This window comes from Aromatoleum toluvorans (genome assembly GCF_012910905.1).
Taxonomy (GTDB): Bacteria; Pseudomonadota; Gammaproteobacteria; order Burkholderiales; family Rhodocyclaceae; genus Aromatoleum; species Aromatoleum toluvorans.
On sequence record NZ_WTVN01000004.1, the window covers coordinates 1 to 56738 of the forward strand.

At 66.2% G+C, this 56738-nt stretch carries 52 protein-coding genes and 1 tRNA gene (1 of these 53 running past the window's edge); 48 read left to right on the forward strand and 5 right to left on the reverse strand.

What is annotated here, in order from left to right:
• Positions 1–278 precede the first annotated feature (278 nt).
• The 11 genes from nifH to GPA22_RS04025 all read left to right on the forward strand — a co-directional run bounded on the left by nifH (position 279) and on the right by GPA22_RS04025 (position 13230).
• Positions 279–1151 carry a nitrogenase iron protein gene (nifH, locus tag GPA22_RS03975; RefSeq protein ID WP_169254812.1) on the forward strand — a complete coding sequence of 291 codons (873 nt, stop codon included), beginning with the start codon at positions 279–281 and terminating at the stop codon, positions 1149–1151.
• Between the two features lie 24 nt (positions 1152–1175).
• Positions 1176–2621, forward strand: coding sequence for a nitrogenase molybdenum-iron protein alpha chain (gene nifD / locus GPA22_RS03980; RefSeq protein WP_169254813.1), 1446 nt, complete (start codon positions 1176–1178; stop codon positions 2619–2621).
• 11 nt (positions 2622–2632) lie between these two features.
• A complete protein-coding gene (gene nifK / locus GPA22_RS03985; RefSeq protein ID WP_169254814.1) occupies positions 2633–4159 on the forward strand; it encodes a nitrogenase molybdenum-iron protein subunit beta in 1527 nt (508 codons plus the stop codon).
• 69 nt (positions 4160–4228) lie between these two features.
• Positions 4229–5668 (forward strand): nitrogenase iron-molybdenum cofactor biosynthesis protein NifE, encoded by a 1440-nt coding sequence (gene nifE / locus GPA22_RS03990; protein WP_169254815.1) that lies wholly within the window; start codon positions 4229–4231, stop codon positions 5666–5668.
• Positions 5661–7061: a nitrogenase iron-molybdenum cofactor biosynthesis protein NifN gene (gene nifN, locus GPA22_RS03995; RefSeq protein ID WP_169254816.1), complete on the forward strand. Its 1401-nt coding sequence runs from the start codon at positions 5661–5663 to the stop codon at positions 7059–7061. Before nifE ends, nifN begins: the two co-directional genes overlap by 8 nt.
• A gap of 31 nt (positions 7062–7092) precedes the next feature.
• Positions 7093–7503 (forward strand): nitrogen fixation protein NifX, encoded by a 411-nt coding sequence (gene nifX / locus GPA22_RS04000; RefSeq protein ID WP_169254817.1) that lies wholly within the window; start codon positions 7093–7095, stop codon positions 7501–7503.
• Entirely contained in the window at positions 7496–7993 is a 498-nt protein-coding gene (locus GPA22_RS04005) for a NifX-associated nitrogen fixation protein (RefSeq protein ID WP_169254818.1), read from the forward strand. The genes nifX and GPA22_RS04005 overlap by 8 nt, the downstream gene beginning before the upstream one ends.
• A gap of 13 nt (positions 7994–8006) precedes the next feature.
• Positions 8007–8198, forward strand: coding sequence for a CCE_0567 family metalloprotein (locus GPA22_RS04010; RefSeq protein WP_169254819.1), 192 nt, complete (start codon positions 8007–8009; stop codon positions 8196–8198).
• Between the two features lie 40 nt (positions 8199–8238).
• Entirely contained in the window at positions 8239–8538 is a 300-nt protein-coding gene (gene fdxB / locus GPA22_RS04015) for a ferredoxin III, nif-specific (protein ID WP_169254820.1), read from the forward strand.
• On the forward strand, positions 8475–8969 hold the full coding sequence (locus GPA22_RS04020; protein WP_246264061.1) for a nitrogen fixation protein NifQ: 495 nt from the start codon (positions 8475–8477) through the stop codon (positions 8967–8969). The genes fdxB and GPA22_RS04020 overlap by 64 nt, the downstream gene beginning before the upstream one ends.
• A 157-nt stretch (positions 8970–9126) precedes the next feature.
• Complete coding sequence (locus tag GPA22_RS04025) at positions 9127–13230, forward strand: hypothetical protein (protein WP_246264063.1); 4104 nt, start codon at positions 9127–9129, stop codon at positions 13228–13230.
• 95 nt (positions 13231–13325) lie between these two features.
• Here the strand turns inward: GPA22_RS04025 and GPA22_RS04030 are convergent.
• Positions 13326–13402 (reverse strand) — tRNA-Met (locus GPA22_RS04030).
• 186 nt (positions 13403–13588) lie between these two features.
• On the opposite strand from GPA22_RS04030, the gene GPA22_RS04035 reads away from it, so the two are divergent.
• A complete protein-coding gene (locus tag GPA22_RS04035; protein WP_169254821.1) occupies positions 13589–14146 on the forward strand; it encodes a 1-acyl-sn-glycerol-3-phosphate acyltransferase in 558 nt (185 codons plus the stop codon).
• Between the two features lie 80 nt (positions 14147–14226).
• Here the strand turns inward: GPA22_RS04035 and GPA22_RS04040 are convergent, their stop codons facing one another.
• Positions 14227–15084, reverse strand: coding sequence for a Tim44 domain-containing protein (locus GPA22_RS04040; protein ID WP_169254822.1), 858 nt, complete (start codon positions 15082–15084; stop codon positions 14227–14229).
• A 171-nt stretch (positions 15085–15255) separates the two neighbouring features.
• On the opposite strand from GPA22_RS04040, the gene nhaR reads away from it, so the two are divergent.
• The 5 genes from nhaR to GPA22_RS04065 all read left to right on the forward strand — a co-directional run bounded on the left by nhaR (position 15256) and on the right by GPA22_RS04065 (position 21058).
• Positions 15256–16149 carry a transcriptional activator NhaR gene (gene nhaR, locus GPA22_RS04045; RefSeq protein WP_169254823.1) on the forward strand — a complete coding sequence of 298 codons (894 nt, stop codon included), beginning with the start codon at positions 15256–15258 and terminating at the stop codon, positions 16147–16149.
• A 91-nt stretch (positions 16150–16240) separates the two neighbouring features.
• Complete coding sequence (locus GPA22_RS04050) at positions 16241–17146, forward strand: YihY/virulence factor BrkB family protein (protein ID WP_169254824.1); 906 nt, start codon at positions 16241–16243, stop codon at positions 17144–17146.
• A gap of 61 nt (positions 17147–17207) precedes the next feature.
• A complete protein-coding gene (locus tag GPA22_RS04055; RefSeq protein ID WP_169254825.1) occupies positions 17208–18629 on the forward strand; it encodes an AAA family ATPase in 1422 nt (473 codons plus the stop codon).
• Between the two features lie 6 nt (positions 18630–18635).
• Positions 18636–20222: a VWA domain-containing protein gene (locus tag GPA22_RS04060; protein WP_169254826.1), complete on the forward strand. Its 1587-nt coding sequence runs from the start codon at positions 18636–18638 to the stop codon at positions 20220–20222.
• Entirely contained in the window at positions 20219–21058 is an 840-nt protein-coding gene (locus tag GPA22_RS04065; RefSeq protein WP_169254827.1) for a Rossmann-like domain-containing protein, read from the forward strand. The genes GPA22_RS04060 and GPA22_RS04065 overlap by 4 nt, the downstream gene beginning before the upstream one ends.
• Here the strand turns inward: GPA22_RS04065 and GPA22_RS04070 are convergent.
• Complete coding sequence (locus GPA22_RS04070) at positions 21055–21981, reverse strand: LysR family transcriptional regulator (RefSeq protein WP_169254828.1); 927 nt, start codon at positions 21979–21981, stop codon at positions 21055–21057. The genes GPA22_RS04065 and GPA22_RS04070 overlap by 4 nt on opposite strands.
• 169 nt (positions 21982–22150) lie before the next feature.
• Here GPA22_RS04070 and GPA22_RS04075 point away from each other — a divergent pair, with 169 nt between their 5' ends.
• The 16 genes from GPA22_RS04075 to GPA22_RS04150 all read left to right on the forward strand — a co-directional run bounded on the left by GPA22_RS04075 (position 22151) and on the right by GPA22_RS04150 (position 36563).
• Positions 22151–23188 (forward strand): cupin domain-containing protein, encoded by a 1038-nt coding sequence (locus GPA22_RS04075; protein WP_169254829.1) that lies wholly within the window; start codon positions 22151–22153, stop codon positions 23186–23188.
• A 33-nt stretch (positions 23189–23221) separates the two neighbouring features.
• Positions 23222–23932: a fumarylacetoacetate hydrolase family protein gene (locus tag GPA22_RS04080; RefSeq protein WP_169254830.1), complete on the forward strand. Its 711-nt coding sequence runs from the start codon at positions 23222–23224 to the stop codon at positions 23930–23932.
• A 58-nt stretch (positions 23933–23990) separates the two neighbouring features.
• Entirely contained in the window at positions 23991–25184 is a 1194-nt protein-coding gene (locus GPA22_RS04085) for a 3-hydroxybenzoate 6-monooxygenase (protein ID WP_169254831.1), read from the forward strand.
• A 5-nt stretch (positions 25185–25189) separates the two neighbouring features.
• Entirely contained in the window at positions 25190–25846 is a 657-nt protein-coding gene (gene maiA / locus GPA22_RS04090) for a maleylacetoacetate isomerase (protein ID WP_169254832.1), read from the forward strand.
• A 70-nt stretch (positions 25847–25916) separates the two neighbouring features.
• The gene (locus GPA22_RS04095) at positions 25917–27080 is read left to right on the forward strand and encodes an ABC transporter substrate-binding protein (RefSeq protein ID WP_169254833.1); all 1164 of its coding nucleotides are present in this window, start codon (positions 25917–25919) and stop codon (positions 27078–27080) included.
• Between the two features lie 75 nt (positions 27081–27155).
• On the forward strand, positions 27156–28013 hold the full coding sequence (locus tag GPA22_RS04100) for a branched-chain amino acid ABC transporter permease (RefSeq protein WP_169254834.1): 858 nt from the start codon (positions 27156–27158) through the stop codon (positions 28011–28013).
• Positions 28014–28023: 10 nt separating this feature from the next.
• Complete coding sequence (locus tag GPA22_RS04105; protein ID WP_169254835.1) at positions 28024–29022, forward strand: branched-chain amino acid ABC transporter permease; 999 nt, start codon at positions 28024–28026, stop codon at positions 29020–29022.
• On the forward strand, positions 29022–29777 hold the full coding sequence (locus tag GPA22_RS04110; RefSeq protein WP_121428219.1) for an ABC transporter ATP-binding protein: 756 nt from the start codon (positions 29022–29024) through the stop codon (positions 29775–29777). Before GPA22_RS04105 ends, GPA22_RS04110 begins: the two co-directional genes overlap by 1 nt.
• The gene (locus GPA22_RS04115; protein WP_169254836.1) at positions 29770–30477 is read left to right on the forward strand and encodes an ATP-binding cassette domain-containing protein; all 708 of its coding nucleotides are present in this window, start codon (positions 29770–29772) and stop codon (positions 30475–30477) included. Before GPA22_RS04110 ends, GPA22_RS04115 begins: the two co-directional genes overlap by 8 nt.
• A 17-nt stretch (positions 30478–30494) precedes the next feature.
• Complete coding sequence (locus tag GPA22_RS04120; protein WP_169254837.1) at positions 30495–31079, forward strand: hemerythrin domain-containing protein; 585 nt, start codon at positions 30495–30497, stop codon at positions 31077–31079.
• 149 nt (positions 31080–31228) lie between these two features.
• Entirely contained in the window at positions 31229–31726 is a 498-nt protein-coding gene (locus tag GPA22_RS04125) for a hypothetical protein (protein ID WP_169254838.1), read from the forward strand.
• A gap of 92 nt (positions 31727–31818) precedes the next feature.
• Positions 31819–32316 carry a hypothetical protein gene (locus tag GPA22_RS04130; protein WP_246264065.1) on the forward strand — a complete coding sequence of 166 codons (498 nt, stop codon included), beginning with the start codon at positions 31819–31821 and terminating at the stop codon, positions 32314–32316.
• 141 nt (positions 32317–32457) lie between these two features.
• On the forward strand, positions 32458–33489 hold the full coding sequence (locus GPA22_RS04135) for a GlxA family transcriptional regulator (RefSeq protein WP_169254839.1): 1032 nt from the start codon (positions 32458–32460) through the stop codon (positions 33487–33489).
• A 417-nt stretch (positions 33490–33906) separates the two neighbouring features.
• Positions 33907–34122, forward strand: a complete 216-nt coding sequence (locus GPA22_RS04140) for a hypothetical protein (RefSeq protein ID WP_211168925.1) — start codon at positions 33907–33909, stop codon at positions 34120–34122.
• A 69-nt stretch (positions 34123–34191) separates the two neighbouring features.
• Positions 34192–34962 (forward strand): creatininase, encoded by a 771-nt coding sequence (locus GPA22_RS04145; protein WP_169254840.1) that lies wholly within the window; start codon positions 34192–34194, stop codon positions 34960–34962.
• A gap of 119 nt (positions 34963–35081) precedes the next feature.
• A complete protein-coding gene (locus tag GPA22_RS04150; protein ID WP_246264067.1) occupies positions 35082–36563 on the forward strand; it encodes a purine-cytosine permease family protein in 1482 nt (493 codons plus the stop codon).
• A 187-nt stretch (positions 36564–36750) separates the two neighbouring features.
• On the opposite strand, the gene GPA22_RS04155 is transcribed toward GPA22_RS04150, so the two are convergent.
• Entirely contained in the window at positions 36751–36924 is a 174-nt protein-coding gene (locus GPA22_RS04155; protein WP_169254841.1) for a hypothetical protein, read from the reverse strand.
• A 291-nt stretch (positions 36925–37215) separates the two neighbouring features.
• Here GPA22_RS04155 and GPA22_RS04160 point away from each other — a divergent pair, with 291 nt between their 5' ends.
• The 7 genes from GPA22_RS04160 (at position 37216) to GPA22_RS04190 (ending at position 45206) form a co-directional block, all read left to right on the forward strand.
• On the forward strand, positions 37216–37980 hold the full coding sequence (locus GPA22_RS04160) for an outer membrane protein OmpK (RefSeq protein WP_169254842.1): 765 nt from the start codon (positions 37216–37218) through the stop codon (positions 37978–37980).
• A gap of 149 nt (positions 37981–38129) precedes the next feature.
• Complete coding sequence (locus GPA22_RS04165; RefSeq protein WP_169254843.1) at positions 38130–39287, forward strand: polyamine ABC transporter substrate-binding protein; 1158 nt, start codon at positions 38130–38132, stop codon at positions 39285–39287.
• Between the two features lie 58 nt (positions 39288–39345).
• On the forward strand, positions 39346–40185 hold the full coding sequence (locus tag GPA22_RS04170) for an ABC transporter permease (protein ID WP_169254844.1): 840 nt from the start codon (positions 39346–39348) through the stop codon (positions 40183–40185).
• Between the two features lie 14 nt (positions 40186–40199).
• Entirely contained in the window at positions 40200–41048 is an 849-nt protein-coding gene (locus GPA22_RS04175) for an ABC transporter permease (RefSeq protein ID WP_169254845.1), read from the forward strand.
• Between the two features lie 8 nt (positions 41049–41056).
• The gene (locus tag GPA22_RS04180; protein WP_169254846.1) at positions 41057–42145 is read left to right on the forward strand and encodes an ABC transporter ATP-binding protein; all 1089 of its coding nucleotides are present in this window, start codon (positions 41057–41059) and stop codon (positions 42143–42145) included.
• A 184-nt stretch (positions 42146–42329) separates the two neighbouring features.
• Complete coding sequence (locus GPA22_RS04185; RefSeq protein ID WP_169254847.1) at positions 42330–43574, forward strand: M24 family metallopeptidase; 1245 nt, start codon at positions 42330–42332, stop codon at positions 43572–43574.
• A gap of 303 nt (positions 43575–43877) precedes the next feature.
• Positions 43878–45206: an MFS transporter gene (locus GPA22_RS04190; RefSeq protein ID WP_169254848.1), complete on the forward strand. Its 1329-nt coding sequence runs from the start codon at positions 43878–43880 to the stop codon at positions 45204–45206.
• A gap of 94 nt (positions 45207–45300) precedes the next feature.
• Here the strand turns inward: GPA22_RS04190 and GPA22_RS04195 are convergent, their stop codons facing one another.
• Positions 45301–45750: a DoxX family protein gene (locus GPA22_RS04195; protein ID WP_169254849.1), complete on the reverse strand. Its 450-nt coding sequence runs from the start codon at positions 45748–45750 to the stop codon at positions 45301–45303.
• Positions 45751–45872: 122 nt separating this feature from the next.
• Between GPA22_RS04195 and GPA22_RS04200 the strand changes: the two genes are divergently transcribed.
• The 8 genes from GPA22_RS04200 to GPA22_RS04235 form a co-directional block, all read left to right on the forward strand.
• Positions 45873–46778 carry a LysR family transcriptional regulator gene (locus GPA22_RS04200; protein ID WP_169254850.1) on the forward strand — a complete coding sequence of 302 codons (906 nt, stop codon included), beginning with the start codon at positions 45873–45875 and terminating at the stop codon, positions 46776–46778.
• A 194-nt stretch (positions 46779–46972) separates the two neighbouring features.
• Positions 46973–47215: a hypothetical protein gene (locus GPA22_RS04205; protein ID WP_246264069.1), complete on the forward strand. Its 243-nt coding sequence runs from the start codon at positions 46973–46975 to the stop codon at positions 47213–47215.
• 957 nt (positions 47216–48172) lie between these two features.
• Positions 48173–50269: a hydantoinase/oxoprolinase family protein gene (locus tag GPA22_RS04210; protein ID WP_169254851.1), complete on the forward strand. Its 2097-nt coding sequence runs from the start codon at positions 48173–48175 to the stop codon at positions 50267–50269.
• Positions 50270–50279: 10 nt separating this feature from the next.
• Positions 50280–52088, forward strand: a complete 1809-nt coding sequence (locus GPA22_RS04215; protein ID WP_169254852.1) for a hydantoinase B/oxoprolinase family protein — start codon at positions 50280–50282, stop codon at positions 52086–52088.
• A 152-nt stretch (positions 52089–52240) separates the two neighbouring features.
• Positions 52241–53749: an NCS1 family transporter gene (locus GPA22_RS04220; protein WP_169254853.1), complete on the forward strand. Its 1509-nt coding sequence runs from the start codon at positions 52241–52243 to the stop codon at positions 53747–53749.
• A gap of 39 nt (positions 53750–53788) precedes the next feature.
• Positions 53789–54598 carry a DUF5020 family protein gene (locus GPA22_RS04225; RefSeq protein WP_169254854.1) on the forward strand — a complete coding sequence of 270 codons (810 nt, stop codon included), beginning with the start codon at positions 53789–53791 and terminating at the stop codon, positions 54596–54598.
• Between the two features lie 281 nt (positions 54599–54879).
• Positions 54880–55566: an isochorismatase family protein gene (locus GPA22_RS04230; RefSeq protein ID WP_169254855.1), complete on the forward strand. Its 687-nt coding sequence runs from the start codon at positions 54880–54882 to the stop codon at positions 55564–55566.
• A 480-nt stretch (positions 55567–56046) separates the two neighbouring features.
• Positions 56047–56738: the beginning of a hydantoinase/oxoprolinase family protein gene (locus GPA22_RS04235; protein ID WP_169254856.1), read on the forward strand. It continues 1405 nt past the right edge of the window; the window shows 692 of its 2097 coding nt (coding positions 1–692); it begins with the start codon at positions 56047–56049; its stop codon lies beyond the right edge, outside the window.

Below are 56738 nucleotides of genomic sequence, written 5' to 3' on the forward strand. Positions count from 1 at the left end.
TAAGAGACAGGGGGGCGGGGGGAGTCCATGCCCGCCACGTGCAAGAAGTGCGCCGTGCCGCCGGCGCCGCTTCGGCGCTACTGCCGACACGTCGCGTGTGGGACAGGACCACGCATTTGTCGGCTTCGCGACATGCCTCCACGTGGCCATCGAGATCGCCGGAAAGCCGCGCCAGACGGGCGTTTCCGCCGGATTTGCAGCGCTTGGCACAGCCATTGCTGAAAGGAGGTCGTGCCGGCCTCGCCGGATGCCAGTTAAACCACTGAAGGAGAGTTGAAATGAGTCTGCGTCAAATCGCGTTCTACGGCAAAGGCGGGATCGGCAAGTCCACCACCTCCCAGAACACCCTCGCGGCGCTGGCCGAAATGGGCCAGAAGATCCTCATCGTCGGCTGCGACCCGAAGGCCGACTCGACCCGCCTGATCCTGCACGCCAAGGCCCAGGACACGGTGCTCTCGCTCGCCGCCGAGGCCGGGTCGGTGGAGGACCTGGAGCTCGAGGACGTGCTGCGCGTCGGCTACCGCGACATCCGCTGCGTCGAGTCGGGCGGCCCGGAACCCGGCGTCGGCTGCGCCGGCCGCGGCGTCATCACCGCGATCAACTTCCTGGAGGAGAACGGCGCCTACGACGGCGTGGATTACGTCTCCTACGACGTGCTGGGCGACGTGGTGTGCGGCGGCTTCGCCATGCCGATCCGCGAGAACAAGGCCCAGGAAATCTACATCGTCATGTCCGGCGAGATGATGGCGATGTACGCCGCGAACAACATCTCCAAGGGCATCCTGAAGTACGCCAACACCGGCGGCGTGCGCCTAGGCGGCCTGGTGTGCAACGAGCGCCAGACCGACAAGGAATGGGAACTGGCCGACGCGCTGGCCAAGCGCCTTGGCACCTCCTTGATCCACTTCGTGCCGCGCGACAACGTCGTGCAGCACGCCGAACTGCGCCGCATGACGGTCCTTGAATACGATCCCGAGTGCAAGCAGGCCGAGGAATACCGCCAGCTCGCCCGCAAGGTGCATGCCAACAAGGGCAACGGCTCTATCCCCACCCCGATCAGCATGGAAGAGCTGGAAGACCTGCTGCTCGAGTTCGGGATCATGCAGAAGGACGACGAGTCCATCGTCGGCAAGGCCAAGGCTGTGGCCTAAGTTAACGCACACTGGAGATCCGACATGAGTGCGGTAATCGACGACAAGACCAGGAACCGGGCCCTCATCAACGAGGTGCTCGCGACCTACCCGGAGAAGGCCGGGAAGAAGCGCGCCAAGCACCTCAACGTGTACGAGGAAGGCAAGCCCGACTGCGGCGTCAAGTCCAACATCAAGTCCCTGCCCGGCGTGATGACCATCCGCGGCTGCGCCTACGCCGGTTCCAAGGGCGTGGTGTGGGGCCCGATCAAGGACATGGTGCACGTCTCCCACGGTCCTGTGGGCTGCGGCCAGTACTCCTGGGCCACCCGCCGCAACTACGCCAACGGCACCGCCGGCGTGGATAGCTTCGCCGCCCTGCAGGTCACCTCCGACTTCCAGGAGAAGGACATCGTCTTCGGCGGCGACAAGAAGCTGGACAAGCTGATCGACGAGATCAAGACCGTCTTCCCGCTGGCCAAGGGCGTCTCGGTGCAGTCCGAATGTCCCATCGGCCTCATCGGCGACGACATCGAGGCGGTCGCGAAGAAAAAGCACAAGGAGACCGGCCTTTCCGTGGTCCCGGTGCGCTGCGAGGGCTTCCGCGGCGTGTCCCAGTCCCTGGGCCACCACATCGCCAACGACGCCATCCGCGACTGGGTGTTCGACAAGGCCGACTACGAGGCGCCTTTCGAGTCCACGTCCTACGACGTGGTGCTGATGGCCGACTACAACATCGGCGGCGACGCCTGGGCCTCGCGCATCCTCCTCGAGGAGATGGGCCTGCGGGTCATCGGCCAGGGCACTGGCGATGCGACCCTCAAGGAAATCGAGATGATGCCGCGGGCCAAGGTGCTGCTCCTGCACTGCTACCGCTCGATGAACTACATCGCGCGGCACGTGGAGGAGAAGTACGGCGTGCCCTGGATGGAGTACAACTTCTTCGGCCCGACCAAGATCGCCGAGTCCCTGCGCAAGATCGCCGCGCTCTTCGACGACACCATCAAGGCCAATGCCGAGAAGGTCATTGCCAAGCACGAGCAGCTGTGCGCCGACGTGATCGCCAAGTACAAGCCGCGCCTGGAAGGCAAGAAGGTGATGCTCTACGTCGGCGGCCTGCGCCCGCGGCACGTCATCGGCGCCTACGAGGACCTGGGCATGGATGTGGTCGGCACCGGCTACGAGTTCGGCCACGGCGACGACTACCAGCGCACCACCGGCTACATCAAGGACGGCACGCTGATCTACGACGACGCCTCCGGCTTCGAGCTGGAGAAGTTCGCCGAGAAGATCCGCCCCGACCTGATCGGCTCCGGCGTGAAGGAGAAGTACATCTTCCAGAAGATGGGCATTCCCTTCCGCCAGATGCACAGCTGGGACTACTCGGGCCCCTACCACGGCTACGACGGCTTCGCGATCTTCGCCCGCGACATGGACATGGCGATCAACAGCCCCGTGTGGTCGCTGACCAAGGCGCCCTGGAAAAAGTAAGGAGAAACACCATGGCTCAATCTGCCGAGAAAGTGCTCGATCACAGCGCACTCTTCCAGACGCCCGAGTACAAGGAGCTGTTCGAGCGCAAGCGCGCCTTCGAACACACCGTGCCGGTCGACGAGGTGAAGAAGACCTGTGACTGGACCAAGACCTGGGAGTACCGGGAGATCAACTTCTCCCGCGAGGCCCTCACCATCAACCCGGCCAAGGCCTGCCAGCCCCTCGGGGCGGTCATGGCGGCCGCCGGTTTCGAGGGCACGCTGCCCTACGTGCATGGCTCGCAAGGCTGCGTCGCCTACTTCCGTTCGCACTTCAACCGCCACTTCAAGGAGCCGGTGTCCGCCGTCTCCGATTCGATGACGGAAGACGCGGCGGTGTTCGGCGGCCTGACCAACATGGTGGACGGCCTGGCCAACGCCTACGCCCTCTACAAGCCGAAGATGATCGCGGTGAGCACCACCTGCATGGCGGAAGTCATCGGCGACGACCTGGACGCCTTCATCAAGACCGCCAAGGACAAGGGCTCGATCCCCAAGGACTTCCCGGTTCCCTTCGCCCACACCCCGAGCTTCGTCGGCAGCCATGTCACCGGCTACGACAACATGCTCAAGGGCTGCCTCACCCACTTCTGGGAGGGCAAGGAGCGCAAGGAATCAACGTCGATCAACATCAACGGCGGTTTCGACGGCTACTGCGTCGCCAACACCCGTGAGCTGAAGCGCCTGCTGGCGGAGATGGACGTCGAGTACACCGTCCTCTCCGACACCTCGGACGTCTATGACACGCCGACCAACGGTGAATTCAACATGTTCGCCGGCGGCACCAGGTACGACGACGCGGTGAACGCGCTGCACGCCAAGGGCACCATCTTCATGCAGGGCATCTCGGCGGCGAAGTCGGCGGAGTACGTGGAGAAGGTCGGCCAGAAGGCCGTCAGCCTCCACTGCCCGATCGGCGTGGCCGGCACCGATGCCTTCCTGATGGCGGTCTCCGAGCTCACCGGCAAGCCGATCCCGGCCAGCCTGGAGCTGGAGCGCGGCCGCCTGGTGGACGCCATCGCCGACTCGCAGGCCTACCTCCACGGCAAGAAGTTCGCGCTCTTCGGCGATCCCGACATGCTGCTGGGCCTCACCGGCTTCCTGCTGGAGCTCGGCGCCGAGCCGGTGCACATCGTGTGCACCAACTCCACCAAGGACTTCGTCGAGAAGATGGAGAAGCTCCTCGCCGCCAGCCCCTTCGGGCAGGGCGCCAAGCTGTGGCCGGGCAAGGACCTGTGGCACATGCGCTCGCTGCTCGCCACCGAGCCGGTGGACTTCCTCATCGGCAGCTCCCACGGCAAGTATCTGGAGCGCGACATCGGCACGCCGCTGATCCGCATCGGCTTCCCGATCTTCGACCGCCACCACCACCACCGCTTCCCCATCTGGGGCTACCAGGGCGGCCTCAACGTCCTGGTGAAGATCCTCGACAAGATCTTCGACACCCTGGACGCGAGCACGGTGGAAGGCTCGCCGAGCTTCGACCTGGTGCGCTGACCGGCACCGGCGGGCAGCCACAGCGGTAGCTGCCCGCCGGTGGATTCGCAGGACCGAGGAGAGAACATCATGAGCGCCCTCAAACAGAGAATCGACAGCCTGCTGATCGAACCGGGATGCGCCACCAACCAGGCCAAGAACGACAAGGCGCGCAAGGCCGGCTGCAAGAAGCCCTTGACCCCCGGCGCCGCCGCCGGCGGCTGCGCCTTCGACGGCGCCAAGATCGCCCTGCAGCCGATCGTCGACGTCGCCCACCTGGTGCATGGCCCCATCGCCTGCGAAGGCAATTCCTGGGATTCGCGCCACGTGTACTCCTCCGGCGCCCAGACCTACCGCACCGGCTTCACCACCGACATGGGCGAGTTCGACGTGGTCTATGGCGGGGAGAAGCGCCTCTACCGGGCGATCAAGGAGATCGCCGAGACGGTCAAGCCGCCCGCCATCTTCGTCTACCAGACCTGCCTGCCGGCGATGATCGGCGACGACATCGACGCCGTTTGCCAAGCCGCCAGCACCAGGTTCGGCCTGCCGGTGATCCCGGTGAACGCCCCCGGCTTCGCCGGCAGCAAGAACCTCGGCAACAAGCTCGGCGGCGAGGCGCTCCTCGACCACGTGGTGGGTACGATGGAGCCCGAATTCACCACGGACTGCGACATCAACCTCATCGGCGAGTACAACGTCGTCGGCGAGCTGTGGCAGGTCAAACCCCTCTTCGACGCCCTTGGCATCCGCGTCCTCGCGAGCTTCTGCGGCGACGCGCGCTACCGCGACATCGCCGGTGCCCACCGCGCGAAGGCGGCGATCATGCTGTGCTCGCAGGCCCTGATCAACATCGCCCGCAAGATGGACGAGCGCTACGGCATCCCCTTCTTCGAGGGCAGCTTCTACGGCATCGCCGACATGTCCGACTGCCTGCGCAGGATCAGCGCGCTGCTGGTGGAGCAGGGCGCTCCCGCCGACCTGCCGGCCCGCGCCGAGGCGCTCATCGCCCGCGAGGAAGCCCGCGCCTGGGCTCGCCTCGAATCCTACAAGGCACGCCTCAAGGGCAAGCGGGTGCTCCTCTTCACCGGCGGCGTGAAGTCCTGGAGCGTGGTCTCCGCGCTGCGGGAAGTGGGCATGGAGATCGTCGGCACCTCGATGCGCAAATCCACCGCCCACGACCGGGAGAAGGTGGTGGAGATCATGGGCACCGACGCCCACATGTTCGACGAGCTGCCGCCCCGCGAGATGTACCGCATGCTCAAGGAGTCGAAGGCCGACGTCATGCTCTCCGGCGGCCGCTCGCAGTTCGTGGCGCTGAAGGCCAAGACCCCCTGGGTGGAAATCAACCAGGAGCGCCACCACGCCTACGCCGGCTACGACGGCATCGTCAATCTCGTCGCGGAGATCGACAAGGCCCTTCACAACCCCATCTGGGCCCAGGTGAAGACGCCGGCCCCGTGGGACCTTCAGGAAGGCGCGGACGAGGGCGAGAGCGCGTTCGCGGACCAGGAGTTGCGTCATGGCTGAGATCCTCGCCGGCCGCAAGGCCTGCACCGTCAATCCCCTGAAGATGAGCGCCCCCATCGGCGCCGCGCTGGCCTTCCTCGGCATGGACCGCTGCCTGCCCCTGCTGCACGGCTCGCAGGGCTGCACCGCCTTCGGCCTGGTGCTCTTCGTGCGCCACTTCCGGGAAACCATTCCCCTGCAGACCACCGCCATGAGCGAGGTGACCACCATCCTCGGCGGCCAGGAGAACATCGAGCAGGCCTTGGTGAACATCCACAAGCGGGCCAACCCGGCCCTGATCGGCCTGTGCTCCACCGGCATCACCGAGGCCAAGGGCGACGACGTGGCCGGCTTCCTCACCGACATCCGCGCCCGCCATCCCGAGCTCGCCGGCATGGAAGTGGTCTTCACCCCCACCCCCGATTTCGTCGGCGGCTTCCAGGAGGGCTGGGGCAAGGCGGTGGAGTGCATGGTGACGAGCCTGGTGCGGCCGTCCAAGGCGCGCACCCCCTGGCAGGTGAACATCCTCGCCCCCTGCCACCTTACCCCCGGCGACCTCGAGGAGCTGCGGGAGATCGTCGAGGCCTTCGGCCTCTACCCGGTGATCCTCCCCGACCTCTCCGGCTCCCTCGACGGCCACATTCCCGAGACCTTCCTGCCCCACACCCTCGGCGGCACCACGGTCGAGGACGTGCGCAGGATGGGCGAGGCGGCGCTGACCATCGCCGTCGGCGAGCAGATGCGCCCCGCGGCGGCCGCCCTGGAGCGCATCGCCGGCGTCCCCTTCCGGCTCTTCGACCGGCTCACCGGGCTGGCCGCCAGCGACGCCCTGATCGGCCTGCTGGCCGAGGTCTCGGGCAACGAGGTGCCGGCGAAATACAAGCGCCAGCGCAGCCAGCTGCTGGATGCCATGCTCGACGGCCACTTCTACTTCGGCGGCAAGCGCATCGCCGTCGCCGGCGAGGCCGACCTCCTGCACACCCTGGTCTCGTTCTTCACCGAGATGGGCGCCGAGGTGCCGGTGGCGGTGGCGCCCACCGAGACGCCGATCCTGCCGCAGCTGCCCTGCGCCACCGTGCGCATCGGCGATCTCGACGACTTCGAGCGCGCCGCCGCCGCGGTGGAGGAGGGCTGCGACCTGCTGGTCACCCACTCCCACGGCCGCCAGGCCGCCCAGCGTCTGGACCTGCCCCTCTACCGCGCCGGCATTCCCAGCTTCGACCGCCTGGGCGCTGCTCACCAGGTGTCGGTCGGCTACCGCGGCACCCGCAATCTCATCTTCGAGGTGGCCAATGTCTTCATCGCCCGGCTCAACGAACACGAACGGCACGCCAACCCCGCCGACTTCCTCCCCGCCGGACGCGGGGCAGCGCCCGGCGCGGCCGTGGAGCCGTCGGCTGTCACTCGTCACTGAATTCCCAAACGATCCCCGAGGAGCGCCCCGTATGAAAGTCGCGTTTGCCACCGAAAACATGCTCGAGGTGGATGCCCACTTCGGCTGGGCGAGGAAGATCGCCATCTACGAGGTCCAGCCGGAGGTCAGCCGGCTGGTGGGGCTTGCCGAGTTCGCCGGCGACCTCGCCGAGGACGGCAGCGAGGACAAGCTGTTGCCCAAGCTGGAGGCCATCAAGGACTGCGCCATCGTCTATGTCGCCGCCATCGGCGGGTCGGCGGCGGCCAAGGTGGTGAACCTGCGGGTGCACCCGGTGAAGGTGCCTACCCCGCAGCCCATCGCCGAGATCATCGAGCGCCTGCAGGAGGTCCTCAAGGGCACGCCGCCCCCTTGGCTGCGCAAGGCCCTGCTCAAGGGCCAGGAACGCTCCTTCGATTTCGCCGAGGAAGAAAACCATGCCTGAGACGCCCATGACCACCGCGCCGGCAGACGCGGCCGCCGCAGACTTTGCGACGCTCGTCTCCGCCTCGCCCTTCCTCGCCGAGCTCGTCAAGCAGCTGCGCGCCCAGGATCCCTATGGCCACTGGGACAGGAAGTCCGACGCCGAGGTGCTCGCCCCCTACGTCGTGGACAAGGCGGCGCGCAAGCTCATCTCCATCATCGACGACCCCGACCCGTCCGTCCTCTGGCGGCTCGACCTCTTCTACGCCGCGGCCGGCCTCGCCATCGAGCGCCAGTGCGGGCTGATCGCCGCGCCGATGATCAAGATCAACCATGAGGGTTTCGGCCGCGCGATCCTGTCCAGCGGCCGCCTGATCGTCTATTCGAAGTATCACCGTGACATCCACCGCTTCGGCTTCGACAGCCTGGCGGCCCTCGCCGAAGCGGGCGACGGCATCGTCCGCGAGGCCGTGGCGATGATCGCCCGCTTCCCCGAGATCGCCAATTTCTGATCGAGGTACGTCCATGAACGCCGACGAACTCAAGGCCCTGGTCAGGAAGCTCAACGCCCAGGCCACGCAAAGCAAGATGGACCTCCACGACCTGTCGGAGGAACTGCCCACAGGCTGGGAGCGCATCCCCGAGCAGGCGCAGCAGACCTTCGACGCCTACGCCCGGCTGGCCGAAGCACGCCGCCGGCTGGCGGCCCTCGGCTGAGGCGCGACACCCCGCCGCCGCCTTTACCACGGAGTTTTCCATGAGCCACTACACCGTCAAATTGCCTTCCGGCGTCATCTGGACGCCCCGATTCATCGCCGCCATCAACCAGGAGAAATGCATCGGCTGCGGCCGCTGCTTCAAGACCTGCGCCCGGGAGGTGCTGCAACTCATGGCCATGGACGATGATGGCGAACTGGTGGCCATCGACGCCGACGACGACGAGGAATACGAGAAGAAGGTGATGAGCATCGCGCAGCCGGAAAACTGCGTCGGTTGCGAATCCTGCAACAACAACTGCGCGCGGCGCTGCATCAGTTACGCGCCCGCGGCGGCCTGATCATGATGCCCGCCGACTATCTGGCGCTGATCTCGCCCCGCTGGAAAGACGGCGGCGAACTGCAGGTGGCCGGCGAGCGCCACGAGGAGTACGCCGACCTGCGGGAACTCCTGCTGAACGCCAGTGCTGCCGAAGATCCCGACGTAGTCGCCCTGGCCGAAGCCGTGGCCCGCGCCTGCATGGGCGACGACCACCTCTGGCACGATCTCGGCCTGCCCTCGCGAACGGTGCTCTCCGAACTGCTGCACGTTCACTTCCCGCATCTTGCCGCGCGTAACGCGAACCACATGCGCTGGAAGAAGTTTTTCTATCGGGAGCTCTGCGCCCAGGTCGGCATCCGCGCCTGCCGCGCCCCGTCCTGCGGCGTCTGCGCCCACTATGGCGAGTGCTTCGACAGCGAGGAGCTGCCCCTGCGGCAACTGGCGGGCTAGTCCGGCCGCTACCGGCGGTGTCGCATGCCGATACCCCCACGGAAATTCGTACCCGGATTGATTTCTCGGGCATCATCGTCTCCATTGTCATAGGAACCTGATCCGCGCGCCCCGTCACACGGGTTTTCCGCGGGCAGGATCGGCGGAGACCCGAGCGATGAAGACCCACGGAATCGTTGCCCTGATGGCGGGTTTGCTGGCCTGCATTTCCCCGGCACATGCCGGGAGCGGCAGGATGAGCGCGGAGGAAGTCCCGGCGCCGCTGCGTCCGTGGGTCGATTGGGCGCGCCACAACCCGCCCGCGCCGGAGTGCCCGCGCACGGCGGGCGAGCCGGCTCCCGTGCAATGCATCTGGCCGGCGGGCATCGAGATGCAGCTCTCCGGCCGGCAGGGCTCCTTCACGATGATGGTCGATGCCTTCGCCGACGGCACGGTGGAGCTGCCCGGGGACGTCGAAACCTGGCCGCGCGACGTGCGCGTGGACGGCGAACCGGTGGCGGTCGTGCCGGCGGACGGGCGGCCGTCGTTGCGGGTGGGGCAGGGGCGCCACGTGCTCGCCGGGCGCTTCGACTGGCAGCAGCTGCCGATGAGCCTGCAACTGCCGCGGCAGGTCGCGAAGGTGTCGGTGACGATCGACGGCGAGCGGTTCGCCGGCCAGCCCGATGCATCGGGCCAGCTCTGGCTGCGCGCCTCGCCGGAGAAGGAGGGGGCAGTGGATTCCCTGTCCATGCGCGTGTTCCGGCAATTCACCGACGACGTGCCGATGGTCTCGACGGTGCGCTACGAATTCTCGATCTCGGGCCGACAGCGGGAGGTACGCGTCCCCCATGCGGTGCTGGAGGGCTTCGTTCCGCTGGCGGTCGAGGGCGGGCTGCCGGCCCGCATCGACGCCGACGGCAGCCTGAAGGTGCAGGCGCGTGCCGGCTCGTGGGTGCTCAATGTGAGCTCGCGCAGGATGAGCGCCGCGAGCGAACTCCGGTTGCCTGCCGGCGCGGGCGAGCAGGAGGTGTGGTCCTTTGCGCCGCGCAACGAGGTGCGCGTCGTGAACCTGGAGGGGCCGCCGGCGGTCGATCCGAAGTCGGTGGGAGTGCCGGCGGAATGGGCCGGCCTTCCGACCTTCGTGCTGCAGCCGGGCGCGGCCCTGCGGATCGCCCAGGTGCAGCGGGGCGATGCGGGCGGGGCGGCCGATCGCCTGAAGATCCGGCGCACGCTGTGGCTCGACTTCGACGGCGGCGGCTTTTCCGTGCAGGACAGGATCGACGGGACGATCGGCCGAAGCTGGCGGCTCGACCTGCCGGAGCAGTTCGCGCTGGGGCGGGTGTCGGTCAATAACGTCGATCTGCCGGTGACGCGCAGCGCGGCCGGCCGCGGTGTGGAACTGCGCCAGGCGTCGGTCGCGCTCGAGGCCGACAGCCGCATCGACTCGTCGGCGCGCGAGATCCCCGCAAGCGGCTGGACCGCGCCGCTGAGCGGCTGGACGGCCGAGCTCAACCTGCCGCCCGGGTGGCGCCTGATCCACGCCTCGGGTGCGGATTCGGTGCAGGGCGAGTGGCTGACGTCGTGGACGCTGTGGGACATCTTCGGCGTGCTGCTGATCGCGGCCGTGACTTTCCGCGTCGTCGGTCCGGTGGCGGCCCTGATCCTGCTCGCGGGCCTCGTGCTGACGTGGCACACCGCGGGCGCGCCGAAATTCCTGTGGCTGGCGCTGGTGCTGTTCCGGGCGATCGCGGCCGCGGTCCCGGCGAGCGCCAGGCTGCGCGGCTGGGCGACGCGCGGCGCGCTGGTCAGCGGCATCCTGATCGCCATCATGCTCGTTCCCTTCGCCGTCGATCAGATCCGGCAGGCCATGTACCCGGCCCTCGGGATGAGTTATTCGCAGGCCACCGCGGGAAAGGGCCGGGCCGTGCCGGCTCCCGCACCGGCGGCGCCGCCCGTTGCGCAGGAAGCGCAGGGTCGCGCGGAGCGCACGTTGCGCGACGAAGCCGCCTCGGTGGCGCGGGAAAGTGCGGCACGGCCCGCGGCGAGCAGGCCCGATCCGAGCCTGAAAGTGCAGACCGGCCCCGGCATTCCCAGCTGGCGCTGGACGGCGATCCAGCTCGCGTCACAGGGGCCGATCGCCAGTGGACAGACGCTGTCGCTGACCCTGCTGTCCCCCGCGGCCGCGGCGCTGTGGTCGGTGCTCTCCGTGCTGCTGCTGGGGCTGGCGCTGTGGCGCTGCTGGGAGTTCGACCGGGCGGCGATGATGCGCAGGCTGCGCGGAGCGCTGAGTTCCGCGGCGGTGCTGGGCGTCGTCGCGGCGGTCGGCTTGGGCACGGCGATGCCGGACGCCCGTGCGCAATCCGCGTTCCCGTCGGAAGAACTCCTCGGGGAACTGCGTGCGCGGCTCCTCGCTTCCGAGCCCGCGCCGGCCTGCACGCCGGTCTGCGCGGACCTCGCCGACCTGCGAATCGAAGCCGCCGGCAACACCATCACGCTCCGGCTCGAAGTCCACGCGCAGGCGCGGACCGTCGTGCCGCTGCCCAGCCCCGGAGCGAACATCCGGCCCTCGTCCGTGCTCGCGGGCGGGCAGGCGCCGGCGCTGCTGCGCGACGACAAGGGGCTGATCTGGGCAGGCGTGCGCCCCGGCATCACCACCATCGAGATCGTCATCCCGGCCTATCAGGACGACGTGCCCGTCCATCTGCCGCTGACGCCGCGGCGGGTGAGCACGCAGCTCTCGCGCTGGAGCCTGTCCGGCATGGATGCGCGGGGCCTGGCGACGGAAACGCTGACGCTCTCGCGGCTGCGCGAGGTGCAGGCGAAGGCGGACAAGGAGTTTTCGGGCGGCGCCGACCTGCCGCCGTTTGCCGAAGTCGAGCGGCACGTCATGTTCGACCAGACCTGGACCGTCCGCACCCTCGTGCGGCGCCAAGGTCCGAGCGCGCTGCAGACCAGCGTGCGGATCCCGCTGCTGGCCGGCGAAGCGGTCACCGATCCGGGCATCAAGGTCGAGGACGGCGAAGCGGTCGTCGATCTCGCCCCCGGCGCCTCGCGCAGCTTCGACAGCGTCCTCGAACCGGCCGAGAAATTGCGCCTGCCGACCTCGACCCACCCCGGCCAGATCGAACGCTGGACCGTGTCGGCGACGCCGTCGTGGCACGTCGAATCGGCAGGCCTCGCGCCCGCGGTCTGGACCGACGGCGGCACGTGGCGGCCGCGCTGGCTGCCGTGGCCGGGCGAGGCGGTGGAGCTGTCGCTCTCGCGGCCATCGGGCATGGACGGCGGCACGCTCACGTTCGACGACGTCCAGATCCATACCACCGTGGGGCAGCGCTCGTCCGACGCCTCGGCCACCTTGCGGCTGCGCAGCAGCGCCGGCGGCAATCACGTGATCGGCCTGCCCGACGGGGCGGAACTCCTGTCCGTCCGGATCGACGGCCACGTGCAGCCCTTGCGGGCAGAGAAGAACAAACTGGCGCTGCCGATCACGCCGGGGGAACACTCGGTGCAGCTCGACTGGCGCGACGTCTCCGCGGTATCGAACCACTATCGCTCGCTGCAACTGGATCTCGGCGCGCAGGCGGTGAATGCGACCCTCTCGCTGGCCGTGCCGGAGGACCGCGTGGTGCTGTTCACCAAGGGGCCGCTGGTCGGCCCGGCGGTGCTCCTGTGGGGCGTGCTCATCGTCGTGGTCGCGATCGCAGCGGTGCTGTCCCGCATCGTGCCGGGGCCGCTGGGGATGGCGACGTGGATCCTCCTCGGCGTCGGGCTCGTCCAGTCCTCGGTCGTCTCGGTGTTCCTTGTCGTCGGCTGGTTCGTGTTGCTGGCGGTGCGGCGCAACCATGTCGATCCGTCGCCGTGGCGCTTCAACCTGTTCCAGATCGTGCTGCTGATCTTCACGCTGGCGGCCGCCAGCGCGCTGCTCTCGGCGCTGCGTCAGGGCTTGCTCGGCTATCCCGACATGCTCGTGACCGGCAACGGCTCGAGTGCGTTCAGCCTGCGGTGGTATCTCGACCGCCTCGACGGCACGACGCCGAGCGCGGAGTTCTTCAGCATTCCCGTGTTCGCCTACCGCCTGATGATGCTGGGCTGGGCGCTATGGCTCGCGATCTCCCTGACCGGCTGGGTACGGTGGGCGTGGAGCTGCGTGTCGGCCGGCGGCACCTACTGGCGCCCCGTCGATATGGCTGGACTGGTGCAGCGCAAGGGGATGACGGTCGAGACTGTGGGCGATTCCGCCCCGTCCTCGCTCGGGGAAACGTCGAACTCCCGGAGTTCTTAGGGGAGGTTTTCGAACGCAACTTCCGGAAAAAGGACAACCAGGGCTAGAAAACGAAACAGGCCAACCAGCTTTCGCTGTTGGCCTGTTTCCGAGTTTGGTTGCGGGGGCAGGATTTGAACCTGCGACCTTCGGGTTATGAGCCCGACGAGCTGCCAGACTGCTCCACCCCGCGTCTGGAGAAATAGAACTATAGCGAACTTCGAATCGGCATGCAAGAACTTTTTGCAAAATCCCTATCGACGATGTCACGGGTTGTCACCCGTGGGGCATTTGCCGGATAGTGCACGGCGGTCCGGGCGGATTGCGAATTGCCCGTAGATTCAGCGGATTTTGCGGGTTTTCGGAGGAATTGCGTTCGATGTTGGCGCGGTTGCTGTTACGTCTGGCGGGCTGGCGCCTGGTGATCGTGCCGCCTCCCGGCCCCAAGGGGGTCTTGATGGTGTATCCGCACACGTCGAACTGGGATTTCCCGCTCGGCGTGCTGGCGCGTTCGGGATCCGGGCTGAGGATCGCCTATGTCGCCAAGGATTCGCTCTTTCGCCCGCCCTTCGGCATGCTGTTTCGCTGGCTGGGCGGCATTCCGGTGAATCGACGCGTGAGCACGGGCTTCATCGGGCAGCTGGTGCGGCGCTATGCGGAGTCGGAGCGGCTGTTCATCGCGATCGCGCCCGAGGGGACGCGCAGGCATGTCCCGCAGTTGAAGTCGGGCTTCTACCACCTGGCGGTGCAGGCGGGGGTTCCGCTCGGGCTCGTGTATATCGACTACGGCCGCCGTGAGCTGGGAATCGGTGCGTGGCTGACGCTGAGCGGCGATGCGGAGCGCGATCTCGCCGCGATCCGCGACTTCTATGCGGGCCGGCAGGGGAAGCACCCGGAGAAAGCGGGGGAAATCCGGTTCGGGGAAGGGCGGGGCTGAGTCGCCGCGCGAATCAGGAAGGAAAAAGGGCGACCGGCCCGTGGCCGGTCGCCCTTTGCTCTCTCTTGGGGTTGGAGTTATCAGTTCAGTTGCTGGATGCCTGCGACCTGCCAGCCCTGGTTGCCCTCGACCGGCTTGGTGAGGTGCCAGATCTCATTGAAGTCGACCGGGGCCGCGCCGGCTTCCTCGCGGATCAGGCCGTTGAAGCGGACCGCCACGCGGTAACGGCGGTTTTCCTCGACGCATTCGACGACATCGGCGTTGAGTTCCATCACTTCGGTCTGCTGCGGTGTGGTGCCGCGTTCGCGGATCTGCATCTGCAGTTCGCCGAACACTTCCGGCGTCACGAATTCGCGCAGGTCGTCGAGGTTGCCGGCGTCGTTTGCGGCTTGCAGACGGATGAAGTTCACCTTGGCCTGGCGCGCAAAACCTTCCGCGTCGAAGCCGGCAGGCAGTGCGCTGGCGGCGGCCGGAGCGGCTGCAGGTGCGGCGCTGCCGTAGGCGGGCAGGGGTTGCGACTGCGTCGGGATGCTGCCGCCACCGGCGCCCATGCCGGCATACTGCATTGCGGGTTCCTGCGCGCGCTTGCGCGTCAGCATGCGGAAGACGACCACGGCGGCGAGCACGAGAAGGCCGATCATCATCATGTTGGCGAATTCTTCGCCCATGCCGAGGTGCGAGGCGAGGGCGGCGAGGCCGAGGCCGGCGGCCAGGCCGGCGATGGGGCCGAGCCAGGAGTTCTTGCGCGGCGCCTGCGCGGGCGCCGCCGCGGCCGGCGGGGTGGCCGTGCGGGCGGTGGCGGTGGACGACGACGCCGTGCTGCTCTGCGTGCCGAACGACTTGCCGCCGCCGAGACGCTTGGCTTCGGCATCGTTCGCCGTCAGGCCGACGCTCAGCACGAGCGCGCAGACGGTGAGCAGGATTCGGGTGAGTTTCATAAGGGTTGAGCCTCCTCTGGATGTTTGAATTCCATGTCCCGCAGGCTCCCGGCAGGGAGCTGGCGGTCCGCCGCACCGGTTGGTGCGCAAGACCGTTGGAGGATACGGATACTTGAACTTCCGATGAAGATGAATTTAAAGTACGTTAACTCAGAAAAAATGGAAGTTAACATGCAACCGCTCAACTACCGTCACCTGTACTACTTCTGGGTCGTCGCGAAGGAAGGCGGCATCGCGCGGGCCGCGGAGCGGCTCGAAATGGCGGTGCAGACCGTGAGCACGCAGGTCCGGGAGCTCGAGCGCTCGCTCGGATATTCGCTGTTCCGGTCGCTGGGGCGCGGCATCGAGCTGACCGAAGCCGGCGCGACGGCCGTGCGCTACGCCGAGCAGATCTTCCAGCTGGGCGAGGCCCTGCCGGCGGCGGTACAGGAGGCGGCGGAAGCGCAGGGCGTGCGTCTCGCGGTGGGAATCTCCGACGCCTTGCCGAAGCCGGCGGTGCGCCATCTGCTGCAGCCCGCCGTCGAGACGCCCAACCTGCGCCTGCAGTGCCAGGAGGGCGATTTCGACGATCTGCTCGCCGATCTGGCCTTGCACCGGCTCGACGTGGTGCTCGCGGACCGGCCGGCGCCGGCGAATCCGAACCTGCGGGTGTTCAGCCACCGCATGGGCAAATCGTCGATCGCGTGGTACGTGCGGGCCGACATCGCGCAGACGGTCGAACAGCGTTTCCCCGCCTGCCTCGCGGACCTGCCGCTGCTGTTGCCGACGGCCGATTCGGCGGTGCGCAGCCGGCTCGACGACTGGCTCGCGCGTCATGGCATTCGCCCGCGCGTGGTCGGCGAGTTCGAGGACAGCGCGCTGCTGGCGACCTTCGGCGAAAGCGGCCTCGGGGCCTTTCCGGCGCCCGAGCTGTCGTCGGAGGAGTTCACGCGCTCGCGCGGGCTTGCGCTGCTGGGGCGCTGCCCGGACGTGGTCGAGCATTTCTATGCGATCTCGGCGCAGCGCAAGGTGGACCATCCGGTGATCCGCCGCCTGCTTGCCGGGGCCGAGAATGCGTCCGCGTGAAGGGGCGCATCGCGGGGCGGGCGGCGACGCGCAGGCTTGTGCCATTATCTGGATGGGCTAAAGCGGGTTCGGGCGGAGGGGAGTGGCGGCGATGAACGGCTGGGGGCGTTACTGGATCGAAGTGCTCAAGCGGAGCGTGCGCTTGTGGCTGGACGCGCAGGTGTTCGTGCATGCGGCGGCGCTGGCGTTCTTCACGGTGTTTTCGGTGGCGCCGGTCGTGATCGTCGTGGTGACGGTCGTCGGCCTGGTGCTCGGGGAATCTGCGGCACAGGGCGAGATGGCGCAGCAGTTGGAGGCGGCGATCGGCGCGCAGGCGGCCCAGGCGGTGCAGACGGCGGTCGCGGCGAGCCGCATCAAGCAGAGCGGCATCCTGCCGACGCTCGCGGGCTTCGGGGCGATGCTGTTCGGTGCGGCGACGGTGTTCGGGCAGATGCAGACGGCGCTGAACTCGATCTGGTCGGTGGCGCCGCGGCCGACGCGCAGCAGCATCGTGATCTATCTGAAGAACCGCCTGCTGTCGATGACGATCGTGCTCGCGATCGGCTTCGTGCTGCTGGTGTCGCTGCTCCTGAGCGTTGCGGTGCGGGCGGTGGTCGAGTTCGCGCGCGACTGGGTGCCGATTCCGCCGCCCTTGCTGATCGGGCTCGACTGGGGTGTTTCGCTGACTGTTGCGACGCTGCTGTTCGCGACGATCTTCCGCGTGTTGCCGGACGTGCTGCTGCGCTGGCGCGATGTGTGGCTGGGGGCGCTGGTCACCGCGCTGCTGTTCGCGGTGGGGCGCAGCCTCATCGCGCTGTACCTGTCGACGACGGCCACCGCGTCGACGTATGGGGCGGCCGGCTCCCTGGTGCTCCTGCTGATGTGGGTGAACTACTCGTCGCTGATCCTGCTGCTGGGCGCGGCGTTTACCCGCGCCAACGTCGAGGCGCGCGGGCAGGTCATCCAGCCGCGGGTCACGGCCGTGCGCGTGCATCGCGAGCTGATGCAGGACGACTGAATCGGGAACAAACTTCGCAGGGATCAATTCCCTTGCCGATGGGCCGCGCTACTATCGCCAGATGCCCACAGTCCGCCCATCCGTTCCGGATCTCCATGGCCGCCTCGCCGGCCTCGTCGCGACGCTCGAGCGTGGCCTGGTCGAGCGTTCCCATGTCGTGCGCCTTGCGCTGCTCGCGGCGCTCGCGGGCGAACACACGCTGCTGATCGGGCCGCCGGGCACCGCGAAGAGCGAGCTCGCGCGCCGGCTGCATCTCGCCTTTCGCGACGCGCGCTACTTCGAGCGGCTGCTGACGCGCTTCTCGGTGCCCGAGGAGCTGTTCGGGCCGCTGTCGATCCAGGCGCTCGAGCAGGATCGCTACGAGCGCCATACCGCGGGTTTCCTGCCGGACGCGTCGATCGCCTTCATCGACGAGGTGTTCAAGGCCAACAGCGCGATCCTCAACGCGCTGCTGACGCTGCTCAACGAGCGCGAGTTCGACAACGGCGCGGGGCGGCAGCGCTGTCCGCTGATCAGCGCGATCGGCGCGACCAACGAGGTGCCGGAGGACGAGATCGCGGAAGCCTTCTTCGACCGCTTCCTGCTGCGGGTGACGGTCGCGCCGGTAAGCGCGGAAGGTTTCGCCGCATTGCTGGGCGCCGATCCGGTGCGGGGCTGGCAGGCGCCGGAGGATGCGGCGACGCTCGGTGCCGCCGATCTCGACGCGCTCGGTGCCGCGGCGGCACGGGTGGCGCTGCCGGCGGAGGTGACGGCGATGTTCGCCGAGCTGCGCGCGCACCTTGGCGCCGCGGAAGTGTATGTGTCGGACCGCCGCTGGGTGAAGGCGGCGCGCCTGCTGCGCATCGCCGCGGCGAGCGAGGGGCGGGGGGCCGTGTCGCTGTGGGATCTGCTGCTGCTGCCGTGGTGCACGGCGCCGGATGCGCCGCGCCAGGCCGCGCTCGGCGACTGGCTGTGTACGCGGCTCGGGGTGCGCGAGGCCTTCGCGCCGCCGCGCGTCACGCGCATCGTCGAGGCCTTCGAGGCGCAGCTGCAGGCCGAGCGCAACGCGAACGACCTGGACTACGACGAGAGCGGCCGCCTGCGTTTCTCGGCGACGGATCTTGCCGACGAGATCGGCGACGCCAAGCGCGGGGCGCAGGCACTGCGCCTGACGCACACGCGGCAGCGCCGCTACGGTTCGGCGCATATCGGTGCTCGTACGCGGCAGATCGACGAGCTGGTCGCGCGCCTCGATGGCTACGCGGCAGAGCTCGACGCGCGGCGCCGCGACCTGGCCGAGTACCACGCCCGCAGCCTGTGGCTGGATGCGGCGCTCGCGGCGCGTGCAGAGGAGAGTCTCGCCGGGACGGCACGGGTGATCGCGGACCTGCGCGAACGGATCTGCGAAGCGCGCGCCGGCTTCGAGGCGCTGCCGCGCCTGCCGGCGGGCGAGGGCGGCGAGGTCCCGGCGCCCGTCCGGCACGAGCCGCTTTCCGCCGCCTGAGCGCGCATGAACGCCGTCGCCGGTCCCGCGCCGCTGCTCTTCGAATCGCAGGAAAGCCGGCTCGCGGCGCTGGACGGACTGATGCGCGGCTTGTGGCTGGGCGGACTCACGAACGCGCAGGGCAGCGTGGAGGCGCGCCTCGCGGCCCTGGCTGAGCTGCGTGCGGCGCTCGTTGCCGGCGAACTGCCGCCGGCCGAGGCGTGGCGCTGGCCTCCGCCCGCGATCGCACGCGGTCTGGCCGAGGCGATGCAGTCGCTCGAGCTCACGCGCTACTGCCGGGAGGAGGGCGAGCTGGCGGACACGGTGCTGATGAGCCTCCTCTTCCATGTCGATTTCATCGTCGATTACCTCGACCGCGGCGCGGACGAGGCGCGGGCGGTCGCGATGGCCGTGGACGCCTTCGCTGCCGACTGGCAGGACCGTTGCGGCGACATGGACGAGCTGGCCGACGTCTTCGGCATGCTTCCCGACGAAGCCAAGAGCACGCGCTTCGACCGCATCCGCGGCTTGCTGCGCAGCGAGGGTTGGCAGGAGGTGGTGCGCATCCGCCGCTTGCTCGAGCGCCTGCCGGAGCTTGCGGATCTCATCCGTCGTCTCGGGCGGGCGTCGGAGACGGACGAGCCGGATGCGGCCGGGCGCGTCACCGAGCTGGCGATCGAGGAGGCGACCGCCCATCGCGCGGAACGCAGCACGGTGCGCGTGCCCGACATGCCGGGCGAGACGCGCGGGATCCACCGCGCCGATCGCGTCGCACGTATGTTGCCGGCCGAGGCGATGCTGCTCGGCCACCCCCGTCTGCGCCTGGTGTGGCATGCGCGACGCGCCGAGCGCACGCTGCTGTGCTACGAGGACGACGACCGCATGCAGGAGATCCGCCGCCACGAAGAGGCGGTGCAGCGTCCGACGCCGCGCCCGCAGCCGGCAAAGCGCCTGGAGATGGGGCCGATGCTGCTGTGCGTCGACACCTCGGGGTCGATGCGCGGGGGCGCCGAGGCGGTGGCGAAGGCGGCGGTGCTGGAGGCGGTGCGCACGGCGCACGCGCAGAAACGGGCGTGCCACGTGTTCACGTTCGGCGGGCCGGGCGAGATCGTCGACATGAGCCTGCCGGTCGACGCGGACGGCATCGGGCGGCTGGCGCGTTTCCTCGGCCAGGCGTTTCGCGGCGGCACCGACGTGTGCGGGCCGATCGAGGCGGCGCTCGCGAAGCTCGAGGAGGCGCGCTGGCGCGAGGCGGACCTCGTGATCGTGTCCGACGGCGAGTTCGGTGCGACGCCCGACGTTGCCGCACGCCTGCGGACGATGCGCAACGAGCGCGGGCTGCGCGTGCAGGGCGTGCTGGTGGGTGACCGCGAGACGATCGGTTTCCTCGAAGTCGCCGACGACATCTTCTGGGTGCGCGACTGGCGCCGCTACGGCGGCGTCGACACCGAGTCGCCGCTCGAATCGAACAGCCTCACAGCCCGGTTCTTCCCCGGTGCGCTGCGCACGCAGGCGAACCGCGATTCCACGACTTCCGGGGCGAAGGCTTCCGCCGCAGTGCGCGCGGGCCGGCACCGGGGCGACCTCGAGAATTCCCCGGAGACTTCCGCATGAATTTTGCCGAAACCTACCTCGCACAACTCGAACGCTTCGCCGCGCGCGGGCCCCTGCCGCGGGTGCGTGCGCTGCATCTGCCACCAGCCGGGGACGCGCCCTTGCCCGGTGATCGTGGCGAATTCTGTGCGCTGGAACTCGATGACGGCTCGCTGGGGCTGTCGTACGTGCTGCTCGACGACACGCTGGAACGCATGCGCGAAGGGGAGGGCGGCTTTGCGCTCGCGGGCGCCGATGCGCTCGACCTCGCGCGGGCCTACGCGAAGGGCAGCGGCATCCGGCGTACGCTCGGCTTCGCCGCCGCGAATGCGCTGACGCGCTGCTTTTTCGACCGCGCCGGCTACCGGCCGGATACCAGCGCCGATTCGATCGGCGGACTGGACCCGCAGCCGGGCGAGCGCATCGGCATGATCGGGCTGTTCACGCCCCTCCTCGGCCGCATCCTGAAGTCCGGCGCCGAGCTCACGGTCGTCGAGCTCAAGGCGGAACTCGCGGGTGACCGGGACGGCTACCGCGTGACGCTCGACCCGGCGGAGCTGACGGGTTGTGGCAAGGTGCTGTCGACCAGCACGCTGCTGCTCAACGACACCCTCGACCACATGCTGGGCTTCTGCCGCGACGCGCGCTGGTTCGCGATGATCGGACCGAGCGCGGGTTGCCTGCCGGATGCCTTGTTCGCCCGTGGGGTGACGCTCGTGGGCGGGACCTGGGTGCATGAGCCGGAGGGCTTCGTCGATGCGCTGCGCAGCGGGCGCGAGCGCGGCGACTACGCGCGCAAGTGTGCCATCGCGGCGGACGCGTATCCGGGCTTCGAGGCGCTGCTCGCGAGGATCTAGGTCGCTTCGGCAGGCGTCGGGCGGGTGCCGGCCTCCGACATCAGCTCCGCGATCAGGCCCCGCAGCCAGCGATTGCCCGGGTCGTGGTGGAAGCGCGCGTGCCAGTGCTGCTTGATCGTGTACTCGGGTAGCGGGAAGGGGACGGGCAGGACGCTGAAGTCGCCGCGTCCGCGCAGCAGTTCGCCCAGCCGGCGCGGCACGACCATCAGCAGGTCGGTGTGCTCGACGACGAAGGCGGCGCCGAGGAAGTTGGGGATGTCGAGCACGATGCGGCGCTTGATGTCCTGGCGGGCGATCTCCTGCTCGATGACGTGGTGGCCGGTGCCGCTGGTGCCGAACACCGCATGGTCTTCGGCCTGGAACTGTTCCAGCGTCAATCCGCCGTGGATGCGGGGGTGGTCGGCGCTGGCGAGACACACGTAGTGCTGGCGGAACAGCGCCTGCTGGTAGAAGCCGGCCTCCAGGCCCGGAATGAAGCCGACCGCGAGATCGGCTTCGCCCGACTCGAGCTTGCGTCCGGTGTCGTCGTCCAGCGGGGCGATCTCGATGCGGATGCCCGGCGCCGTCGCGCGCAGCGTGCCCCACAGGCGCGGCAGCAGCACGAGATGGGTGATGTCCGTCATGCACACGCGGAAGCTCCGCTCCGATGCGGCCGGGTCGAAGGTGCTGCGATGGCCGAGGGCGGCGTCGAGGGCGTCGAGCGCCTTGCGGATCGGCTGCACCAGCTCGTCGGCGAGCGGGGTGGGTTCCATGCCTTTCGACGTGCGCACGAACAGGGGATCCGCGAAGTGCTCGCGCAGTTTGCCGAGCGCGATGCTGACGGCGGGCTGGCCGAGTTCCAGCAGGTCGGCGGCACGGCTCACGCTGCGGGTCCTGTGGATGGCGTCGAAGACTTGCAGCAAGCGAAGGTCGGGGGGGCTCATCGCGCGATCAATATTCGAAATTCGAATTCACATTATTTCACGCATTGCCTCGACGGAATATTTATCGATCGATAAATTGCGCTCCATCACAACGAATCGCTGCCCGCCTTGATCTGGCGCAAAGGTTTTTCACCTGAACGGCAGCGATATCCCGATGGAGGAGTCAGGAATGCAGGAACTTGGTCGTCTCGATGATCTGCCGCTCGCCTACCGCGAGTCCCTTGGTGCGCAGAACCTGGTGCCGCTGTGGCCCAGCCTGCGCGCGGTGCTGCCCCCGGGCACGCCTTCCCGCCGCACCAAGCCCGTGATGTGGTCCTACGAGGCGCTGCGCCCGCTGCTGATGCAGGCCGGCGAGCTGACCCCGATCGAGAAGGCGGAGCGCCGCGTGCTGGTGCTCGCGAACCCCGGTCACGGCCTCGAGAAGATGCAGGCGAGCGCGGCGATGTACCTCGGCATGCAGCTGCTGCTGCCGGGCGAGTGGGCGCCGTCGCACAAGCATACCCCGAACGCCGTGCGCATGATCGTGGAAGGCGAGGGCGCCTATACGACCGTCGATGGCGAGAAGTGCCCGATGAGCCGCGGCGACCTGATCCTGACGCCGACCGGGCTGTGGCACGAGCACGGCCACGACGGCAAGGACCCGGTGGTGTGGCTCGACGTGCTGGATCTGCCGCTCGTCTATTACACGGAAACCTCCTACGCCGTCGAAGGCAAGGAGCAGGCGGTGATCGGCACGTGCCTGGAGCGCAGCTACGCCCGCGGCGTCGTGCCCTCGCCGGTGTTCTCGCGTGGCAGCTCGCGCCAGTACCCGATGCTGCGCTACCCCTGGGCCGACGCCCGCGCCGCGCTGCTGAGCCTGGCGGAAACCCAGCCCGCCATCGAGGCCGTGCAGGTCGCCTACGTAAATCCCGAGAACGGCGGCGACTGCCAGAACATCCTCGGCTTCTCGGCGCTGATGCTGCGCCCGGGCGAGACGCTGAACCTGCCCGCGCGTTCGCCGGCAATGGTGTTCCACCTGATCGAGGGCGGTGCCGAAGTGGCGGTCGAGGACCAGTCCTTCACGCTGTCGCCGGCCGACACCTGCTGCGCCCCCGGCTACACCCCCGTGACGCTGAAGAACCGCTCGGCGAGCGAGCCGGCCTTCATCTTCGTCGCCGACGAGAGCCCGCTGCACAAGAAGCTCGGCGTGTACGAAGTGCGTGCCTGATCGCCGAATCATAACGACCCACAGAGAACCGACATGTCCGAAGCCCAATACCTGTTCCCGCCGTCGCCGGTGTATTCGCTGCCGGTGCGCGGCATCGAGTCCCGCTATCCGGTCAAGCGCATCTTCTGCGTCGGCCGCAACTACCACGCCCACGCCGTCGAGATGGGCCGCCCGGTCGACAAGGCCACCGCTCAGCCCTTCTACTTCACGAAGGCTGCCTCGACGCTGGTCCAGTCCGGCGCCACCGTGCCGTACCCGACCGGCACCTCGAACTACCACTACGAGATGGAGCTGGTGGTCGCGATCGGCGCGCCGGGCTTCCGCGTCGCCGAGGCCGATGCCGAAAAGCTGGTCTACGGCTACGCTGCGGGCCTCGACATGACGCGCCGCGACCTGCAGCTGGTGGCGCGCGAGCAGGGCCGTCCGTGGGATCTGGGCAAGGACTTCGAACTGTCGGCGGTGTGCACCGAGATCGTGCCGATCGGCGATCTGGGCGTGCTGACGACGGGCGCGATCAACCTGCAGGTCAATGGCGAGACGCGCCAGACCGCCGACCTGTCGCAGCTGATCTGGAGCATCCCCGAGCTGATCGCCGACCTGTCGAAGTTCTATCACCTCGAGCCGGGCGACCTGATCTTCACCGGCACGCCGGAAGGTGTCGGCGCGGTGAAGAGCGGTGACCGCATCACCGGCCACGTCGATCGCGTCGGCGACATCGAACTGACGATCGGCGCAGCCGAATGACATCCTTCGGCGGAGCCGGCAGGCTCCGCCGCCCCTGAACGACCTGGAGGAGACACACATGACCGAGCAACTTCCCGTAATCGTCGCCGGCGGCGGCATCGGCGGCCTCGCAGCCGCACTCGCGCTGGTGCGCCAGGGCTTCCGCGTGCTGGTGCTGGAGCAGGCCGCCGAGATCGGCGAGATCGGCGCCGGCATCCAGCTGGGCCCCAACGCCTTCCACGCCTTCGACGCGCTGGGCGTCGGCGAGAAGGCCCGCGGCCGTGCGGTGTATACCGACGAGATGGTGATGCACGACGCGCTCGACGAGACCCTCGTCGGCCGCATCCCGACCGGCGAAGCTTTCCGCAAGCGTTTCGGCAACCCCTACGCGGTGATCCACCGTGTGGACGTGCACCTGTCGCTGCTCGAAGGCGCGCAGGAAACGGGCCGTGTCGAATTCAAGACCTCGACCCGCGTCGAGCGCATCGAGCAGGACGCGACCGGCGTCATCGTGCATGACCAGAACGGCAACGCCTTCCGCGGCGTCGCGCTGATCGGTGCCGACGGCGTGAAGTCGGTCGTGCGCACGCAGTACGTCAATGACGCGGCGCGTGTCACCGGCCACGTCGTGTACCGCGCCGTGATCGACAAGAAGGACTTCCCCGAGAACCTGCAGTGGAACGCCGCGAGCATCTGGGTCGGCCCCAACTGCCACCTCGTGCATTACCCGCTGCGCGGCGGCGAGCAGTACAACATCGTCGTGACCTTCCACAGCCGCGACAAGGAAGAGTGGGGCGTCACCGAAGGCAGCCGCGAGGAAGTGCAGAGCTACTTCCAGGGCATCTGCCCGAAGGCGCGCCAACTGATCGAGCTGCCGAAGAGCTGGAAGCGCTGGGCGACCGCCGACCGCGAGCCGATCGGCCAGTGGTCCTTCGGCCGCGCGACGCTCTTGGGCGACGCCGCGCACCCGACGACGCAGTACATGGCGCAGGGCGCGTGCATGGCGCTGGAAGACGCCGTGACCCTGGGCGAGGCGCTGCGCGTCAATGGCAACGACTTCGAGAAGGCTTTCGACCTGTACCAGCGTTCGCGCATCGCCCGCACCGCGCGCATCGTGCTGTCGTCGCGCGAGATGGGCCGCATCTACCACGCCAAGGGCGTCGAGCGCCTGGTGCGCAACGACCTGTGGAAGGGCCGCACGCCGGAGCGCTTCTACGACGCGATGGAGTGGCTGTACGGCTGGAACGTCGACAACTGCCTCGCGAAGGACTGAGCGCGATGAAGCTCTACAACTTCTTCCGCAGCGGCACCTCGCATCGTCTCAGGATCGCGCTGAACCTGAAGGGCATCGCGTACGAGTACGTGGCGGTGGACCTGCGCACCGAGGAGCACCTCGGTGCTGCCTTCAAGGCGGTGAATCCGCAGGCGCTGGTGCCGGCGCTGATGACCGGGCCAACTGAGGGCGACCTGACCCTGATCCAGTCGCCGGCGATCATCGAGTGGTTGGAGGAGCGTCATCCGGCGCCCGCGCTGTTGCCCGCGAACGCCGCCGACCGCGCCCGCGTGCGCGCGCTCGCGGCCATCGTCGGCTGCGACATCCACCCGATCAACAACCGCCGCATCCTTGAATACCTGAGGAAGACGCTGGGCTGCGACGAGGCGGCGGTGCAGGCGTGGTGCGCGACGTGGATCACGGCCGGTTTCGACGCGCTCGAAGCGCTACTCGCGGCCGACAAGTCGCGCGGTTCGTTCTGCTTCGGCAACGCGCCGACGCTCGCCGACGTGTACCTGATCCCGCAGGTCGAGAGCGCGCGCCGCTTCAACGTCGATCTGACGCCGTATCCGAACATCGTCGCGATCGACCGCGCCTGCAACGAGCTCGACGCCTTCCGCCGCGCGGCGCCTGCCGTGCAGCCGGACGCGCCGAAAGCGTAATCACAAGATCCAGAAGAAGTCGGGGGCGAAATGCCCTCGACACCCCCTAAGAGAGATGAGGAGATCAAACATGGCATTCAGGAAATCCGTCGTTGCGATCGTTGCTGCCCTGGCCGCTATCCCGGCGCTCGCCGCCGAGCCGCTCAAGGTCGGCATGGTGCTGCCGATGTCCGGCCCCTTCGCCGCCTACGGCAAGCAGATCGAGAACGGTGCGCGCCTGTACCTGAAGCAGAACAATGACACGCTGGCGGGCCGCAAGGTCGAGCTGATCATCAAGGACGACACGGGCGTCGCGCCCGAGATCAGCAAGCGCGCGGCGCAGGAGCTGGTCGTCAAGGACAAGGTCGACATCCTCGCCGGCTTCGGCCTCACGCCGTCCGCCTTCGCCGCCGCGCCGGTGTCGAAGGAAGCGAAGAAGCCGATGATCGTGATGAACGCCGCCGCCTCCGCGGTGACGACGAAGTCCGATTACATCCTGCGCGTGTCCCACACGCTGCCGCAGATCACCGCGCCGGTGGCCGAGTGGGCGGCGAAGAACAAGATCCGCAAGGTGTATACGCTGGTCGCGGACTACGGTCCGGGCCAGGATGCCGAGGCGCAGTTCAAGAAGACCTTCACCGCCGCCGGCGGCGAGATCGTGGGCGAAGTGCGCACGCCGGTGAAGAACCCCGACTTCGCGCCCTTCCTGCAGAAGATCAAGGACGTGAAGCCCGACGCGGTCTTCCTCTTCGTGCCGCCAGGCGAGCAGACGGTGGCCTTCATGAAGGGTTTTGCGGAGCGCGACCTCGCGAAGGCCGGCATCCGCGTGATCGCGACCGGCGACCTGACCGAGGAGGACATCCTCGACGCGGTCGGCGACAACGCGCTGGGCATCGTCAATTCGCTGCAGTACTCCGAGGTGCATGACTCGCCGGAGAACAAGGCCTACGTGCAGGCCTACTACAAGGCCTATCCGAAGGACCGCCCGAACTACATGTCGGTGAGCGGCTACGACGGCATGCAGCTGATCGCGAAGACGCTGGAGAAGACCGGCGGCGACGCGAGCGGCGACAAGTTCGTCGCGGCGGCCAAGGGCATGAGCTGGGTCAGCCCGCGCGGCAAGATCGCCATCGACGCGCAGACGCGCGACATCGTGCAGACGATCTACATCCGCAAGGTCGAGAAGGTCGCCGGCAAGCTGCAGAACGTCGAATTCGACAAGATCGCGGACCTGCGCGATCCGGGCAAGCAGTAAGTACCCGGCGGGGGAGGGCGCGACGCCTTCCCCCGCGGCTCGAATTCCACGGAAACACCGCAACAGGAGACTCCCATGACCGTCATTTTCGACGGCATCGCCTCGGGGATGTTGCTGTTCCTGATCAGCGTCGGCCTCTCGGTCACGCTCGGTCTGATGAACTTCGTCAACCTCGCCCATGGTGCCTTCGCGATGCTGGGCGGCTACGTCTGCGTGACGCTGCTCAACCGCGCCGGCGTGCCTTTCCTCGCCTCGCTGCCCGTCGCCGCGCTGGCGACCGCGCTCGCCGGCGTCGTGCTCGAGCGCACGCTGTACCGCCGCCTGTACGCCGCCACCCACCTCGACCAGGTGCTGTTCTCGATCGGCCTGGTGTTCATGTCGATCGCCGGCGCGCACTACTTCTTCGGCGCGCAGCAGCAGCCGATGGTGCTGCCGGAGTTCCTGCAGGGGCAGTTCAACCTGCCGGGGCTCGACATCGGCATCTACCGCCTGTTCCTCGTCGTGCTGAGCCTCGCCATCGCATACGGCCTCAACCGCCTCGTGCGCGGCACGCGCTTCGGCGCGCAGCTGCGCGCGGCGGTCGACAACCCGCGCGCCGCGCGCGGCGTCGGCATCAACGTCGAACGGATCTTCACGCTGACCTTCGCGCTCGGTACCGCGCTCGCGGGCCTGGGCGGTGCGCTCGGCGTCGAGATGCTGGGCTTGGATCCGAGCTTCCCGGTCAAGTACATCGTGTACTTCCTGATCGTCGTCGCGGTCGGCGGCAGCGGCAACATCATGGGCTCGCTCGTCGCGTCGCTGATCCTCGGTGTCGTCGACGTCGCCGGCAAGTACTACGTGCCGCAGATCGGCGCCTTCGTGATCTACGCGGTCATGGTCGTGATGCTGATCGTCCGCCCGCAAGGCCTGTTCGGCCGCCGCGCCGCCCGCTAAGGAGACTTCCATGCAAGCCACCCTCGCCCTGGACCTCGCGCCCATCGCGCGCGCGGACCGCTGGCGGCCGGCCGAACTCGCGTTCTGGCTGATCCCCGTTGCGGCCTACTTCATCTTCCCCGAAAACCTCGTGCTGCTGACGCAGATCGCGATCACCGCGCTGTTCTGCCTGTCGCTCGACCTGATCCTCGGCTACGCCGGCATCGTCTCGCTCGGCCACGCGGCCTTCTTCGGCCTGGGTGCCTATGCGGCCGGCCTGCTCGCCGCGCACGGCTATGGCGACCCGCTGATCGGGCTCGCCGTCGCGGCCGTCGTAACCGCCGTGCTCGGCTACGTCACGAGCTTCCTCGTGCTGCGCGGCGCCGACCTCACCCGGCTGATGGTCACGCTCGGCGTTTCGATGATGTTGTACGAGATCGCCAACAAGCTCACCGACATCACCGGCGGCGTCGACGGCCTGCAGGGCATGGAAGTGTTGCCCGTGCTCGGGCAGTTCGAGTTCGACCTCTACGGCAAGACCGCCTACTGGTACGCCGTCGCGGTGCTCTTCGTGCTGTTCTGGGTCGCCCGCAAGCTCGTGCATAGCCCCTTCGGCCTGAGCCTGAAAGGCATCCGCCTCAACGTCGGGCGCATGCCCGCACTCGGCGCGCCGGTGAACGGCCGCCTGTCGACGGTCTACACGATCGGCGCCGCCTATGCCGGCATCGCAGGCGCCTTGCTCGCGCAGACGACGCAGTTCGTCGCGCTGGACGTGCTCGCCTTCAACCGCTCCGCCGAGCTGCTGCTGATCCTCGTGCTCGGCGGCTCCGGCAGCCTCTACGGCGCGCTGCTCGGCACCATCGTCTTCATGTCGGCGCACCATCTGCTGTCCGACCTCAACCCGCAGTACTGGCAGTTCTGGCTCGGCGCGCTGCTTGTCGTGATCGTGCTGTTCGCGCGCGACGGCGTAATGGGTGGACTGAGGGGCGTCCAGCGTCGCCTCGATGCGGCCTTCGGGAGGACCAAGTAATGACCACCTACGCCCTGCAAACGCGCAATCTCGTCAAGAAATTCGGCGGCTTCGTCGCGACCAACGACGTCAGCCTGAACGTCGAGGCCGGCGCGCGCCACGCGCTGATCGGCCCCAACGGCGCCGGCAAGACGACGCTGATCAACCTGCTCACCGGCTTCCTCGAACCGACGAGCGGCGACGTGATCCTCAACGGCGAGCCGGTCACCCATCTCGCCCAGCACCAGCGCGTCAAACGCGGCCTCGCCCGCACCTTCCAGATCAACCGCCTGTTCGCCGACCTGACGGTGCTCGAATCGGTGACGATGGCGGTGAACGAGCGCATCGGTATCGGCGCGCGCTTCTGGCGCCCGATCGGCGCCTACGCCGAAGCCGTCGACGAAGCGGCGCAGCTCCTCGCGACCCTGCGCCTGCTGGACCTCGCGCACGAGAAGACGCGCAACCTCGCCTACGGCAAGCAGCGCCTGATCGAGATCGCGCTGGCGCTGGCGATGAAGCCGCGCGTGCTGCTGCTCGACGAGCCGGCCGCCGGCGTGCCGACCTCCGAGAGCCGCGAGCTCTTCGAAACGATCGCCGCTCTGCCGCGCGACGTGACGATCCTGCTCATCGAGCACGACATGGACCTCGTCTTCCGCTTCGCCGACCAGATCTCGGTACTCGTGAGCGGCGCGCTCCTCACCGGCGGCACGCCCGACGAGATCGCCGTCAATCCGAAGGTCAAGGAAGTCTATCTGGGGGAGGCGATCAGTGTCTGAACTCCTGAAACTCGAAAACGTGCGCGCCGGCTACGGCGACGCCGTCGTGCTGGAGGACATCTCCTTCAGCCTCGGCGAAGGCGACAGCCTCGCGCTGCTGGGCCGCAACGGCATGGGCAAGACCACGCTGCTGTCGACGCTGATGGGCGCCGCACGCCAGCATTCCGGCTCGCTGCGCTTCGCCGGCGAAGACCTCGCGATCGTCCCCGCCCACGCCCGCGCGCACCGCGGCCTCGGCTGGGTGCCGCAGGAACGCGACATCTTCCCGTCGCTCACCGTCGAGGAAAACCTCACCGTCGTCGCCACGCCCGGCCACTGGAACCTGCAGCGCGTCTACGACATGTTCCCGCGCCTGAAGGAACGGCGCACGAACATGGGCAACGAGCTCTCCGGCGGCGAGCAGCAGATGCTCGCGATGGGCCGCGCGCTGATGCTCAACCCGAAGCTGCTGCTGCTCGACGAGCCGCTCGAAGGCCTCGCGCCGCTGATCGTGCAGGAGCTGCTGTCGATCATCCGGCGCCTCACCGAGGAAGGCGGCATGGCCGTGATCCTCGTCGAGCAGCACGCCCGCCAGATCCTGCCGCTCACGCGCCAGGCCCTCGTGCTCGAACGCGGCCGCGCCGTCTATTGCGGCGACAGCGAAACCCTGCGCGCCGACCGCGACCTCCTCGACAGCTGGCTCGGCGTCGCCGCGCACTGACCCCAAGGACGCACACCATGAAAGCCCTGGACATCATCCACGACGAACACCGCGCCCTCGGCGCCGTGCTGCAGGCCTTCGGCTTCGTGCTCGACGGCATCCGCGACGGCCGCTTCGAGCCCGACTTCGCGCTGCTGGCGGCGATGATCGAGTACATCACGCAGGTGCCGGACAAGCTGCACCACCCCAAGGAGGACGACTACCTCTTCGTCAAGATGCGCGAGCGTATTCCCGCAGCGGCGGCGCTGCTGGACCAGCTCGAAGCCGAACACGCCGAAGGCGCGCGCCGCACCGCCGCCTTGCGTGGGGCGCTCGTGCACTACCAAGGCATCGGCCCCGCCGTGTTCGCCGAGTTCGAGGCGGCCGCGCGCACCTATCTCGCGGCCTCCTGGAGCCACGTCAATCGCGAGGAGACCGAACTCCTGCCGCTCGCGCGCACGGGGCTTGCGGCGCAGGACTGGGCCGAGATCGATGCCGCTTTCGAAGCGAACAAGAGCCCGTGGTCCGGTCCTGCGGGGGAATTCCGGGCGCTGTTCTCGCGCATCGTGAACATGGTCCCATCCCCCATGGGGGTCGGCGCCTCCGCCTCCGCGAAAGGCTGACGAATCGGGGCGCGTCCTGCGCCCCGCCTCCCTTTACCGGCATCTCCGCTCCCGGAGCGTGCTTTCCACCTCGCAGCGATCCATTCAGTCTCCGTTCATGAAACCGGGCGTAACTTGAGCGCCGGATACAGAAGACAGGAGAGGGTCCCATGCGCGCGCAATATCTTGCGGTCGTGACCGCGGCAATCGTTCTTGTTCCCGCTGCGGTATCGGCGACGTCCGCCGGCCGCACCGACATCCCCGCGACCGTATCCGCAGTCGAGGCCGAGGCCGCCCGCCGATGGCGTCCGACCGAGGAGGTGCGAGGGGGCATCGACGAGATCCGCACCGCCATTTCGACCAGTGTCGACGCCGGGCCGGCGCGACCGCTGGACGCCGTGCGCCTTGCCGAACTGGGCCGCACGATCGATGCGCAGATTTCGCAGCTGCTCGCCTGCTGTACCAAGGACGAGACGTCCGTGCGGCACCTGAACATGCTGCTGGCCGAAATGTCCGACGGTACCCAGCTGATGCGCCGTGCCGGCAGCGTCGACGCACGCCGGATGGGGCTCCTGAAGGTGCTCCAGGCGCTCAACCTGTACGGCACGTTGTTCGACCATCCCGGTTGGCGCGCCCTGGACGAACGTATCGAGGTTTCAGCGCGGTAATGCATCCTGCCGTGCCTGTGCGGAGCGGCGTACGCGTCGCCCCCTTTTTCCCGGCGAGACACGCCAATCAACCACGAATGAGGATCGGATAAATGAAGGGAATTTCCGCAAAGGGAATGCTTGTCGCCTGTGCCATCGCGGCCGCGACGGGATTCGGGGGCGTGTCTCAGGCGCTCGCCGCAGGGGGACATGACCACGGATCGAATGCTCCGGCGCTGAAGCTCAATGCGGGCGGCAAATGGCAGACGGATGCGCCGCTGCGCGAGGGCATGGTCAAGATCCGCGCGAACGTCGAGCCCAAACTCGATGCGATCCACGCCGGACGGCTCACCGCGACGCAGTACGAGGCGATGGGCAAGGCGGTCGAGGAGCAACTCGCCTACATCGTCGGCAACTGCAAGCTCGCGCCCGAGGCCGATGCGGTCCTCCACGGGGTGATCGCGGAGATGTCGGACGGCGCGGAGGTTGTCGGCGGCAAGAAGGCGGTCGATGACCGCAGCAAGGGCGTCGTGCATATCGTCAATGCCCTCAACAACTACGGCCAGTACTTCGACCATCCCGGCTGGAAGCCCGTGAAGGCCGGTCACTGATTCTCGCGGCGCCGCCCGGTTGGCGCCATCAGGAAACAAGCCGGTCGCATTGCCCTGATCGGGACGATTGCGTCGGCCCGACGCCTTGATAGCGCCGCCGACGTGTGTAGACTTGGGGGCCTCGACTTTCAGGGCACCTCGATGAGCAATACGACTTCCGGCCAGGGGCCGGGCCACTGGGCCGGACGGGGCGGCGACAAGCCGATCCGCTTCGGCTTCCTTCTCGTTCCCGACTTCACGCTGATCGGTTTCGGTGCGGCGGTGGACCCGCTGCGCCTGGCGAACATGGTCGCCAAGCGCAAACTCTACGAGTTTGTGACCTTGACGAAGGACGGTGAGCCCGTGCGTTCGAGCGCGGGCATCTGCGTGCAGCCCGACCGCGCGGCGACCGACGTGGCCGACCTCGACGGTGTCTTCGTCGTCGGTCCCAATCCGCTGCCGAGCGCTAGCGCCGAGCCCATCCTGCGTTGGCTGCGCGCGCTCGCGAGCCGGGGTGTCGCGTTGGGCGGCATCGATACGGGCAGCTACTTCCTCGCTTGCGCGGGGCTGCTCGATGGCTACCGCAGCACGATCCACTGGGAAGACATGGACGCGCTGCTCGACCGCTTTCCGCGCCTGGTCGTGTCGAACAAGATCTACGAGGTCGACCGCAACCGTTGCTCGTGCAGCGGCGGGATCGCGCCGGTGGAGATGATGATCCACCTGATCGGTCTCGGCGGCGGCGGGCGCAAGGTGGCGACGGCGGTGGCCGAATTGCTGATCTACGACCGCCGCGGCCCCGACGAGAAGCAGAAGACCTCGCTGCGCGACGTCTCCAATGCCTCGCACCCGAAGTTGGTGGAGGCGATCAAGCTGATGGAGTGCAACATCGAGGAACCGCTCTCGATGGAAGAACTCGCCGCGCACATGCAGTTCTCCGCGCGCCAGCTCGAACGCCTGTTCCGCGAGGCGCTCAACTGCACGCCGCGCCAGTACTACCTGCAGATCCGCCTCGAACGTGCGCGCCAGCTCCTCACGCGCACCAACCGTCCGATCGCCGACATCGTGATGGCCTGCGGCTTCGTGTCCTTCGCGCACTTCTCGCACCGCTACAACGCCGGTTTCGGCATCTCGCCGAGCGCGGAGCGGCGGCGGCAGACGGCAGCGGAGGCCCGGACCGGCGCGTCGGACTGATCCCGCCGTTTCGCCCCCAGTTCCTGACCACTACGCGTCTGCGACCGGATTGCGCAGGGGCGCCCAGCCGGCGCCCCTTGCGTCGGTTTCACGAAAATCCTTGTCGTGCGTCGGATATTGACACGCCGCGGTCGCACCTACGATGGCATCAAATACGGACCTGCTTGCGAAGACCCGTGCGCGGTGGCGTACGGTGTGCTGACAGGCCCGCCGCATGACCGGAGCGACAAGAGACTTTCGGCATGCCCGGTTCGCGCCCTGGGGCCCGACCGCATAACAAATACAAGACAGCAGCACTACAAAGGAGGCAGCAACATGGGGTACGGCACTGCGTGCGTCCCGCATGGCAAGCGGGAATACGGGTTCGCGGACACGGTGTCTACGTGGTCCCGACCCGGGGGCAATACGGATTCCCGGGTGTTCGACGGCCTGGCGGCCGCGTTGCTCCGGCTCATCGGCCGGCCCGGCATCAACACCTTCATCGCTGCCATCTCCCTGACCTGCATCTTTAACGCGACCTTCGATGGGCCCGCCGATGGCGAGCTCCCGACCTGGCCGCTGGTCGCCGGCATCCTTGTCACCGCGGTGCTGCAGGGCACCGTGGTGTGCATCGGACACAGCGCGATCGAGTAACTCAAACAACCCGGCGGCCCGTCCCGCGGGCGGCGACGTCGCGTCCTCAACTGAAACGGAGACGATTGAATGAAAAGTGTGCACATTTCCGAACTCGCGTGGCCGGAATACGATGCGCTGGTCCGCGACGGCCGGACTCCGGTGCTGATTCCGGTCGGTGCCCTCGAGCAGCATGGCCCGCACATGTCGATGAACCCGGACGTGCTGCTCCCGACTGCGATTTCCGAGCGCGTTGCTGACCGCATCGGTGCGCTCGTCGCCCCGCCCATCGCCTACGGCTACAAATCGCAGCAGAAGAGTGGCGGCGGAAACCACATGCCGGGGACCACGAGTCTGGATGGCCTGACCGTAACCTCGACGATCCGCGACGTCCTGAAGGAACTTGCCCGTCATGGCGTGCGGCGGACGGTGCTCGTCAATGGCCATTACGAGAATTCGGCATTCATCGTCGAAGGGGTCGATCTGGCCCAACGCGAATTGCGCTGGGACGGCATCCGCGATTTCTCTACCGTGGTTCTCTCGTATTGGGATTTCGTCACGCAGGAGGCGATCGACGCCATCTACCAGGGCGAGTTTCCGGGCTGGGCGGTCGAACACGGCGGCGTGCTGGAAACCTCGCTGATGCTCCATCTGCATCCGCACCTGGTCGATATGGAGAAGGTCTGCGATCACGCGTCGGCTCAGTTTCCCCCGTACGACTTCTTCCCGATCAAGCCGGAATGGACACCGGCATCCGGTTGCCTGTCGTCGGCGAAACGCGCGAGCGCGCAGCATGGCGAGACGCTGCTGAAAGTTTGCGTCGACGGCATCAGCCGCGAACTGGCGCGCGCGTTCGACTGAATGCCGGCAACCGTTTCGTATCAGGGAGGTTCCGACCGAAGTTCATAGTTGTCAGGAATGCCGCGGGGCGTCGTCCAGACTTGCCCCGCGAGTTATAAGAATTATTGGAGACATGCAAAATGAGTAACCATGGAAGCGACGCCGCTGACCTTGAAGAGATGCTGCAACCGATTCCCGAGCATCGGCGAACCACATCCGTTTGGGGGCAGTTCTGGATCTGGTCGGGGGCAAACGTTGCGCCCATCAACTGGATTCTGGGCGCACTCGGGATAAACCTCGGACTCTCGCTCGCGGACACGATTACCGTCCTGGTGGCCGGCAACCTGCTTGGAATGCTCGGCTTTGGGGCCTTCGTGCTGCTTGGGCAACGAACCGGCGTCACCGGCATGGTGCTTTCGCGTGCTGCCTTCGGTCGCTATGGGGCCTACCTGCCGGCTGCCATCCAGGCGTTGCTCGCCGTCGGCTGGTCGGCGGTGAATACCTGGATCATCCTTGATCTGGTGATGGCACTCTTCGGCCAGCTTGGCTGGGTGGATCCGACCGCGGAAAATTTCTGGTGGCGCCTGTCGACGGCAGCGACCATCATGACCACCCAGGTCGTCATTTGCTACATCGGGTATCGGGCCATTGCTGCCTTCGAAAAATGGACCGTGCCGCCTACGGTGCTGGTGCTGGTGGCGATGAGCGTCGTTGCCTGGACCCAGTTCGATATCAACTGGGCTTACGCAGGCCCCGAAGGCAAGGTGTTGACCGGCATGCCGCGCCTCGCCGCGATGAGTGCCGTGATGACCGCGATCGGCATCGGCTGGGGGATCGGCTGGTTCACGTATGCACCGGACTATTCGCGCTTTGTGTCGACCACGGTGTGCAAGACGCGCCTTTATCTTGCCAGCACGCTCGGTCAATTCATCCCCGTGGTGTGGCTGGGCGTGCTGGGCGCGACCCTGGCAACGAAGAATGGAACCGCGGATCCCGGCGCACTGATCGTCTCCAATTTCGGGGTGCTCGCGATCCCTGTGCTGGCGCTCGTCATTCACGGCCCGATTGCCACCAACATCATCAACCTTTATACATTCGGCGTGGCGGCTCAGGCCATGGATATCAAGATCTCCAGGCACAAGCTGTCGATCATGGTCGGCGTCTTCGCAATGTTGGCGGTCATGCTCTTCATGAAGCAGGACAACTTCGCCCACGCGCTTGATTCGTGGCTGATTTCCATCGTGGCATGGGTTGCCGCCTGGGGTGGCATCATGGGGGTGCATTGCTTCGTGTTCGAACGCAATACCAAAAATTTCGACTTCCTCTTCGAGGGGCCGGAATCCCGGCACATGCAAAAATTCAATCCGGCGGCGATGGTGGCATTCTTTGGTGGTCTGGGATGCACCTACCTGTTCATGTACGGAATCATTCCACTGTTTCAAGGCCCCTTTGCCGTGGCAATGGGCGGGGTCGATCTTTCCTGGCTCGCCGGCGGCGCAAGCTCTGCAGTTCTCTACTATGTGCTGGGCCGTCGGTACGCGCTGCGCTATTCACAAGTAGCAAGGGAAGCATTGGAAGAGGTACCACTGGCCAGGGTACAGCTGGCAAGGGGACGAGCCTGAGTTGCAACACCTTTGCCGCCGCGGCGATGAACGTATCGAAGCACGCCTGAGCGCGAAGGACTGAGATCGTGGGCCGGTGGGCGTTCGCGGAGCAGCGAGCGACATCGGGCCCATAACCCGAAGGAGATTCGCGCCCGCAATACGCTGGCGAACGGAATCGGCCCTGGGCGCGTCTTCAAGGACGCGGTCAGGGCCGATTTTCTTTTACGCCGCATTCGTCGCGGCGAATTGCAATTGCAATAAAGCTCTGCATTTCGGCACGGAATTCCCTTATTTGCGCGTTTTCGACATTTCCTTCGATGTCGGCAGCACGACAAGGCTTGTCGATATCAGGAAATGCGCCCGCGCGGCACGTTTCCATACTTGCCTCCACCTGATTCCGGAAAACACAGCAAGAAATTCAAGCGGAGCAGGCGGGGGCGCCACACGCGCCTGGCAATTCTCGTCGAAGAGGAGGGGACCTGCGCAGATCGATTTGCGTGTCGGGCAACAAGAAAATATCCGGATGGCCATTCGAGAGCTGCAAAGAGCAGTCACGCCCCGGTAAGCAAAACAATGAAATTCAGACCAAAGGAAAAAGCAGATGAAGAGCAAGGTGATTGGACGGAGATCCGGCGCTGCCCTGATTGCCGGGTGCTGTGTGGCTTTTGGGATGGCCACGGGAAAGAGTGCCTTCGCGGCAGAGAGCTGGCAGAACACGAACGTGACGGTCGGCTATACGACCGAGTCCAAGTTCGATCCGGTTTTCGGCACCGGCACGGCCGACGGGAAATTGACGACCGTGCGTCTCGAGCATTTCGGCGTCCATGAGTATGGCGACAATTATTTCTTTGCCGACACCTACTACGGCAAGGACGTTGGCGACTTCAATGGATTCGGTGCGGGCTCGTTCGGCGAGCAGACCAAGAATCAGTATTTCCTGGTCTGGAATCCGCGGCTGAGCCTCTCCAAGATCACCGGCGCGGATCTCTCGTTCGGATTCATTCAGGACGTCTATCTCGCCGCGCGCCTCGAACGGGGCTCGTATGCGAACTTCCGCGCAAACAATTTCGGCGTCGCATTCGATTTGAAAGTGCCCGGTTTCAGCTTCTTCGAAACCGATTTCTACACGCGCGGCGCGCGCTTCACCGGCGACGAAGGGAAGACCATCCGCACCCTGTTCTGGCGCACGTTCGCGATGCTGCCCTTCGAGGTCGCGGGGCTGAAATTCACCTGGTCGCCGCTGCTGCTGGTGAATTTCAACAACAAGGAGCGCGACAACACGGTCTTCGTCCAGCCCGACCTGTGGCTGAAACTCAACAAGCATTTCGACGTCGGCTACCGCCACGAGTACGCCACCTACAGCAAGACCGCGGGCGAGGGCGGCGGCACGTACTCGCGCACGACCCCGACGCTGCTGGTGCGCTGGAACTTCTGACTTTCCCACGATCGCGATCGGTTTGCGGGCGCCTCTGACAGGGTGTCCGCGGCCGGTTGCGGGTGTGTTCCCGGTGTTTCGTCGGCAAGGCAAGAGAGCTGCCCGAGCAGCCGCGGCCTGCCGATCCGTTCGTACCAAAGGAGATCGAAATGAAACAGGAAGACAAGTCCCTGCAGTCGCCGTTCCGCCGCCGCTTTCTCCAGAGCAGCACTGCCCTGGCTGCGGGCAGTGCGCTGCCGCTGTCGCTGACGGCCGCCAGCAGCTGGGCGCAGTCGTCGGGCGGCCAGCCGCGCACGCTGACGATGCTGGCGTGGTACGGCCATGCCGAACCGGACATCGTTGCCGAGTTCGAGGCGAAGTACAACGTCAAGGTGAAGCCGAAGTACTACACCGGCGGCGACAACATGCTGGCGCTGATCTCGCAGTCGCCGGCCGGCACCTACGACCTGATCCTGTCCGACGCGGAATACGTGCCGCAGCTGCGCAAGGCCGGCTACCTCGAACGCCTTGAAGCGAAGGACTACCCGTTCGACGACTATTTCCCCGAGTTCCAGAAATTCCCGGGGCATTGGGACGGCAACGACCTCTACGCGGTGATGGTCCGCTTCGGCTTCCTCGGCGTCGCCTACAACACCGAGGCCGTACCCGAGAGCAAGGCGCGCTCGTTCAAGGTGTACTGGGATCCGGCGTACAAGGGCAAGGTCGGGCACTTCGACTGGTATCTGCCGAACATGGGGGAGATCAGCCTCTACGCCGGCCACAAGGCGCCGTACAAGTTGGAAAAGGAGCAGTTCGGCAAGCTCCAGAGCGTCATGAAGTCGCTGCGCCCGCAGGTCGCGGGCTTCTTCGACTATGGCGGCACCTTCAGCGGCCTGAAGAACGGGCAATTGCAACTGGTGTGCGGCATCGGCGACTGGATCACCGGCACGCTGGCGCGCTCGGGCGCCAAGGTGAGCTCGGTCGTGCCCGACGAGGGCGGCCTGCAATGGACCGAGTCGCTGTCGATCGGCAAGGGCACGCGCAACCGTGATCTCGCCAACGCCTTCATCCAGTACATCACCTCGGCGCAGGGCCAGGTGAAGTCCGCGAAGATGGCCGCCTATCCGGCACTCATCCCGAACCGCAAGGGCTGGGAGCTGCTGGGGCAGAGCGACGCGGCCGAGGCGCGCAGGCAGGGCATGGTGCTGCAAGGACACAACGTGATGGACGACATCCGCTCCGGGAAGATCACGTTCCGCCAGCTGCCCGTGCAGCAAAGCATCGAGGACTGGAACGACTTCTGGTCCGAGTACAAGGAAAAGGCCTGAGCCTTCCCGCCACGCCGGGCGGGCCGCGGTCCGCCCGGCGCCATTCCGGAGCATCCCCATGTCGAACACCAGCCGTCGGCGGTGGCCGCTGTTGCTGCCACCCCTGCTGTGGCAGTTGACCTTCTTCCTGCTGCCGCTGCTTTTCCTCTTCGTCATCTCGTTCTGGAGCGTCGTCAATTTCCGCCTGGAACCGGACATGACCCTCAAGAACTGGGACTTCATGCTGAGTCGCAGCTCGTTCTGGTCGGCCTACGGCCATACCTGGGCGCTGGCGCTCGGCGCGGCGGCCGTCACGACCGCCTGTTCCTTTCCTGCCGCCTGCAGTCTGGCGTTCACGGTGTCGGAGCGCACGCGCAAGCTCGCGCTGATGTTCCTGGTGGTGCCGTTCTTCACCAGCTATCTCGTGCGCGTGTATTCGTGGCAGGCCTTCCTCGCCGACAACGGCATCGTCAATGCGCTGCTGTCGGTCGTCGGCATCGACGGGCTGCCGATGCTGAACTCGGACTTCGGTTCGCTCGTCGGCTACGTCACGCTGGCGCTGCCGCTCGTGACGCTGGTGCAGACGATGGGGTTGGCGCAGATCGACCGCAACCTGATCGAGGCCGCGCACAACCTGCGCGCGGGGCCGGTGCGCACGCTGTTCGAGGTGATCATGCCGCTCGCGAAACCCTCGCTCGTCGTCGGCGCGCTCTTCGCCTTCATCCTCGCCTTCGGCGATTTCGTCGCGCCGACCTATCTCGGCGGCGGTGCTCCGCCGACGCTCAGCAACCTGATCATCGACACCACGAAGTCCGGCCAGCAGTGGCCGCGCGCGGCGGTCGTCGCGATCGTGATGATCCTCACCCTCGTCCTCACCTCCCTCGCGGCGGTGCGGCTGGCCTACGGGAGGCGCAAATGATGTCGGGAAACGGGATGCTGAAAATCGGCCGCTGGTTCGGGTGGGCCTATACGGGCTACACCTTCCTCTTCATCCTGGCGCCGATCGCCGCGAGCCTGGTGTTCTCGTTCAATGCGGACCGCTTCCCGTCGCTGCCGCTGAAGGGATTCACGACGGACTGGTACGGCGGCACCTTCACCGATCCGCTGGTCATCGAGGCCTTCCAGCGCAGCGTGATGGTGTCGATCCCGGTGGCGCTGCTGTCGACGATCCTCGGCTTCTGCGCGGCCTACTGCGACTTCCGCTTCGAGTTCCGCGGCAAGTCGCTGTTCGGCCTGCTGATGCTGCTGCCGCCGACGATTCCCGCCGTCATCATGGGACTGGGGATGCTGTCCTACCTGTCGCGCATCAACCTCGCCGGCGAGGTGTGGGCCGTGCTGATCAGCCATGTCGTGATCGCGCTGCCGTTCGCGATGGCGATGATCCGGCTGCGTCTGGCGCAGATGGACGCCGCGCTCGAGGAAGCGTCGTGGAACCTGCGCGCGTCGCCGGCGCAGACGCTGTGGCACGTCGTCCTGCCGTTCTGCAAGCAGAGCCTGGTCGCCGCCTTCCTGATCACCGCCGCGGTGTCCTTCGACGAGTTCGCCGTCGCGTGGTTCGTGTCGGGCCTCAACGAGACCGTGCCGGTGCGCGTGCTGGTGTTCCTGCAGGGGCAGGTCAGCCCGGTGATCAACGCGATCGGCACGGCGGTATTCACGTCCTCGATCCTCCTCGTCGCAATCGGCATGGGGTTCTCCGGCATGGGCAAGGCGAAGCGCGCCGCCGCCGATTCCCCGGCGCAGCCTGCGGGCGGCGCGGTTACCAACAACGGTTTGTCTTTGTGAGAACGACCATGACTCAAGCACTGGTAGAGATCGATCGCGTATCGAAGAGATTCGGCGACTACACGGCGGTCACCGAGACCTCGTTCAGCATCGGGCAGGGCGAGTTCCTGGCGATCATGGGCTCGAGCGGCTGCGGCAAGACGACCATGCTGCGCATGCTGGCCGGGCTCGAGGAGCCTTCAGCGGGCGAGATCCGCCTCGAGGGGTGCTCGCAGAAGGGCTTGCCGCCGTGGCGGCGCGAGTTGCCGCTGGTGTGGCAGAGCCTCGCGCTCTTCCCCTTCCTGAGCGTGCTCGACAACGTCGGCTTCGGCCTCAAGATGCGCGGCGTCGCCAAGGCCGAGCGCGACCGGCGCTCGCTCGCGTGGCTGCACAAGCTCGAGCTCGGCGAGTTCGCGAGCCGCAACGTGATGCAGCTCTCGGGCGGCCAGCGTCAGCGCGTCGCACTGGCGCGCGCGCTCGTCACCGAGCCCAAGGTGCTGCTGCTCGACGAGCCGTTGAGCGCGCTCGACGCCCACCTCAGCGTGCGCATGCAGGCGCTGCTGCGCTCCCTGCAGCGCGAGCTGGGCATTACCTTCGTGTATGTCACGCACAGCCAGACCGAAGCCTTCTCGATGGCCGACCGCGTCGTGATCATGAGCCGCGGCAAGGTCGAGCAGATCGGCTCGCCGCAGGCGATCTACCGCCATCCCGCGAACCGTTTCGTTGCCGAGTTCATCGGCAACGTGACGATCCTGCGCGGGAGCGTCGCCGAGGCCGGCGATCAGGCCATCCGCCTCAACACCGCCACGGGCGGGATGTCGGTGTCGCGCGGCAATTTCGCGGGCGCGCACGGGGCGCAGGCGGATTTCTACGTCAACGCCGACCAGATCGCGATCGGCGACGAGCCGCGGCACGAGAACCACGTGCGCGCGCGTTTCCTGAGCCACAAGTTCATCGGGAACATGGTGACGCTGTTCCTCGAGGTGCCCGGAATCGACGACGACCTCAAGGTGATCCTGCCCGAACGCACCTACGACTGCCTCGGCGTGCAGCCCGGCGACTCGGTCGTGGCGTCCTGGCCGGCGGCTGCGGCGCATTTTTTCGGCGGCACCGCCTGAGCCTGCGGGATGCATTCGGCCGACGTTTTCGTCGTCGTCGTTTTCAAGAAAACGCCCGTCGAAGTGCGGAAATTAGGGGGGCATCCCGTTCTTTAGCATGGACTTACGTTGTCGGTGCGCAGGTTCCCAGGCATCCGGCGATGTTTTCGGCAACACCCATTACATATAACAGGAGTGGATGGACATGACGAATCTGGTTACCGGCATTCAGTCGATCTCGGAAATGAAGGATCTGCTGCGCATCGAGAACGGCGAAAAGGTCAAGCACACGTTCTCGGAACAGGAATTCCACAACCGCCAGGCGAAGCTGCGCGCCTACATGGCGGCCAACGACATCGACGCCGTGCTGTTCACGTCGATGCACAACATCAACTACTACAGCGACTTCCTCTACTGCTCCTTCGGCCGCCCGTATGGCCTGGTCGTGACGCAGGAGAAGGTCGTGTCGATCAGCGCCAACATCGACGGCGGCCAGCCGTGGCGCCGCACCGTGGGCGACTACAACGTCGTCTACACCGATTGGCGCCGTGACAACTACTTCCGCGCGATCCAGCAGGAAATCGCCAACAAGGGCCGTGTCGGCGTCGAATATGACCACATCCCGGTCGAGCGCCTGGAAAAGCTCAAGGCCGCGCTGCCGAACGTCACGCTGACCGACATCGGCGCCCCGACGATGCGCATGCGCATGGTGAAGTCGGCCGAGGAGATCGCGCTGATCAAGCACGGCGCACAGGTGTGCGACGTCGGCGGTGCGGCGCTCGCGGCGGCCGTGCATGAAGGCGTGGCCGAGCACGAAGTGGCGCTCGCCTCGACGCAGGCGATGATCCGCGAGATCGCCAAGCGCTTCCCCGACTCGGAGCTGATGGACACCTGGACCTGGTTCCAGTCCGGCATCAACACCGACGGCGCGCACAACCCGGTGACCACGCGCAAGGTGCAGAAGGGCGACATCCTGTCGCTGAACTGCTTCTCGATGATCTCCGGCTACTACACCGCGCTCGAGCGCACGATGTTCTTCGACCATTGCGACGACGCCTCGCTCAAGCTGTGGGAGGTCAACGTCAAGGTGCACGAGGCCGGCCTCAAGCTCGTGAAGCCGGGCGTGCGCTGCTGCGACGTCGCCGCGCAGCTGAACGAGATCTTCGCCGAGCACGGCCTGCTGCAGTACCGCACCTTCGGCTACGGCCACTCCTTCGGCGTGCTGTCGCACTACTATGGCCGCGAGGCCGGCCTCGAATTCCGCGAGGACATCGAGACGGTGCTGGAGCCGGGCATGGTCGTGTCGATCGAGCCGATGATCATGCTGCCCGAAGGCATGCCCGGCGCCGGTGGCTACCGCGAGCACGACATCCTCGTCGTGACCGAGAACGGCGCCGAGAACATCACCGGCTTCAAGTACGGGCCGGAGCACAACATCATCCGCCGCTAAGCCGACGGAATCCGGCCTGCCGCGCCTGCGGCAGGCCGCCAAAACGATGACTGCCCCGGAAGAGGGCGGCGATTACACCGGAGACACATCCATGAAAAAAAGCCGCTGGGCCTCCTCCTAGAGCCCGCAGTGCGTCGACCTCGCAGGAGTCGTTGACGACCGCCTTTCCGTGCCGCGCCACCGTGGCCGGATCGCCGTCGCCTGCCCACCCGGATTTACCGTTCCGCGCGCCCGTGCCTTTGGGGCCCGGCGTGGCTTGCCGTGCGCGTCGGACGGATTCACACCAGGTTTCGTGGAGACAACATGAATACACAACAAGCCGTATTGAGGGGTGAGTGCGCCGTGGATAGCGAACAGCGCCTCGTGCGCCGCGCCGCCGCCGGAAGCTTCATCGGCAACTTCGTCGAATGGTTCGACTACGCGGCCTATGGCTATCTCGCCACTATCATCGCGGCGGTGTTCTTCCCGAGCGAGGACCGCGCGACGGCATTGATGTCGACCTTCGCCGTGTTCGCGATCTCGTTCTTCATCCGCCCGGTCGGGGGCGTGATCTGGGGGCACATCGGCGACCGCATCGGCCGCCGCGATGCGCTCTCGCTGTCGATCCTGATCATGTCGGGTTCGACCTTCGTCATCGCCTTCCTGCCGAGTTACGACATGGTCGGGATCTGGGCGCCGATTCTCCTGCTGCTTGTGCGCCTGGTGCAGGGCTTTTCGGCTTCGGGCGAATACGCCGGGGCCTCGGCCTTCATTGCCGAGTATGCGCCGGCGAAGAAGCGTGGCCTGTACACCAGCCTGGTGCCGGCCAGCACCGCGGCGGGCCTGCTCTTCGGCTCGCTGCTCGTCGCGTGGATGCACACCGTGCTGACGACCGAGGAAATGCACGCCTGGGGCTGGCGCCTGCCCTTCCTGCTGGCCGCGCCCTTCGGCCTGATCGGCCGCTGGATCCGCACCAACCTGGAGGACACGCCGGCCTTCCGCGCGATGGAATCGAAACACGCCCACAAGGAGGCCGCGCCGATCGGACTGCTGCTCACGCGTTACCGCCGGACGGTGATCGTCGCGCTGGGCGTCGCCAGCCTCAACGCGGTCGGCTTCTACGTACTGCTGTCCTACATGCCGACCTACCTCAGCACCGAGCAGGGCCTCAGCGAAGCGGCATCGTTCCGCGCCGCGACGATCTCGCTGATCGCCTACATCGGCTTCATCTTCCTGATGGGCAAGCTCTCGGACATGTTCGGGCGCAAGACCATGCTGGTCTTCGCCGCGGTGAGCTTCATGGCGATGAGCGTCGCGCTGTTCCGCGCGCTGCCGGGCGCCAGTTTCGAAACGATGCTGATGATCCAGATCATGTTCGGACTGCTGCTCGCGATGAACGACGGCACGCTCGCGTGCTTCCTCGCCGAGACCTTCCCGACCTCGGTGCGCTACAGCGGCTTCGCATTGAGCTTCAACCTCGCGAACACGCTCTTCGGTGGCACCGCACCGTTCATCTGCACCTGGCTGATCAAGACCACCGGCAACCCGTTTGCCCCGGCGTGGTACCTGGTCGGCGCCGCGACGGTGTCGCTGGTCGCGATCCTCGCCACGCGCACGCGCTCGGGCGACGACTTCATCGAATCGAGAGCCTGAGCGGGAGCGCGCCGCCGTCCGGTCAAGCGCAGGGCGCTTGCTGGCCGGCGACGCGCCCTGGCAATACCTTCCGGGGAGGCGGCCAATCTTCCCGTCAGGCCGCCTGCTTGTTCAGGGCGCCGGACTCGATCCGGTTCTCCCCGCGGCCGAGGCTGAACCTCCCGGGGCCCAGCAGGGCGACGTAGAACATGCCGCCCATGATCGCCAGATTCTTCAGAAAATGATTCAGCTGGTTCGAATAGCTGGCGGCGTCGGCACTCCAGTACGGGTGAAAGATCAGGGTGGTCGGAATCAGGAAGAGGATGAAGGCGCCGGCCGCCCATCGCGCTTTCCAGCCGAGGATGAGGGACAAGCCGCCCAGCACTTCGAGGGCAATCGTGCCGGCCAGAAGCAGTTCGCTCACGGGCAGCCCCTTCGAGGCCATGTAGCCCGCGACGGCGGCAAAGCGCCCGATCTTGCCGACCCCCGAAATGAGGAAGATGAGGCCCAACAGACCCCTTCCGATCAGCAGTCCCGCCGCTTGTCTGTCCTGTACGTTTGTCATGATGCGCTCTCCTGTCAAAAACTCGTCCTGGTCTTCCGACGCTTTGTTGGGCGAATTTTGACGATTGCATGAGATCGCTAAAATATAGAATAATTGAAATTACTTTTTCGATTATCGCAAAAATGGCCATCGACCGTTTCGAGGCGTTGCGTGTCTTTTGCCGCATTGTCGAAATGGGCAGCTTCAGTCGCACTGCCCGGCTTCTCGACATGTCGAATTCCTCGGTGACCAACCACCTCACGAACCTGGAAGAACACCTGGGCGTCCGGCTGCTCAACCGGACGACGCGCAAGCTCTCCCTGACCGACGAGGGCCGGGCCTGCTACGACCGCGCCCGCGATTTGCTGGATGGGCTCGGCGAATTGGAGGAGGGCTTGCGCGGGGCGAAGGCCGTGCCCCAGGGGGTGCTCCGGGTCGACGTTCCCACCGCGATCGGGCGCATGTATATCGCGCCGGCGTTGCCTCGTTTCGCAGAGCTTTATCCCGAAGTGACGGTGAGGATGACGCTCGGGGACCAGGTCCTCGCACCCGAGGAAACGGGCGTGGATGTCTCCATCCGCATCGGGGACCTGAAGGAGTCGTCGCGGGTGGCGAAGACGATTCACCGGGCGCGCTACGTGTGCTGCGCATCGCCCGATTTCCTGGCCAGGCATGGCACCCCGGCGGCGCCGCAGGATCTGGCGAGGTATCCGCAGATCGGCTTTTTGCAGCCGACTTCGCGGCATCCCGTCCCCTGGTACTTCAGCAAGGGCGACGTCGCGTTCGAGCAGATGCCCGACGCCCGCATCTGGATCAATCACGCCGAGTCGCTGATCGATGCGGCCATATCCGGCGGCGGCGTGGTCCAGCTCTTTTCCCTTTCGCTGCAGCGCTACTTTGCGAAAGGGGTCCTGGTGCCGATCCTGGCGGACTGGTCGGCCCCGGGCCCGCCGATCTCGATCCTTTATCCGCCAAGCCGCCACCAGCCCGCGAAGATCAGCGCGTTCGTGAGGTTCGTGAGCGAGCTGTTTGATGATCAGCTCGAATAAGGCTCGGGGGTAATGCCCGCTCGGTGTGCACCGTGAGGGGCGCGAACCGGCCCGTGCTCAATATTATTGTCTGTATGTGCAACAATGTGCTGTTAATTGTAAATATACAGATCAATCGTATTGGCTAGTATTCCTCCAGGCATGTACCCCGCTGTCGCGCCACCCGAGCGCAAACCTGCCTGGAGACGAATCACATGGAAAGCCCACTCAGCGAGACGCTCGAACAGGCCTTCGCGCAAGCCACCAAGCTGTACCAGGAGCGCGGCTTCCAGCGCCGCGTCGGCTTTGGCAAGAAGCCGGCGCTGATCAACGTCGACCTTGCGAACGCCTGGACGCGCCCGGGCAACCCCTTCACCTGCGAGAAGATCGACGCCACGTTCGCTGACGTGGAATCGGTCGGGCGCCGCGTCGATTACCTGTACTCGATGAAGGGCTGACTCCGGCCGGGCCGGGTGAGGGGCCGTGCGCCCTGGACGGCCCCTTCGCTGGTGAATGCATGCCCGAATAAACAACGATGGCGAAGACGGTCGTGGCCCGCACGCGGGGGTGAAGTCGTATGAAATTGGCAGGCTGGTTAATCAAACAGATTCGGAAAATGAATCGAATCCGATAGTCGAGATTCGTGTGGAAATTATTTCGGGTTAGCTCAATTTTCTGCGAAAAAAATTTCCGTGATCTGCACTAATCAAGTGCGTAGATAAAGCTGGCTATATTTTCTGGCAGCTTCAGAAGGCTGCAGATCGTTCTGTCGACTTGAAGGCGGTTTGGCGAAGGCTTGGATCGTCGAGAAATCGCATGGCTGTTCGTGATTAATCCGTCTTTGATCGCGGATATTGTCAACGGGCGAGTTGTGCGCATAATAAATTTGCGCGGCAATCGTTTTGGTACGAGTGCCATGAATTCCCCTTCGCTCTGATATCATATCCATCCTCGTTTGTCGCTTGAAATAGCGAAAAATCTTGTAAATACAAGATGATAGGCGCTTCTTCGGGTGGTTTTATGCAGGATGGAATTACGCCCTTCGCGATGGGGCGTGACGTGCCGATCCTGATCCGGAGAGGACGTCAGAATCGTCACGTCCATATTTTTCATTTCAGATTCAGGTTTGCCGGAATCACCGTTCCGGATGTCTCTTTTTGTCCATGGCGATTTCCAATGGGGTGGAGGTTAAGGTCGCATAAAATCGGTTTGTGCATCAACGCCCCAGGAAGAGACATTAATGGTTCGTCTTGCACAAATCTGGTGCGTCAAATGAAAAGATAATCAAAAAATGGTCTGATTGGGTTCGTAATAATTGGCGTCTCCTGCGGGAATTTCTTGTGTTTTCCATTTCTCGTTAAGTTGGCATTGCAATTGCTATCGGTTAATTGCCAATTTATTTTCAGGAGACTGTTATGGCAAGAATCGGAGTGGACGTCGGAGGCACCTTCACGGATCTGGTGCTCGAGGTCGAAGGTGAGAAGCAAGGCAAGCATCGCGTCTACGTGCATAAGGTACCGAGTACTCCATGGGATCAGTCGGAAGGGGTGCTGGGCGGCATCCTGGAGATTTGCCGCATCGGCGGAATTTATCCCAGCGATGTGCGCCTGATCGTGCACGGCACGACGGTCGCGACCAACATCACGATCGAGCACAACGGCGCCGAAGTCGGGATGCTCACGACGCGGGGCTTCCGCGACATCCTGCACATCGGCCGGCACAAGCGTCCGGAGAATTTCTCGCTGCAGTTCGACGTGCCGTGGCAGTCGCGGCCGCTGGTGAAGCGTCGCAACCGCATCGCGATCGGCGAGCGGGTCATGCCGCCGCACGGCGAAGTCGCGCAGCCGCTTGATGAAGACGAGGTGCGTGCGGCGGCCGAGCTCTTCAAGGCGCGCGGCATCCGCTCCGTGATCGTGTGTTTCCTCTATTCGTTCCTGAACGATGCGCACGAACGCCGCGCGAAGGAGATCATTCAGGAGGTGCTGCCCGACGCCTACGTCTCGTGCTCCTCGGAGGTCGCGAACGTCATCCGCGAGTACGAGCGCTTCTCGACGACGGCGATGAACGCCTATGTCGGCCCCAAGACCTCCCTCTACCTGAAGAACCTCGAGCAGAAGCTCGTCGACGCGGGCATCAAGGCGCACCTGCGCATCATGCAGTCGAACGGCGGCGTGTCGACGGTCGAGAAGTGCTCGAAGGAGGCGGTGTCGATCCTGATGTCGGGCCTGGCCGGCGGCGTGATGGGCGGCCGCTGGGCCGGCGCGCTGTCGGAGGAGAAGAACGTCATCACCGTCGACATCGGCGGCACGTCGGCGGACTTCAGCACGATCCCCGACGGCAAGGTGAAGATCATGAACCCGCGCGACACCTACGTCGGCGCGTATCCCATCCTCGCGCCGATGATCGACCTCGCGACGATGGGGGCGGGCGGGGGCTCGATCGCCTACATCGACGAAGGCGGCGCCTTCCGCGTCGGTCCGCGTTCGGCCGGCGCCGATCCGGGGCCCGCATGCTACGGCAAGGGCGGCACCGAGCCGACGGTCACCGACGCGCAGGTCGTGCTCGGGCGGCTGGACCCCGACCATTTCCTCGGTGGCGGCATCGAGATCGATGCCGAACTTGCGCGCGAAGCGATCCGCACGAAGGTCGCAGAGCCGCTCGGGCTCACGGTCGAAGAGGCCGCGCTCGGCATCATCCGCATCCTCAACTCCAACATGTCGCTCGCGATCCGCGCGAACTCGGTCGCCAAGGGCTACGACCCGCGCAAGTTCGCGCTCGCCCCGTTCGGCGGTGCGGGGCCGCTCAACGGCGTCGCGCTTGCCGAGGCCGTCAGTGCACGCGAAGTGATCGTGCCGCCCGCACCGGGAATCACCGCGGCGATCGGGCTGCTTGTCACCGACATGCAGTACGAATTCATGCGCTCGGTGCCGACGCTGCTGAAGGACGTCGAACAGCCCGCGCTCGACAAGCTCAACCGCGTGATCGACGAGCTCACCGCGCTGTGCCGCGAGCGGCTCGACGACGACGGCGTGCCGGCTGACAACCAGCACTTCGTGCGCATCGCCGAATGCCGCTACCACGGACAGGGTTTCGAGCTGCGCGCGGACATTCCCGAGGGTCGGATCGACGGCGAGCGGCTCGCCGCCGTCAAGGCGAGCTTCCAGGCGCAGCACAAGCGGGACTACGGCTGGGCCTTCGACGACGTCGATGTCGAGATCGTGACGATCCGCATCATCGGCATCGCCCGCACCCGGCCGCTCGCGTGGCCCGAACTGGAGGACGCCGCGGGGAGTAGCCCCGACTCCGCACTGATGTACGAGCGGCCGACGATCTTTGACGACAGGAAGTCCTACGCGACGCCGCGCTATGACCGGAAGAAGCTGAAGGCCGGGCACGAGCTCTCCGGCCCCGCGATCATCGTCCAGCACGACTCGACGACGCTGGTCCCGCCGGGCTACGTGGCCAAGGTTTCGGCCAAGGGCAACATCCACATCAATGCGCAGCGCGCCTAAGGAGCACCAGATGAACCCGTCGAACACCAAGGTCGACCCGATCACCCTGCAGGTCATCAGCGGCGCATTGCATACCATCGCCGAAGAGATGGGCCACGTGCTTTATCGCATGTCCTTCTCGTCGATCATTCGCGAGTCGCAGGACATCGGTGCGGGCCTCTTCGACTTGCAGTTCAACACCCTGACCGAATCCGAGGGCTCGCCGCTGCACATCGGCTCGATCCCGGCCTACCTGCGCGGCATCGACGCCTGCCTGCAGGGCGGCACGTGGAACGAGGGCGACGTCGTGCTCCACAACCACCCGTATTACGGCGCGAGCCACAGCCCCGACCTGTGCATCGTCGTGCCGGTGTTCTGGCGCGGCGAGCTGGTCGCCTTCGCGGCCAATACCGCGCACCACGTCGATATCGGTGCGGCAACGCCCGGCCTCATCATCGACATCCCGGACGTCTTCGCCGAAGGCATGCTCTTCGCCGGCATCAAGCTCTACGAAGGGGGCAAGCGCAACGAGGGGCTGTGGCAGTACATCAGCCACAACAGCCGCACCGCGAAACAGACCAAGGACGACATCGACGCGCAGATCGCCTCGGCGATGCTCGGCGCGCAGCGCATGCAGGAACTCCTCGATACCTACGGCAAGGAGACGGTGTTCGGCGCGGCGGACCAGCTGATGGACTACACGGAGGCGATGATGCGCAGCCGCATCGCCGAGATCCCCGACGGCGAATACTTCGCCGAAGGCTATCTCGACGACGACGGTGCGAACCGCGACAAGCGCCTGCCGATCAAGGTGTGCGTGCGCGTCACCGGCGACAGCGTCGAGGTCGACCTCACCGGCTCGGCCGATCAGGTGCCGACCGGCTTCAACGTGCCGTTCGAAGGCTCGACGAAACCGGCCTGCTACTGCGCCTTCCGCGCGATGCTCACCGATGCCGCGATGATGGAGGTGAAGCTGCCGCCGAATGAAGGTTCCTTCCGCCCGATCAAGGTCACGGCGCCGAAAGGCTCGATCTTCAACCCGATCTACCCGGCGGCGGCCGAGGCGCGCTTCACGCAGTGCAACCGCATGATCGACCTGATCATCAAGGCGCTTGCGCCCGTGATGCCGCAGCGGGTCACCGCCGGCAACTCGGCGACGCTGTCCTTCGCCGCGTACTCGGGCATCAAGGCCGAAGGCGACTACTGGGTGTTTCTCGAAGTCAATGAGGGCGCCTACGGCGGTCGGCCGCAGTCGGACGGGCCGGACTCGATCGACAACCTGATGGCGAACACGCGCAACAACCCGATCGAGGACCTCGGCATGCACCTGCCGATGGTGTGCGACCGCTACGAGCTGCGCGACGACGTGATGCCCGGAGCGGGGCAGTTTCGCGGCGGCATCGGCGTCGTCAAGACGCAGCGCCTGCTCACCGACGGCGCCATCACGCACGAGTCCGAGCGCCATCTGGACGTACCCTGGGGCGCCTTCGGCGGCACCGACGGTGCGGCGGGCCGCGTCGAGATCTTCCTGCCGGACGGCACGAAGCAGGACACCTACGCGAAGTTCTCCAACCTGCGCGTGCCGGCGGGTGGTGGCATGGCGTACTACGCACCCTGCGGCGGGGGCTATGGCGACCCGCTCGATCGCCCGGCCCGCAAGGTGCTCGAGGATGTCATGGACGATTTCTGCACCCTCGACCACGCCCGCGAGGTCTATGGAGTGATCATCTCCGGGGACCTCCTCCTCGACGAGGCGGCCACGCAGGCGCGCCGCACGCTGCTCCGCCTGGAGCGGCAGACGGCGGACGCGACGCCCGCTCCCGAGCCCGCAACGGCCTGACCGGCGCGGCAGCACCCACCCCGTAATCCGTAGCTCCGACACACCCGGCCGCAAGGCCGGGTGGGGAGGCGTGCGTCCTCGTCGCGCCGCCACCCCGTGCATTTTCGTTCGTCATTCCGGCAACTGTTCCGTCATCAAGGAGAACTTGCATCATGAACAAAGTCGAAGCGGCCACTGCGCCAATCGGTGGGGCGGCGACCCGCTCCCACCTGCTCGAAGAGTCGATCCTGCCGGTGCTGAGCACGCAGCGCACGATCGGCACACTGGGTTTCGTGTGGATCTGGATCGGCCTCGCGGTCATCATCGCGACCTTCCAGCTCGGCGCCACCGGCGTCGAATCGCTGCCGCTGTGGCAGGTCGTGGCCGTGATCCTCGCGGCCAACGTCGCGCTGGCGTTGTTGATGACGCTGACCGCCGACATCGGCACCGAGCACGGCCTGTCGTTCGCGGTCTATCTGCGCGCGCCTTTCGGGACATCCGGCACGCACCTGCCGGCGCTTTTCCGTGGCGTGGTCGCCGCGATCTGGTTCGGCATCCAGACCTACCTCGGTGCGCTCGCGATCAACGGCATCGTCGAGTACCTGACCGGCTTCTCGAGCTGGCCGTTGTGGTACGCGCTGTTCGCGGTCGTGCAGATCTGGAACACCGCCTGCGGCATCAAGGCGGTCGAGAAGCTTGCCGACATCGCCGCGCCCGCGATCATCGCCATTTCGATCTGGATGTACTACACGCTCGACGTGATGGCGCAGACCAAGGGCCTCAACATCTGGAACTGGGTCGGCGGCAAGGACACGACGATCCTGACGCTCTTCCTCGCGAACATGGCGTTCTGGTCGACGCTCGCGATCGATATCCCCAACATCACCCGCTTCCTGAAGGTCGAGGAAGGCACGAAGAGCTTCGTGCGGCGCAACCGTCACGTCTTCCTCGCGCAACTCGTTGCCCTCCCGGCCACGCAGACGTGGGTGGCGGTGATCGGTGCGGCCTCCTTCATCGCCGCCGGCAACTGGGATCCGATCACGGTGATTCAGAGCAGCGCCACCGGCTTCTCGCTGATCGTGCTGCTGGTGATGGTGATCCTCGCACAATGGTCGACGAACAACGCTGCGAACCTGATTCCCGCAGCGCTCACGTTCGTGAATGCGGGCGCGCCGCGCATCGGCTACCGCAGTGCCATCGTCCTCGCCGGCATCATCGGCACGCTGTCGATGCCTTGGCTGATTCTCGACAACCTGTTCAGCTTCCTGTTCTCGTACGGGTCCTTCCTGTCGACGATCGGCGGGATCATGGTCGCGGACTATTTCGTGATCCGGCGTCGGCGATTGAATGTGCCGGATCTCTACGAAGTCGATGGCCAGTTCCGTTTCCTCGGAGGCGTCAATCCGGCCGGCGTCGTCACCTGGCTCGCCGGCGGCGCGGCTGCCTTCTACTCGGGCTCCTGGGCCTTTGTCGTCGGCTTCGCGCTCGGCTTCGCCCTCTATCTGCTGCTGATGTGGCTGTGGGTCCTGCCGCGCTACCCGCAGGCCGAGGTCACGTCCCGCTACAGCGACCGCTTCCTCGCCACCAGCGTCGGCCACAACTGGACCTATACCCCCGCGCGCGGCTTTTCACGCGTGTCCTCGCAGCAGTTGAGCGACGCCCAGACACGCGAAGACCTTTGATCCCGCCTCCCCACCGAAAACACGAACAGGACGACCACGATGAAACAACTTGCCGGAAACAACAAACCGCGCCGCGCGCTGACGGGCATCGCGCTGGCCCTTGCCCTGGGCGGCGCCGCAGGGCAGGCCGCTGCAGCCGAGTGGAGCGAGACGGACGTGCAGGTCATGAACGGCACGCGCTTCCGCGATCCGGGCAATCCCGACGACGTCACGAAGACGACGGTGACGCTGCAGCACGTGAGCGGCTACGCCTATGGGCGCAACTACTTCTTCGTCGATTCTTATTGGGGAACGAAGAACGCGCCGCGCGCGAACGACATCTACGGTGAGTACTACCACTACCTGAGCCTGGGCAAGATCACCGGCGCGAAGTTCGGCGAGGGTGTGCTGAAGGACGTCAGCCTGACCGCGGGCGTCAACGCGGGAGCCTCGACCGGGGGCGCGGCGACGCGGGTCCTGCTCTACGGCGTGACGCTGGATTTCGCGGTGCCCGGGTTCAGCTACTTCAACGTGGACCTGCTCGCTTATGACGACCGCTCGCAGTTCAACGGCGTGCAAACCCGTTACCGGAACAGCTACCAGGTAACCCCGGTATGGCGGCTGCCGTTCAGCATCGGCCCCACGCACTGGTCCTTCGAGGGTTTTTGCGACTTCATCGGCGCGCGCGGCCAGGGCACCGTCAATCAGACCCTGTGCCAGCCGCAACTGCGTCTGGATGTCGGTCAACTCGTGTCGGGACGCCGCGATGCGTTCTACATCGGCACCGAGTACCAGTACTGGCGCAACAAGTACGGCATCGACGGCCTCGACGAGAGCTTCCCCAACATCATGGCCGTCGTGAAGTTCTAAGGCGCACATCCGCCGATGTTGCGGAGTCGCCGCGGGCGGCCGTCGGTCGTTCCTGGCGGCTCCGTGCTCGCTTGCGTCGATGTCGGGATTTCCTTGTGCCGGCAAGCGGATAGGGGTACTGGCCGCGTGTCGATGATCGCCGAAATAATGTATTTCAAACGCAATAATCGACGACTAATTGTAAATAGACGAAGCAATAGTAGGACGACTAGTATTTCCTGCAGGCAAAGACAACTTTGTCGCAACCCCAAGGATGAAAACGATCTGGAGATCATGCTGAAATGGATACCGAACTGAACACGATGCTCAAACAAGCCTTCGCGCAAGCCACCAAGCTCTACCAGGAGCGCGGCTTCCAGCGCCGCGTGGGCTTTGGCAAGAAGCCGGCGCTGATCAACGTCGACCTTGCGAACGCCTGGACGCGCCCGGGCAACCCCTTCACCTGCGAGAAGATCGACGACGAGATCATCCCCGGCGTGCAGCGCCTGCTGAAGGCGTGCCGCGAGAACAATCATCCGGTGATCCACGTGACGACCTGCTACCAGGTCACCGACCGCAACAATCCGAACACCGACATGGGCCTGTGGCACAACAAGATTCCGGTCGATGTCGTGAATCAGGAAGACGAGAACATCTGGGCAATCGACTCGCGCATCGCGCCGATCGCCGGTGAGCAGGTGCTGGTCAAGAAGCGCGCGAGTTCCTTCCATGGCACCTACCTCGCGGGCTTCCTGCGCGCGGCCGGGGTCGACACCATCCTCGTGACCGGCGTGACCGCGTCGGCCTGCGTGCGCACGACGCTGTGCGACGGCCTGGCCGAGGGTTTCCGTACGATCGCCGTGCGTGAGTGCATCGGCGACCGCGTGCCCGGCGCGGTCGAGTGGAACCTGTTCGACATCGACGCCAAGTTCGCCGACGTCGAGTCGGTCGACCGCTGCGTCGATTACCTCTATTCGCTGAAGGGCTGATCGGGGGGCGGCAGAGTTCCAGCAAATGATTCGATAGCGAAGCGCTTCCGGTGATCCGGGTAGCACCGTTTCTTGCGAAATTGCACACGGCTTGCCGGCGTCCCGGTTCCATCGGTCGGCCAAGTTCGCTGCGGTGCGAAATCGGATCACCGGCACGCGTACGCGGAAAACCGGCAGTCGTTTCGCCTGGATTGACCCGGTCCGCAAGTCCTCGACGAAGTCAGGCCGCCTTTGGTACCCCCGGCCGTCCATGCATAGGGAATCTGCTCGTTGCGACGCAAAAATCATTATTGTCGGCAACAGCAAGATTCGCTGAAAGCTTCTCAATAGACCGGCAATAGTGCAGCGCCTAGTATCCGGTTCGGCAAGCGCTTCTTTTCGACTCAACATCACGCCCCCGAGGACTTCACCACCAACCAACACCGCATCACCGCCCAGCGACACAAGATTCGCAATAGAGCGAGAAAAGAGGAGACTGAAATGGCAAGAATCGGAGTAGATGTCGGAGGCACCTTCACGGATCTGGTGCTCGAGATCGAAGGCGAGAACATGGGACAGCATCGGGTCTACGTGCATAAGGTCCCGAGCACTCCGTGGGATCAATCGGAAGGCGTGCTGCGCGGCATCCTGGAGATTTGCCGCATCGGCGGAATTTATCCCAGCGATGTGCGCCTGATCGTGCACGGCACGACGGTCGCGACCAACATCACGATCGAGCACAACGGCGCCGAAGTCGGGATGCTCACGACGCGGGGCTTCCGCGACATCCTGCACATCGGCCGGCACAAGCGTCCGGAGAATTTCTCGCTGCAGTTCGACGTGCCGTGGCAGTCGCGGCCGCTGGTGAAGCGTCGCAACCGCATCGCGATCGGCGAGCGGGTCATGCCGCCGCACGGCGAAGTCGCGCAGCCGCTTGATGAAGACGAGGTGCGTGCGGCGGCCGAGCTCTTCAAGGCGCGCGGCATCCGCTCCGTGATCGTGTGCTTCCTGTACTCCTTCCTGAACGATGCGCACGAACGCCGCGCGAAGGAGATCATCCAGGAGGTGCTGCCCGACGCCTACGTCTCGTGCTCGTCGGAAGTCGCGAACGTCATCCGCGAGTACGAGCGCTTCTCGACGACGGCGATGAATGCCTACGTCGGCCCCAAGACCTCCCTCTACCTGAAGAACCT

What these genes read in the sequence shown, in the direction of transcription:
- GPA22_RS04190 (WP_169254848.1), top strand. Translation starts at nt 43,878, where the DNA reads ATGAATACACAACAAGCCGTATTGAGGGGTGAGTGCGCCGTGGATAGC.
- nifK (WP_169254814.1), top strand. Translation starts at nt 2,633, where the DNA reads ATGGCTCAATCTGCCGAGAAAGTGCTCGATCACAGCGCACTCTTCCAG.
- GPA22_RS04065 (WP_169254827.1), top strand. Translation starts at nt 20,219, where the DNA reads ATGAATTTTGCCGAAACCTACCTCGCACAACTCGAACGCTTCGCCGCG.
- GPA22_RS04220 (WP_169254853.1), top strand. Translation starts at nt 52,241, where the DNA reads ATGAACAAAGTCGAAGCGGCCACTGCGCCAATCGGTGGGGCGGCGACC.
- GPA22_RS04170 (WP_169254844.1), top strand. Translation starts at nt 39,346, where the DNA reads ATGTCGAACACCAGCCGTCGGCGGTGGCCGCTGTTGCTGCCACCCCTG.
- GPA22_RS04205 (WP_246264069.1), top strand. Translation starts at nt 46,973, where the DNA reads ATGGAAAGCCCACTCAGCGAGACGCTCGAACAGGCCTTCGCGCAAGCC.
- nhaR (WP_169254823.1), top strand. Translation starts at nt 15,256, where the DNA reads ATGCAACCGCTCAACTACCGTCACCTGTACTACTTCTGGGTCGTCGCG.
- GPA22_RS04160 (WP_169254842.1), top strand. Translation starts at nt 37,216, where the DNA reads ATGGCCACGGGAAAGAGTGCCTTCGCGGCAGAGAGCTGGCAGAACACG.
- GPA22_RS04100 (WP_169254834.1), top strand. Translation starts at nt 27,156, where the DNA reads ATGACCGTCATTTTCGACGGCATCGCCTCGGGGATGTTGCTGTTCCTG.
- GPA22_RS04060 (WP_169254826.1), top strand. Translation starts at nt 18,636, where the DNA reads ATGAACGCCGTCGCCGGTCCCGCGCCGCTGCTCTTCGAATCGCAGGAA.
- GPA22_RS04120 (WP_169254837.1), top strand. Translation starts at nt 30,495, where the DNA reads ATGAAAGCCCTGGACATCATCCACGACGAACACCGCGCCCTCGGCGCC.
- GPA22_RS04130 (WP_246264065.1), top strand. Translation starts at nt 31,819, where the DNA reads ATGAAGGGAATTTCCGCAAAGGGAATGCTTGTCGCCTGTGCCATCGCG.
- GPA22_RS04185 (WP_169254847.1), top strand. Translation starts at nt 42,330, where the DNA reads ATGACGAATCTGGTTACCGGCATTCAGTCGATCTCGGAAATGAAGGAT.
- GPA22_RS04075 (WP_169254829.1), top strand. Translation starts at nt 22,151, where the DNA reads ATGCAGGAACTTGGTCGTCTCGATGATCTGCCGCTCGCCTACCGCGAG.
- GPA22_RS04125 (WP_169254838.1), top strand. Translation starts at nt 31,229, where the DNA reads ATGCGCGCGCAATATCTTGCGGTCGTGACCGCGGCAATCGTTCTTGTT.
- GPA22_RS04135 (WP_169254839.1), top strand. Translation starts at nt 32,458, where the DNA reads ATGAGCAATACGACTTCCGGCCAGGGGCCGGGCCACTGGGCCGGACGG.
- GPA22_RS04155 (WP_169254841.1), bottom strand. Translation starts at nt 36,924, where the DNA reads ATGGAAACGTGCCGCGCGGGCGCATTTCCTGATATCGACAAGCCTTGT.
- GPA22_RS04040 (WP_169254822.1), bottom strand. Translation starts at nt 15,084, where the DNA reads ATGAAACTCACCCGAATCCTGCTCACCGTCTGCGCGCTCGTGCTGAGC.
- fdxB (WP_169254820.1), top strand. Translation starts at nt 8,239, where the DNA reads ATGAGCCACTACACCGTCAAATTGCCTTCCGGCGTCATCTGGACGCCC.
- GPA22_RS04165 (WP_169254843.1), top strand. Translation starts at nt 38,130, where the DNA reads ATGAAACAGGAAGACAAGTCCCTGCAGTCGCCGTTCCGCCGCCGCTTT.
- GPA22_RS04095 (WP_169254833.1), top strand. Translation starts at nt 25,917, where the DNA reads ATGGCATTCAGGAAATCCGTCGTTGCGATCGTTGCTGCCCTGGCCGCT.
- GPA22_RS04105 (WP_169254835.1), top strand. Translation starts at nt 28,024, where the DNA reads ATGCAAGCCACCCTCGCCCTGGACCTCGCGCCCATCGCGCGCGCGGAC.
- nifN (WP_169254816.1), top strand. Translation starts at nt 5,661, where the DNA reads ATGGCTGAGATCCTCGCCGGCCGCAAGGCCTGCACCGTCAATCCCCTG.
- GPA22_RS04025 (WP_246264063.1), top strand. Translation starts at nt 9,127, where the DNA reads ATGAAGACCCACGGAATCGTTGCCCTGATGGCGGGTTTGCTGGCCTGC.
- GPA22_RS04055 (WP_169254825.1), top strand. Translation starts at nt 17,208, where the DNA reads ATGCCCACAGTCCGCCCATCCGTTCCGGATCTCCATGGCCGCCTCGCC.
- GPA22_RS04080 (WP_169254830.1), top strand. Translation starts at nt 23,222, where the DNA reads ATGTCCGAAGCCCAATACCTGTTCCCGCCGTCGCCGGTGTATTCGCTG.
- GPA22_RS04145 (WP_169254840.1), top strand. Translation starts at nt 34,192, where the DNA reads ATGAAAAGTGTGCACATTTCCGAACTCGCGTGGCCGGAATACGATGCG.
- GPA22_RS04110 (WP_121428219.1), top strand. Translation starts at nt 29,022, where the DNA reads ATGACCACCTACGCCCTGCAAACGCGCAATCTCGTCAAGAAATTCGGC.
- GPA22_RS04215 (WP_169254852.1), top strand. Translation starts at nt 50,280, where the DNA reads ATGAACCCGTCGAACACCAAGGTCGACCCGATCACCCTGCAGGTCATC.
- GPA22_RS04180 (WP_169254846.1), top strand. Translation starts at nt 41,057, where the DNA reads ATGACTCAAGCACTGGTAGAGATCGATCGCGTATCGAAGAGATTCGGC.
- GPA22_RS04200 (WP_169254850.1), top strand. Translation starts at nt 45,873, where the DNA reads ATGGCCATCGACCGTTTCGAGGCGTTGCGTGTCTTTTGCCGCATTGTC.
- nifH (WP_169254812.1), top strand. Translation starts at nt 279, where the DNA reads ATGAGTCTGCGTCAAATCGCGTTCTACGGCAAAGGCGGGATCGGCAAG.
- GPA22_RS04225 (WP_169254854.1), top strand. Translation starts at nt 53,789, where the DNA reads ATGAAACAACTTGCCGGAAACAACAAACCGCGCCGCGCGCTGACGGGC.
- nifE (WP_169254815.1), top strand. Translation starts at nt 4,229, where the DNA reads ATGAGCGCCCTCAAACAGAGAATCGACAGCCTGCTGATCGAACCGGGA.
- GPA22_RS04230 (WP_169254855.1), top strand. Translation starts at nt 54,880, where the DNA reads ATGGATACCGAACTGAACACGATGCTCAAACAAGCCTTCGCGCAAGCC.
- maiA (WP_169254832.1), top strand. Translation starts at nt 25,190, where the DNA reads ATGAAGCTCTACAACTTCTTCCGCAGCGGCACCTCGCATCGTCTCAGG.
- GPA22_RS04035 (WP_169254821.1), top strand. Translation starts at nt 13,589, where the DNA reads ATGTTGGCGCGGTTGCTGTTACGTCTGGCGGGCTGGCGCCTGGTGATC.
- GPA22_RS04150 (WP_246264067.1), top strand. Translation starts at nt 35,082, where the DNA reads ATGAGTAACCATGGAAGCGACGCCGCTGACCTTGAAGAGATGCTGCAA.
- GPA22_RS04085 (WP_169254831.1), top strand. Translation starts at nt 23,991, where the DNA reads ATGACCGAGCAACTTCCCGTAATCGTCGCCGGCGGCGGCATCGGCGGC.
- GPA22_RS04195 (WP_169254849.1), bottom strand. Translation starts at nt 45,750, where the DNA reads ATGACAAACGTACAGGACAGACAAGCGGCGGGACTGCTGATCGGAAGG.
- GPA22_RS04005 (WP_169254818.1), top strand. Translation starts at nt 7,496, where the DNA reads ATGCCTGAGACGCCCATGACCACCGCGCCGGCAGACGCGGCCGCCGCA.
- GPA22_RS04050 (WP_169254824.1), top strand. Translation starts at nt 16,241, where the DNA reads ATGAACGGCTGGGGGCGTTACTGGATCGAAGTGCTCAAGCGGAGCGTG.
- GPA22_RS04210 (WP_169254851.1), top strand. Translation starts at nt 48,173, where the DNA reads ATGGCAAGAATCGGAGTGGACGTCGGAGGCACCTTCACGGATCTGGTG.
- GPA22_RS04175 (WP_169254845.1), top strand. Translation starts at nt 40,200, where the DNA reads ATGCTGAAAATCGGCCGCTGGTTCGGGTGGGCCTATACGGGCTACACC.
- nifX (WP_169254817.1), top strand. Translation starts at nt 7,093, where the DNA reads ATGAAAGTCGCGTTTGCCACCGAAAACATGCTCGAGGTGGATGCCCAC.
- nifD (WP_169254813.1), top strand. Translation starts at nt 1,176, where the DNA reads ATGAGTGCGGTAATCGACGACAAGACCAGGAACCGGGCCCTCATCAAC.
- GPA22_RS04010 (WP_169254819.1), top strand. Translation starts at nt 8,007, where the DNA reads ATGAACGCCGACGAACTCAAGGCCCTGGTCAGGAAGCTCAACGCCCAG.
- GPA22_RS04070 (WP_169254828.1), bottom strand. Translation starts at nt 21,981, where the DNA reads ATGAGCCCCCCCGACCTTCGCTTGCTGCAAGTCTTCGACGCCATCCAC.